Source organism: Leucobacter aridicollis (assembly GCF_024399335.1).
Lineage (GTDB): Bacteria > Actinomycetota > Actinomycetes > Actinomycetales > Microbacteriaceae > Leucobacter > Leucobacter aridicollis_A.
Genome location: NZ_CP075339.1, coordinates 519,045 through 575,825 on the forward strand (window position 1 = coordinate 519,045; position 56,781 = coordinate 575,825).

General features: G+C 65.5%; 55 protein-coding genes (2 of these 55 running past the window's edge). 41 read left to right on the top strand and 14 right to left on the bottom strand.

What is annotated here, in order from left to right; genetic code table 11:
• The 6 genes in view from hemE to hemL are tightly spaced (each overlapping or abutting the next) and all read left to right on the top strand, a layout consistent with a single transcriptional unit that may run on beyond the window.
• Positions 1–521, top strand: the end of a protein-coding gene (hemE, locus tag KI794_RS02240) for a uroporphyrinogen decarboxylase (RefSeq protein WP_255808978.1). 589 nt of this gene lie to the left of the window's left edge; only the last 521 of its 1,110 coding nucleotides appear in the window; its start codon lies off the left edge, out of view; the stop codon is at positions 519–521.
• Positions 511–1,953 carry a protoporphyrinogen oxidase gene (gene hemG / locus KI794_RS02245; RefSeq protein ID WP_255808979.1) on the top strand — a complete coding sequence of 481 codons (1,443 nt, stop codon included), beginning with the start codon at positions 511–513 and terminating at the stop codon, positions 1,951–1,953. The genes hemE and hemG overlap by 11 nt, the downstream gene beginning before the upstream one ends.
• Positions 1,950–3,002 (top strand): hydroxymethylbilane synthase, encoded by a 1,053-nt coding sequence (gene hemC, locus KI794_RS02250; RefSeq protein ID WP_255808980.1) that lies wholly within the window; start codon positions 1,950–1,952, stop codon positions 3,000–3,002. Before hemG ends, hemC begins: the two co-directional genes overlap by 4 nt.
• Positions 2,999–3,856, top strand: coding sequence for a uroporphyrinogen-III synthase (locus KI794_RS02255; RefSeq protein ID WP_255808981.1), 858 nt, complete (start codon positions 2,999–3,001; stop codon positions 3,854–3,856). The genes hemC and KI794_RS02255 overlap by 4 nt, the downstream gene beginning before the upstream one ends.
• Positions 3,853–4,827: a porphobilinogen synthase gene (hemB, locus tag KI794_RS02260; protein WP_255808982.1), complete on the top strand. Its 975-nt coding sequence runs from the start codon at positions 3,853–3,855 to the stop codon at positions 4,825–4,827. The genes KI794_RS02255 and hemB overlap by 4 nt, the downstream gene beginning before the upstream one ends.
• Positions 4,824–6,143, top strand: a complete 1,320-nt coding sequence (gene hemL, locus KI794_RS02265) for a glutamate-1-semialdehyde 2,1-aminomutase (protein WP_255808983.1) — start codon at positions 4,824–4,826, stop codon at positions 6,141–6,143. Before hemB ends, hemL begins: the two co-directional genes overlap by 4 nt.
• A 552-nt stretch (positions 6,144–6,695) precedes the next feature.
• Here the strand turns inward: hemL and purL are convergent.
• Positions 6,696–9,023 (bottom strand): phosphoribosylformylglycinamidine synthase subunit PurL, encoded by a 2,328-nt coding sequence (gene purL / locus KI794_RS02270; RefSeq protein WP_255808984.1) that lies wholly within the window; start codon positions 9,021–9,023, stop codon positions 6,696–6,698.
• Between the two features lie 138 nt (positions 9,024–9,161).
• On the opposite strand from purL, the gene KI794_RS02275 reads away from it, so the two are divergent.
• The 6 genes from KI794_RS02275 (at position 9,162) to KI794_RS02300 (ending at position 15,387) form a co-directional block, all read left to right on the top strand.
• Positions 9,162–10,157: a hypothetical protein gene (locus tag KI794_RS02275; protein ID WP_162920974.1), complete on the top strand. Its 996-nt coding sequence runs from the start codon at positions 9,162–9,164 to the stop codon at positions 10,155–10,157.
• A gap of 96 nt (positions 10,158–10,253) precedes the next feature.
• The gene (locus KI794_RS02280) at positions 10,254–11,282 is read left to right on the top strand and encodes a GNAT family N-acetyltransferase (RefSeq protein ID WP_119281344.1); all 1,029 of its coding nucleotides are present in this window, start codon (positions 10,254–10,256) and stop codon (positions 11,280–11,282) included.
• A gap of 224 nt (positions 11,283–11,506) precedes the next feature.
• Entirely contained in the window at positions 11,507–12,517 is a 1,011-nt protein-coding gene (locus KI794_RS02285; protein WP_255808985.1) for a siderophore ABC transporter substrate-binding protein, read from the top strand.
• Positions 12,514–13,605: an ABC transporter permease gene (locus tag KI794_RS02290; RefSeq protein ID WP_370647842.1), complete on the top strand. Its 1,092-nt coding sequence runs from the start codon at positions 12,514–12,516 to the stop codon at positions 13,603–13,605. Before KI794_RS02285 ends, KI794_RS02290 begins: the two co-directional genes overlap by 4 nt.
• Positions 13,598–14,626: an iron chelate uptake ABC transporter family permease subunit gene (locus tag KI794_RS02295; protein ID WP_119281341.1), complete on the top strand. Its 1,029-nt coding sequence runs from the start codon at positions 13,598–13,600 to the stop codon at positions 14,624–14,626. Before KI794_RS02290 ends, KI794_RS02295 begins: the two co-directional genes overlap by 8 nt.
• A complete protein-coding gene (locus KI794_RS02300; protein ID WP_119281340.1) occupies positions 14,623–15,387 on the top strand; it encodes an iron ABC transporter ATP-binding protein in 765 nt (254 codons plus the stop codon). The genes KI794_RS02295 and KI794_RS02300 overlap by 4 nt, the downstream gene beginning before the upstream one ends.
• A 339-nt stretch (positions 15,388–15,726) precedes the next feature.
• Here the strand turns inward: KI794_RS02300 and purQ are convergent, their stop codons facing one another.
• From purQ to KI794_RS02320, 4 genes are all read right to left on the bottom strand, one after another.
• Positions 15,727–16,431: a phosphoribosylformylglycinamidine synthase subunit PurQ gene (gene purQ, locus KI794_RS02305; protein ID WP_255808986.1), complete on the bottom strand. Its 705-nt coding sequence runs from the start codon at positions 16,429–16,431 to the stop codon at positions 15,727–15,729.
• A complete protein-coding gene (gene purS, locus KI794_RS02310; protein ID WP_255808987.1) occupies positions 16,431–16,697 on the bottom strand; it encodes a phosphoribosylformylglycinamidine synthase subunit PurS in 267 nt (88 codons plus the stop codon). Before purS ends, purQ begins: the two co-directional genes overlap by 1 nt.
• Before the next feature lie 135 nt (positions 16,698–16,832).
• Positions 16,833–17,756, bottom strand: coding sequence for a carbon-nitrogen hydrolase family protein (locus tag KI794_RS02315; protein WP_255808988.1), 924 nt, complete (start codon positions 17,754–17,756; stop codon positions 16,833–16,835).
• Between the two features lie 24 nt (positions 17,757–17,780).
• The gene (locus KI794_RS02320; protein WP_255808989.1) at positions 17,781–19,106 is read right to left on the bottom strand and encodes an MFS transporter; all 1,326 of its coding nucleotides are present in this window, start codon (positions 19,104–19,106) and stop codon (positions 17,781–17,783) included.
• A 92-nt stretch (positions 19,107–19,198) separates the two neighbouring features.
• Between KI794_RS02320 and KI794_RS02325 the strand changes: the two genes are divergently transcribed.
• The 7 genes from KI794_RS02325 to KI794_RS02355 all read left to right on the top strand — a co-directional run bounded on the left by KI794_RS02325 (position 19,199) and on the right by KI794_RS02355 (position 25,387).
• Positions 19,199–20,113 carry a LysR family transcriptional regulator gene (locus KI794_RS02325; RefSeq protein WP_255808990.1) on the top strand — a complete coding sequence of 305 codons (915 nt, stop codon included), beginning with the start codon at positions 19,199–19,201 and terminating at the stop codon, positions 20,111–20,113.
• Between the two features lie 73 nt (positions 20,114–20,186).
• Entirely contained in the window at positions 20,187–20,846 is a 660-nt protein-coding gene (locus KI794_RS02330) for a GntR family transcriptional regulator (RefSeq protein ID WP_119281335.1), read from the top strand.
• Positions 20,847–21,737 carry an NAD(P)-dependent oxidoreductase gene (locus KI794_RS02335; protein ID WP_119281334.1) on the top strand — a complete coding sequence of 297 codons (891 nt, stop codon included), beginning with the start codon at positions 20,847–20,849 and terminating at the stop codon, positions 21,735–21,737. It abuts the gene before it with no gap.
• Entirely contained in the window at positions 21,734–22,156 is a 423-nt protein-coding gene (locus KI794_RS02340; protein ID WP_255808991.1) for a carboxymuconolactone decarboxylase family protein, read from the top strand. Before KI794_RS02335 ends, KI794_RS02340 begins: the two co-directional genes overlap by 4 nt.
• A gap of 23 nt (positions 22,157–22,179) precedes the next feature.
• A complete protein-coding gene (locus tag KI794_RS02345) occupies positions 22,180–22,986 on the top strand; it encodes an N-acyl homoserine lactonase family protein (RefSeq protein ID WP_255808992.1) in 807 nt (268 codons plus the stop codon).
• Entirely contained in the window at positions 22,979–24,181 is a 1,203-nt protein-coding gene (locus tag KI794_RS02350; RefSeq protein ID WP_119281333.1) for an alpha/beta fold hydrolase, read from the top strand. Before KI794_RS02345 ends, KI794_RS02350 begins: the two co-directional genes overlap by 8 nt.
• Before the next feature lie 171 nt (positions 24,182–24,352).
• Entirely contained in the window at positions 24,353–25,387 is a 1,035-nt protein-coding gene (locus KI794_RS02355) for an NAD(P)H-dependent flavin oxidoreductase (protein WP_119281332.1), read from the top strand.
• A gap of 92 nt (positions 25,388–25,479) precedes the next feature.
• Here KI794_RS02355 and KI794_RS02360 read toward each other — a convergent pair whose 3' ends face one another.
• The gene (locus KI794_RS02360; RefSeq protein WP_370647844.1) at positions 25,480–26,403 is read right to left on the bottom strand and encodes a phosphoribosylaminoimidazolesuccinocarboxamide synthase; all 924 of its coding nucleotides are present in this window, start codon (positions 26,401–26,403) and stop codon (positions 25,480–25,482) included.
• A 92-nt stretch (positions 26,404–26,495) separates the two neighbouring features.
• Here KI794_RS02360 and KI794_RS02365 point away from each other — a divergent pair, with 92 nt between their 5' ends.
• On the top strand, positions 26,496–27,551 hold the full coding sequence (locus KI794_RS02365; RefSeq protein ID WP_255808994.1) for an SRPBCC domain-containing protein: 1,056 nt from the start codon (positions 26,496–26,498) through the stop codon (positions 27,549–27,551).
• Positions 27,552–27,893: 342 nt separating this feature from the next.
• Here the strand turns inward: KI794_RS02365 and purD are convergent, their stop codons facing one another.
• Positions 27,894–29,156 (bottom strand): phosphoribosylamine--glycine ligase, encoded by a 1,263-nt coding sequence (gene purD, locus KI794_RS02370; protein WP_255808995.1) that lies wholly within the window; start codon positions 29,154–29,156, stop codon positions 27,894–27,896.
• Positions 29,157–29,178: 22 nt separating this feature from the next.
• Here purD and KI794_RS02375 point away from each other — a divergent pair, with 22 nt between their 5' ends.
• The 4 genes from KI794_RS02375 (at position 29,179) to tatA (KI794_RS02390) (ending at position 30,644) form a co-directional block, all read left to right on the top strand.
• Positions 29,179–29,544 (top strand): sterol carrier family protein, encoded by a 366-nt coding sequence (locus KI794_RS02375; protein WP_255808996.1) that lies wholly within the window; start codon positions 29,179–29,181, stop codon positions 29,542–29,544.
• 78 nt (positions 29,545–29,622) lie between these two features.
• Positions 29,623–30,039, top strand: a complete 417-nt coding sequence (locus KI794_RS02380; protein ID WP_255808997.1) for a hypothetical protein — start codon at positions 29,623–29,625, stop codon at positions 30,037–30,039.
• 52 nt (positions 30,040–30,091) lie between these two features.
• Positions 30,092–30,301: a twin-arginine translocase TatA/TatE family subunit gene (gene tatA, locus KI794_RS16250; protein ID WP_370647845.1), complete on the top strand. Its 210-nt coding sequence runs from the start codon at positions 30,092–30,094 to the stop codon at positions 30,299–30,301.
• A 130-nt stretch (positions 30,302–30,431) separates the two neighbouring features.
• The gene (gene tatA, locus KI794_RS02390) at positions 30,432–30,644 is read left to right on the top strand and encodes a twin-arginine translocase TatA/TatE family subunit (RefSeq protein WP_119281325.1); all 213 of its coding nucleotides are present in this window, start codon (positions 30,432–30,434) and stop codon (positions 30,642–30,644) included.
• A 64-nt stretch (positions 30,645–30,708) separates the two neighbouring features.
• On the opposite strand, the gene KI794_RS02395 is transcribed toward tatA (KI794_RS02390), so the two are convergent.
• Positions 30,709–31,851: a PucR family transcriptional regulator gene (locus KI794_RS02395; protein ID WP_255808998.1), complete on the bottom strand. Its 1,143-nt coding sequence runs from the start codon at positions 31,849–31,851 to the stop codon at positions 30,709–30,711.
• A 169-nt stretch (positions 31,852–32,020) separates the two neighbouring features.
• Between KI794_RS02395 and KI794_RS02400 the strand changes: the two genes are divergently transcribed.
• Genes KI794_RS02400 through KI794_RS02415 form a run of 4 tightly spaced genes read left to right on the top strand, consistent with a single transcriptional unit; the run spans position 32,021 to position 37,011 of the window.
• Entirely contained in the window at positions 32,021–33,364 is a 1,344-nt protein-coding gene (locus tag KI794_RS02400; RefSeq protein ID WP_255808999.1) for an MFS transporter, read from the top strand.
• Entirely contained in the window at positions 33,364–34,590 is a 1,227-nt protein-coding gene (locus KI794_RS02405; protein ID WP_119281323.1) for a thiolase family protein, read from the top strand. Before KI794_RS02400 ends, KI794_RS02405 begins: the two co-directional genes overlap by 1 nt.
• 2 nt (positions 34,591–34,592) lie before the next feature.
• Positions 34,593–36,221: a class I adenylate-forming enzyme family protein gene (locus KI794_RS02410; RefSeq protein WP_255809000.1), complete on the top strand. Its 1,629-nt coding sequence runs from the start codon at positions 34,593–34,595 to the stop codon at positions 36,219–36,221.
• On the top strand, positions 36,208–37,011 hold the full coding sequence (locus KI794_RS02415) for an SDR family NAD(P)-dependent oxidoreductase (RefSeq protein WP_255809001.1): 804 nt from the start codon (positions 36,208–36,210) through the stop codon (positions 37,009–37,011). The genes KI794_RS02410 and KI794_RS02415 overlap by 14 nt, the downstream gene beginning before the upstream one ends.
• A 69-nt stretch (positions 37,012–37,080) precedes the next feature.
• On the opposite strand, the gene purF is transcribed toward KI794_RS02415, so the two are convergent.
• Positions 37,081–38,541 (bottom strand): amidophosphoribosyltransferase, encoded by a 1,461-nt coding sequence (gene purF / locus KI794_RS02420; RefSeq protein ID WP_119281320.1) that lies wholly within the window; start codon positions 38,539–38,541, stop codon positions 37,081–37,083.
• A 150-nt stretch (positions 38,542–38,691) separates the two neighbouring features.
• On the opposite strand from purF, the gene purM reads away from it, so the two are divergent.
• Entirely contained in the window at positions 38,692–39,804 is a 1,113-nt protein-coding gene (gene purM, locus KI794_RS02425) for a phosphoribosylformylglycinamidine cyclo-ligase (protein ID WP_255809002.1), read from the top strand.
• Between the two features lie 77 nt (positions 39,805–39,881).
• Here the strand turns inward: purM and ispF are convergent, their stop codons facing one another.
• Entirely contained in the window at positions 39,882–40,367 is a 486-nt protein-coding gene (ispF, locus tag KI794_RS02430) for a 2-C-methyl-D-erythritol 2,4-cyclodiphosphate synthase (protein ID WP_119281318.1), read from the bottom strand.
• Positions 40,364–41,140 (bottom strand): 2-C-methyl-D-erythritol 4-phosphate cytidylyltransferase, encoded by a 777-nt coding sequence (gene ispD, locus KI794_RS02435; RefSeq protein WP_255809003.1) that lies wholly within the window; start codon positions 41,138–41,140, stop codon positions 40,364–40,366. Before ispD ends, ispF begins: the two co-directional genes overlap by 4 nt.
• Before the next feature lie 113 nt (positions 41,141–41,253).
• On the opposite strand from ispD, the gene nusA reads away from it, so the two are divergent.
• The 5 genes from nusA to rbfA all read left to right on the top strand — a co-directional run bounded on the left by nusA (position 41,254) and on the right by rbfA (position 46,577).
• The gene (nusA, locus tag KI794_RS02440) at positions 41,254–42,249 is read left to right on the top strand and encodes a transcription termination factor NusA (protein ID WP_119281316.1); all 996 of its coding nucleotides are present in this window, start codon (positions 41,254–41,256) and stop codon (positions 42,247–42,249) included.
• Between the two features lie 88 nt (positions 42,250–42,337).
• The gene (locus tag KI794_RS02445; RefSeq protein WP_119281315.1) at positions 42,338–42,595 is read left to right on the top strand and encodes a YlxR family protein; all 258 of its coding nucleotides are present in this window, start codon (positions 42,338–42,340) and stop codon (positions 42,593–42,595) included.
• A gap of 74 nt (positions 42,596–42,669) precedes the next feature.
• A complete protein-coding gene (gene infB, locus KI794_RS02450) occupies positions 42,670–45,435 on the top strand; it encodes a translation initiation factor IF-2 (protein ID WP_255809004.1) in 2,766 nt (921 codons plus the stop codon).
• 90 nt (positions 45,436–45,525) lie between these two features.
• Positions 45,526–45,981 carry a nuclear transport factor 2 family protein gene (locus tag KI794_RS02455; RefSeq protein ID WP_119281313.1) on the top strand — a complete coding sequence of 152 codons (456 nt, stop codon included), beginning with the start codon at positions 45,526–45,528 and terminating at the stop codon, positions 45,979–45,981.
• 50 nt (positions 45,982–46,031) lie between these two features.
• Positions 46,032–46,577 (top strand): 30S ribosome-binding factor RbfA, encoded by a 546-nt coding sequence (gene rbfA, locus KI794_RS02460; RefSeq protein ID WP_255809005.1) that lies wholly within the window; start codon positions 46,032–46,034, stop codon positions 46,575–46,577.
• Positions 46,578–46,649: 72 nt separating this feature from the next.
• Here rbfA and KI794_RS02465 read toward each other — a convergent pair whose 3' ends face one another.
• Complete coding sequence (locus KI794_RS02465) at positions 46,650–47,213, bottom strand: Lrp/AsnC family transcriptional regulator (protein WP_119281311.1); 564 nt, start codon at positions 47,211–47,213, stop codon at positions 46,650–46,652.
• Positions 47,214–47,385: 172 nt separating this feature from the next.
• On the opposite strand from KI794_RS02465, the gene KI794_RS02470 reads away from it, so the two are divergent.
• From KI794_RS02470 to KI794_RS02490, 5 genes are all read left to right on the top strand, one after another.
• Positions 47,386–48,966 carry an ABC transporter substrate-binding protein gene (locus KI794_RS02470; RefSeq protein ID WP_255809007.1) on the top strand — a complete coding sequence of 527 codons (1,581 nt, stop codon included), beginning with the start codon at positions 47,386–47,388 and terminating at the stop codon, positions 48,964–48,966.
• Between the two features lie 70 nt (positions 48,967–49,036).
• A complete protein-coding gene (locus KI794_RS02475; RefSeq protein ID WP_255809720.1) occupies positions 49,037–50,038 on the top strand; it encodes an ABC transporter permease in 1,002 nt (333 codons plus the stop codon).
• Positions 50,035–50,919: an ABC transporter permease gene (locus KI794_RS02480; protein ID WP_255809009.1), complete on the top strand. Its 885-nt coding sequence runs from the start codon at positions 50,035–50,037 to the stop codon at positions 50,917–50,919. The genes KI794_RS02475 and KI794_RS02480 overlap by 4 nt, the downstream gene beginning before the upstream one ends.
• The gene (locus tag KI794_RS02485) at positions 50,916–51,800 is read left to right on the top strand and encodes an ABC transporter ATP-binding protein (protein ID WP_255809011.1); all 885 of its coding nucleotides are present in this window, start codon (positions 50,916–50,918) and stop codon (positions 51,798–51,800) included. The genes KI794_RS02480 and KI794_RS02485 overlap by 4 nt, the downstream gene beginning before the upstream one ends.
• Positions 51,793–52,614: an ABC transporter ATP-binding protein gene (locus tag KI794_RS02490; protein ID WP_255809012.1), complete on the top strand. Its 822-nt coding sequence runs from the start codon at positions 51,793–51,795 to the stop codon at positions 52,612–52,614. Before KI794_RS02485 ends, KI794_RS02490 begins: the two co-directional genes overlap by 8 nt.
• Before the next feature lie 120 nt (positions 52,615–52,734).
• Here KI794_RS02490 and KI794_RS02495 read toward each other — a convergent pair whose 3' ends face one another.
• Positions 52,735–53,397 carry a DUF805 domain-containing protein gene (locus tag KI794_RS02495; RefSeq protein ID WP_255809014.1) on the bottom strand — a complete coding sequence of 221 codons (663 nt, stop codon included), beginning with the start codon at positions 53,395–53,397 and terminating at the stop codon, positions 52,735–52,737.
• Between the two features lie 137 nt (positions 53,398–53,534).
• Positions 53,535–54,662 (bottom strand): alcohol dehydrogenase catalytic domain-containing protein, encoded by a 1,128-nt coding sequence (locus KI794_RS02500; RefSeq protein WP_255809015.1) that lies wholly within the window; start codon positions 54,660–54,662, stop codon positions 53,535–53,537.
• A gap of 311 nt (positions 54,663–54,973) precedes the next feature.
• On the opposite strand from KI794_RS02500, the gene KI794_RS02505 reads away from it, so the two are divergent.
• Together KI794_RS02505 and KI794_RS02510 are read left to right on the top strand one after the other, a co-directional pair.
• On the top strand, positions 54,974–56,395 hold the full coding sequence (locus KI794_RS02505; RefSeq protein ID WP_255809016.1) for an MFS transporter: 1,422 nt from the start codon (positions 54,974–54,976) through the stop codon (positions 56,393–56,395).
• Positions 56,396–56,419: 24 nt separating this feature from the next.
• Positions 56,420–56,781 carry the beginning of an FGGY family carbohydrate kinase gene (locus KI794_RS02510; protein ID WP_255809018.1) on the top strand. 1,165 nt of this gene lie beyond the right edge of the window, so the window shows 362 of its 1,527 coding nt (coding positions 1–362); its start codon is at positions 56,420–56,422; its stop codon lies beyond the right edge, outside the window.

Here is a 56,781-nt window from a genome sequence, read left to right on the forward strand (position 1 = left end):
GGACTGCTGAGCTCAGCGCCGTGTTTCTCGAAGCGCAGATCGAGGCCGGGGCAAGCGCCGTGCAGCTCTTCGACTCGTGGGCCGGTTCCCTGAGCGCCGCCGCGTACAGGGATCACGTCGCACCCGCGTCGAGGCAGGCGCTTCGGCTCGCGCGAGAGCTCGCATACCCGCATCCGTGGGAAGCCGGGGCGCAGGCGCGTGTCCCTGTCATCCACTTCGCTGTCGGCTCCGGGCACCTGCTCGAGGAACTCACGGCGCTGGATCCAGATGCCGTCGGCGTCGACTGGCGCACGCCGCTGGACGAGGCGAGCGCGCGCCTCGGCGGCAGGATGCCGCTGCAGGGCAACATCGATCCAGCTTTCCTCGGAGCTCCCGCTGCCGCGCTCGAGGCCCATGTGGCAGACGTCTTGGAGCGCGGGGAGCACGCCCCAGCCCACATCCTGAATCTCGGGCACGGGGTGCCGCCCGAGACCGACCCCGATGTGCTCACCCGCATCGTGCAGCTCGCGCATGCACGGTAGCACCCTTCGCGAGCCGCGGGTTGCCGTCGTCGGCGGAGGGGTCTCGGGGCTCGTCGCCGCACGCGAGCTCGCGCGCGCGGGAGCGGCCGTCACGGTCATCGAGCGCGACGAGCACCTCGGGGGGAGGGTGCGCGGCGCGGCGCTCTGCGGCGCGCCGTTCGACGTCGGCGCCGAGGCATTCGCAACCCGTGCGGGAGCCGTCGAGGAGCTCGTCTCCGACCTCGGGCTCACCACGCACATCGTGCATCCGGCCCGGCTCGGCTCGTGGGTGGTGACCGCCGAGGGTGCTCGACCGCTTCCTCCGGGCGGCGCAGTCGGGATCCCCGTGCGGCCCCTCGCCGCGGAGGCCCGCGCCCACCTCGGGCTTCGCGGGGCCGTTCGCGCCGCGGTGGAGCCGCTGTTGCGCCGTGACCGCGCGGGTTCCGCGGCGTCTGACGCGCCCGAGACGCTCGGCGCGCTCGTCAGGCGCCGCCTCGGGGAACGCGTGCTCGACAGTCTCGTGCGCCCAATCGCCCTCGGCGTCTATTCGACGGATCCAGATCGGCTCGAGCTGTCGGCAGTGCCAGGGCTCGCCGCCGCCTACGCCCGCACGGGCTCGCTCGTGCGCGCGGCCCGCCAGCTGCGCGACGCAAGCGCTCACGCGGGGGGAGCGGTTGCCGCGCTCGCCGGTGGGATGACGGCGCTCACTGGCGCGCTCGTTGCAGACGTTAGAGACCGCGGTGTCGAGATCCGCACGGGCACTCGAGTTGTCGAGCTCACGCGCGGTGTCTCGGAGCATCCCGCTGCACCGGGTCGGCGCTCGGAGCCGCAGTGGATGCTGCGCGACAGTGTAGGCAAAACGATCCTCCGCTGCGACGCTGTGCTCCTCGCGGTCCCCGAGTCTGTCGCCGCGACACTGCTCGCCGAGCGCACGCCGCCCCCACGCGAGCACGATATCGAGGTCGTCGCGCTCGCGGTCGCAGACACACGACTTGATGCCGCCCCGCGAGGTACCGGCGCGCTCGTCGCCGACGGCGCCGGCATCGCGGCGAAAGCGCTCACTCACGTGACCGCGAAGTGGCCGGATCGGGCTGCGACAGTACCGGCTGGAACCCACGTGCTCAGGCTCTCCTACGGTCGCGCTGGCGTGGCCCCTGAGACGGCTGGTCTCTCCGATACAGAGACGCTTGGACTCGCGTGCCGCGACGCCTCGCTGATCCTCGGCGTGCCGATTGACAGCGCCGCTGTGCGCGACTGGGTGCGCCAGCCGTGGATCGTCGGCGCACCGCCCGGGCCGACCCCGCGGCTCCTCCCGCCCCCTGGTGTCGACGTTGCCGGCGATTGGGTCAGCGGTACGGGGCTCGCCTCCGTGGTTCCCGGCGCCCGCGCAGCCGCCGCCCGACTCCTCACACACCTCTCACCCATGAACGAAAGCTCGGTATCGTCAGCATGACCGTCACTTCTCTCACCACACCGCCAACGGCAGCGGGCGGCGAGGCCCCCAGCGTCGTGGAGCCTGGAGCCGTCAGCCGCGCCGACGGCGCAGTCGCAGCGTCGTCTGGGCTCCTGCGCATCGGCACCCGAGGGAGTGCGCTCGCAGTGTCGCAGACAACGACCGTTGCCGAGGCGATCGCGCGGGCGACTGGGGTCGATGTGGTGCTCGTCATCATCACGACCCACGGCGACGTGTCGCGGGCCCCGCTCGCTCAGCTCGGTGGCACCGGCGTCTTCGTGAGCGCGCTGCGCGAGGCGCTCGTCGCTGGTGAGTGCGACCTCGCGGTGCACTCATTGAAGGATCTGCCCACCGGCCCGTGCGACGGGATCGCGCTCGGGGCGGTCCCGGCTCGCGCAGATCCCAGGGACGCGCTCTGCGCGCGCGCTGGCATGACGCTCGAGACGCTGCCTGTCGGAGCGAGGGTCGGCACAGGATCCCCGAGGCGCGCCGCGCAGCTCCTCGCACGACGGCCAGACCTTCAGGTCTCGGACATCCGCGGCAATGTCGACACCCGGCTCGCCAGGATCTCAGATGACCTCGATGCAGTCGTGCTCGCCGCGGCGGGACTCGACAGGATCGGCCGAAGCGACGCCATCTCTGAGCGGTTCTCACTTGAAACAGCGCCGCCAGCACCGGGCCAGGGCGCTCTCGCGATAGAAGTGCGCGACGGCGACACCGATCTTCCAGTGATGCGCCGGGCGCTCGCCGCGTTGAACGACCCGCGCGCACGCGCAGAAGCGATTGCGGAGCGTGCGCTGCTCGGCACCCTCGAGGCGGGCTGCGCCGCCCCGATCGGGGCGACTGCGGCGATCACCGACGACACGCTGACGCTCTCGGCAACTGTCTACAGGCTCGACGGCAGCGAGCAGCTCACCGCGACTGCAAGTGCCCCGTGGGAGCCGGGAATGCGGGATGACGAAGCCCCAACCGAAGTCGGTCGACGTGTGGCAAGGGAGCTCCTCGACCGAGGGGCCGAGCGGCTTGCGCCGCTGGGCGGCACAAGATGACAGTCGAACACCAGGAGGATGCGGCGCTGCCCTCGCTCGGCGGGCGGATTGTGCTCGTTCCGCGCGGCGGCGAACGGGGCGAACAGATCGCATCGGTTGTGCGCGCCCTCGGCGGCGAGGCAGCTCTTGTCCCGCTCATCGAACAGCTGCCGCCGCTTGACCGCGCACCACTGAGAGCGGCGATCGCGCGACTGAACGCCGGATGGTTCGGCTGGGTCGCCGTCACCAGTGTGCACGGCGCAGCCGCGCTGGTAGCTGGCGGGGCCGACCGCGGGAAGGCGCGTGTCGCAGCGGTCGGCCCGGCGACGGCGGCGCGGCTCGAGGCCGCAGGGTTTGCCGTCGACCTCATCCCTGCCGAGTACACGGGCGAGCGGCTCGCGGAGCGGCTTGGCTCCACGCACGAGTGGCAGAGTGGTGGCGCTGCTGGCGATCCAGACTCTGTCGCGCGCGTGCTCCTGCCGCTTTCCGACCTCGCCGACGAGACAGTCGAGAGCGGGCTGCGCGAGGCCGGCTTCGAGCCCGAACGTGTGACCGCCTACCGCACGGTTCAAGTGGCGGCGGGACGCGCCGACGCCGAGCTGAGGGCACGACTTGGTGCCGTGCTCGTCTTCAGCTCGTCCGGGGCGCGGGCGCTCGCAGACCGCTTCGCCCCACTGCCGCCCGGAGCGCTCGTCGCCGCGATCGGCGAACCGACAGCCCGCGAACTCGCCAGGCTCGGAATTCCGGCGGCTGTGATCGCTGCCGAACACACCGCAGCGGGCACAGTGCACGCGCTCGCGGCGCACTGCGCGCGACTCGCAGGCGGGCCCCAGACTTTCACCGAAACCCTCAACCGAGAAGGAACCGAAGCATGACCCCCACCGTTCGCCCCAGGCGGCTCCGCGCGACGCCAGCGATGCGCGGCCTCACCACCGAGACTCGCGTGCACCCGCGCGACCTCATCCTCCCGATGTTCGTGCGCGAGGGGCTCGATGCGCCGCAACCGATCGGATCGATGCCAGGCGTCAAGCAACACACCCTCGATTCTCTTCGCGGCGCGGTCGCGGAGGCCGCCGCTGCAGGCATCGGCGGCGTGATGCTGTTCGGGATCCCTGCAGTGCGTGATGCGCAGGGCAGCGCGGCGGACGACCCCGCAGGCATCCTCAACGTTGCGACCGCGGCCGTGCGCGCCGAGGCAGGCGACGCGCTCGTCGTGCAGACCGACCTGTGCCTCGACGAGTTCACCAACCACGGGCACTGCGGCGTGCTCACGGCAGACGGCGCCGCAGTCGATAACGACGCGACCCTCGACCGCTACCGCGCGATGGCAGTCGCGCAGGCCGAGGCAGGGTCAGCCCTTCTGGGACTCTCGGGAATGATGGACGGCCAAGTCGCGGCGGTGCGCGAGGCGCTCGATGAGGCAGGCCACCCCGACACCGCGCTGCTCGCATACTCGGCAAAGTACGCGTCGGCGTTCTACGGGCCGTTCAGGGAGGCGGTGGACTCGCAGCTCACCGGTGACCGCAAGGGCTACCAGATGGACCCAGCGAACCGCCGTGAGGGGCTGCGCGAGGCCGAGCTCGACGTGCTCGAAGGTGCAGACGTTGTCATGGTGAAGCCGGCGATGAGCTATCTCGATGTGCTCGCCGACGTCGCAGCAGTGAGCCCGGTTCCCGTGTGGGCGTACCAGGTGTCAGGCGAGGCGGCCATGATCGAGGCGGCGGCCCAGAACGGCTGGATCGACAGGCGGCGCGCCATCGAGGAGTCCGTGCTCGGGATCAAGCGGGCTGGGGCCGACGCGATCCTCAGCTACTTCGCGACCGAGCTCGCGGGGTGGCTGCGATGAACGCCATGGCAGGTACCAATGCCGGGCTCGCTGAGCGTGCGGCACGCGTGATCCCTGGCGGAGTGAACTCGCCCGTGCGCGCGTTCGGCTCGGTAGGGGGCACGCCCCGATTCTTTGTCAGCGGAAACGGCGCGACGGTCACCGACGCTGACGATGTCGAGTACGTCGACCTCGTCGGAGCATGGGGCCCCGCTCTGCTCGGCCACGCCCACCCTGCCGTGGTCGATGCCGTGCAGCAGGCGGCCGCGCGAGGCCTCGGGTTTGGCGCGTCAGTTCCCGGCGAGTACGAGCTCGCGCAGGAAATCATCGAACGCATGCCCGAGGTCGAACTCGTGCGCCTCGTATCGACGGGCACGGAGGCGACGATGACAGCGATTCGTGTCGCCCGTGGCACGACAGGGCGGCCGCTCATCATCAAGTTTGCAGGACACTACCACGGCCACTCCGACGGGCTGCTCGCGGCCGCGGGCTCCGGGCTCGCGACATTCGGGCTTCCGGGCTCGGCGGGTGTCACTGCCGAAACCGCTGCGCAGACTCTCGTGCTTCCCTACAACAACCTCGCCGCGCTCGAACATGCCTTCGCCGCGCACCCCGGGGAAATCGCCGCCGTGATCACCGAGTCTGCGGCTGCAAACATGGGGATCCTGCCGCCCGACCCGGGCTTTACGGAGGGGCTCATTCGCCTCGCCCGCGCGAATGGCGCGCTCGTGATCACCGACGAAGTGCTCACTGGATTCAGGGCGAGTTCGTCGGGGTACTGGGGCATCGAGCGTGAGACCATGCCCGACGGCCTGCGGCCCGACCTGTTCACGTTTGGCAAGGTGGTTGGCGGGGGCCTGCCGCTTGCGGCGCTCGGTGGGCGGCGGGACCTCATGGAGCAGCTCGCGCCACTCGGGCCGGTGTATCAGGGAGGAACCCTCTCGGGGAACCCGCTCGCAGTTGCGGCGGGGCTCGCGACACTACGCCACGCAGACGGCTCGGTGTACGAGCGACTCGCAGCCGCGGCTGACGCGCTCGCGGTTGAGCTCGACGACGCGCTGACCGCCGCCGGGGTCGCCCACAGAGTACAGCGAGCTGGGACCCTACTCAGCGTGCTCTTCGGGGACTACCCTGTGGCCCCAGCAACCTACGACGACGTCCTCGGGCAAGACACGAGTAAGCACCGGGCGTTCTTCCACTCGATGCTTGACTCTGGTGTGAACCTGCCGCCGAGCGCCTTCGAGGCCTGGTTTGTGAGTGCAGCTCACGACGACAGGGTGATCGGCAGGATCGCCGAGGCGCTGCCGGCTGCAGCACGCGCCGCGGCTGCGGCCTAGGGGCTGGGGAGGGCTGGGGTTGGGGTGGGGTCGCCCCGTAGCCATGTGATCGGCGTTAGAACTGTCAGGAATTGCAGTGTTAGGCATTGAGAGCGCGGAAAGCATGTGCAGCGCAGGCCAGGCCAGGCCAAGCCAAGCCGAGCCCAGTCCAGTCCAGTCCAAGCCGAGCCAAGCCGAGCCAAGCCGAGCCCAGTCCAGTCCAGTCCAGTCCAGTCCAGTCCAGTCCAGTCCAGTCCAGTCCAGTCCAGTCCAGTCCAGTCCAGTCCAGTCCAGTCCAGTCCAGTCCTAGGCACCCCCAAGCTGACCCAGCCCGACCCGTAGCCATGTGAGCGGCAATAGAACTGTCAGGAATTGCAGTGTTGGGCATTGAGAGCGCAGAAAGCATTCGCAACGCAAGCCAGCCCTGACCGACGCAGTCCCCAGCCCAGCCCAACTCCGGGCGAGGACGGCATAGCCCCGATAGCGAAGCGGTGAACACGCGGGGAGGGCGCCACCGCATGGTGACGCCCTCCCCGTGTGTGAGCCCTTAGGGCTCGAACCTGGTGCTGAGCCTTACTCCGAGATGACCGGGCCGAAGGCCGCGGGCAGCGTAGCCTCGACCGATGCGCGAAGCTCGGCGAGGGGGAGCGTGAAGCGATCCTGAACCTCGATGGCCGCGTCAGCGCCCGCAAGATCGGTGACGCCGACCTTGAGCACCGGATAGTTGCGACCTTCGCAGAGGCCGCGGAACTTCACGTCCTCCTCGTGAGGAACAGCGACGAGCACGCGGCCCTGAGTCTCCGAGAAGAGTGCGGCAACAGCGTCGACGCCGTCGCGCTCCATGATCTCGGAGATCCACACGCGAGCGCCGATACCGAAGCGGAGCGCACCGTCGACGACTGCCTGCGCGAAGCCACCCTCAGACAGGTCGATTGCCGCCGAGAGCAGGCCGCCCTGGCTTGCAGCGTGGAGCAGCTCGGCGAGCGTGCGCTCAGCATCGAGATCCGCCTTCGGGGGGAGCCCGCCGAGGTGCGAGTGCACTGCTTCTGCCCACGCCGAACCGTCGAGCTCGTCGCGGGTCACGCCGAGCAGGTAGAGGTTCTCGCCCTGATCCTGCCAGCCCGAGGGGATGCGCCGCGCGACGTCGTCGATGATGCCGAGCACGCCAACGACAGGGGTCGGGTGGATCGGAGTATCGCCGGTCTGGTTGTAGAACGACACGTTGCCGCCGGTGACGGGAACCTCAAGCGCGAGGCAGGCGTCTGACAGGCCCTCGACAGCCTGCGAGAACTGCCACATTACCTCGGGGTTCTCGGGGCTGCCGAAGTTCAGGCAGTCGGTGACGGCCGTCGGCACGGCGCCCGAGGTGGCGACGTTGCGGTACGCCTCGCCGAGTGCGAGCTGCGCGCCAGCGTACGGGTCGAGCTGGCAGTAGCGGCCGTTCGCGTCTGTCGAGATTGCGACACCAAGGCCCGTCTCCTCGTTCACGCGGATCATGCCAGCTCCGTCGGGGAACGACAGGGCGGTGTTGCCACCAACGTAGTAGTCGTACTGGTTCGTCACCCACGACACGTCAGCCTGGTTCGGCGACGACGAGACCGCGAGTAGCTGCGCGCGGAGTGCCTCGCCGTCCTCGTCGCGTGCGAGGCCAGCGGCGTTGACCGAGTCGGCCTGGAGTGCGTCGATCCATGATGGGTATGCGACGGGGCGCTCGTAGACGGGGCCGTCGACCGCGACAGTCGAGGGGTCAACGTTCACGATCTCCTCGCCGCGCCAGTTGATGACGAGGCGGTTCGTGTCGGTGACCTCACCAAGCACGCTCGTCTCGACGTCCCACTTCGCGGTCACCGCGAGGAACTCGTCGAGCTTCTCGGGGGCGACGATCGCCATCATGCGCTCCTGGCTCTCCGACATGAGGATCTCCTCAGCGGTGAGCGACGGATCGCGCAGGAGCACGCTGTCGAGCTCGATGAACATGCCGCCGTCGCCGTTCGCAGCGAGCTCGCTTGTCGCGCACGAGATGCCTGCAGCACCGAGATCCTGGATGCCCTCGACGAGCTCGCCCTGGAACAGCTCGAGGCAGCACTCGATGAGCACCTTCTCTGCGAAGGGGTCGCCGACCTGCACCGCGGGGCGCTTCGTGGGGCCGCCCTCATCGAACGAGTCGGAGGCGAGGATCGACGCACCGCCGATACCGTCGCCACCGGTGCGGGCGCCGAAGAGCACGACCTTGTTGCCGAGGCCGGAGGCGTTCGCGGTGTGCAGATCTTCGTGGCGGAGGACGCCGACGCCGAGCGCGTTCACGAGCGGGTTCTGCTGGTAGACGCCGTCGAACACTGTCTCGCCGCCGAGGTTCGGGAGGCCGAGGCAGTTCGCGTACGACGAAATGCCGGAGACGACGCCGTGGACAACGCGGGCGGTGTCGGGATCGTCGATTGCGCCAAACCGCAGCTGGTCCATGACCGCCACGGGGCGTGCGCCCATCGAGATGATGTCGCGGATGATGCCGCCGACGCCGGTCGCGGCGCCCTGGAACGGCTCAATGTATGAGGGGTGGTTGTGGCTCTCCACCTTGAACGTGACTGCGAGTCCCTCGCCGACGTCGATGACGCCCGCGTTTTCGCCCATGCCGACGAGCAGGCGCTCGCGCATCTTGTCATTGACCTTCTTGCCGAACTGGCGCAGGTAGATCTTCGAGGACTTGTACGAGCAGTGCTCGGACCACATCACCGAGTACATCGCCAGCTCGCCCGAGGTTGGGCGGCGGCCGAGGATCTCGCGGATCTTGTCGTACTCGTCTGGCTTAAGCCCGAGGGCCGCGTACGGCTGTTCTTTCTCGGGGGTGGCAGCCGCATCGGCGACCGTATCGGGGCGAATGGGAGAGGCAGCGAAGTCAGTCACCCCCTCAGTCTACGCGGCTTTCGGGCCCAGGAATTCCGCCGTCGTCCCCAGCGCTTTGGCCCCCGCATAAAACAGTGAAATGGCGGCCGAATGAGGCTTTTCTGGCCCTTCCCGGGTGACAGGTGTCACACTAGGGGTATGAGCGAACAGCATGCGCCACAGCCGGCCCCACAGGGTGTAGACCTCAACGCCGCCCAGGCGTTGGCGGGTGCCGAGCCCGGTAAGAAGAAGCTTTCGATGTTTCTGCGGGTCAGCATCATCCTGCTGATCGGCCTCACTCTTGCCTCGATTTCGCTGCTGTTTATTGGCGACTTTGAGGGGCGCTTTGAACGCATCTTCTCGACGTTCGCGCTTTTCGCGGTCTTTGTCGTGCTGACCGCGATTGACACGAGTCGTGATCGAGCGAACGAGTGGTATGCCCCCGTCGCCCTGATTGCGAACACGTACATCCTCGGGCTGTTGCTCGTCGTGATTTGGATGACGCCGTACGATTCGTTCTCGCTCATGTTCCAGATCTTCTGGAAGTCATTCCTGGTAATCCTCGTCACACGTCTCGTCATTCTCTGCTGCGAGCTGCTCCTTCGCAGCGGCAAAGACGACGACGAGGCTGGCAACCGGTTTGCGTTCATCACGAGCGTGCTTGCAGTTCTCTCGGGCATCTTGTTCACAGCCCCCGTCGGAATTGAGGCCTTCAGCCTCCACGTCCCCGACATGTACTGGAAGATCGCGACTGCGGTGCTGATCCTCACGGCGCTCGGACTCTCCGTTACGCTGCTGTTGCGGTGGGCGAACAACTCGGAGGAGCGCTCCGCGAGGCGCGAGGCAGACAAGGCCGCGCAGCGAGCTGCGGCAATTGCAGCGCCGGCGAGCGTCGCGGGCGGCGCCGAAGCAACGATCGCAGCGCAGACTGCTCCGACAGCAGAGTCCTCGCAGGTTGCACCGCCTCTTCCGCAGGCCGCAAACGAGCCGCAGGCAGTCGCACCTCAGTCGCCTCCTGCGCCGCACTCCGGGCAGGCGCCGACCGAGGTGCTGCTCCCGTGGCCGACGTTTGCAGACGGCAGGCCGATCCCTGCGCGGCCCGATGGCCAGCCTGACTTCTCGGTGCCCGGGGCGCCGCTTCCGCCCACGTTCTAGCTGAGAAGGTGCGCGGCTCGCGCTGTGGCGCGGGCGGCAGGCAGCCGAGCCTGGCGCACGGCGGGCCGGGAGTGCGAGCGGCCCTAGACTAACTGGGTGAATGCTGCAGTAACCCCACTCGTACGCCCTATTCGGACAGCTGAATACCCCGCCGAAGTGGCACTCCTCGACGCCGCATATGGGGCAGGCCCCTACGCGGCGGAGCTTGCCGGCGACCCTGAATGGGAGCGCTCGGTGAGCGACGTCGCAGGGCGCGATGCCGACGGCCAGGTCATCGTTGTCGAAGAAGCTGGCAGGCTGCTCGGCGCGGCCTCCGTGCTTCGGCCAGAAAGCTCGCACGCGAAACTAGCGTCTAAAGGGGAAGCCGAGCTTCGCCTCGTCGCAGTAGATCCGAACGCGCAGGGGCGCGGCATCGGGGAGGCGCTCGTGCGCGCTGGCCTTGAGGTTGCGCTCGGCTGGGGGCGGTCGTCCCTACGTCTGGACACGGGTGTGCGCAACCCCGCTCAGCGGCTCTATGCCCGCCTTGGGTTTGAGCACACGGTTGAACTCGATGCGGAGCGCACGAGCTCGGGCTACGGCGAGTCGTTGACGTACCGCTACGCGCTGCAAGACAGGGAAGACGTGCGGGTGCGGCTGATTCGCGACGAGGAGATCTCGGAGGTGAGCGAGCTTGTACTCGCTGCATACCGCGACGACTACCCCCACCTAGCCGCCGACTACCTTGCAGATATCGCCGACGTCGCGGCGCGCGCCGCAACGCACTTCGTGTGGGTCGCGGAGGACGTTGCCACTGGCGATCTGCTGGGGACGGTCACCAGCCCGAGGCATCGCGAGCAGCTCACCTCCGCCTCCGAGCCAGGGGAGATGGATATTCGGTTGCTCGGGGTCTCGCAGGCCGCCCGTGGGCGAGGGATCGGCGCCCTCCTCATGCGGAGTAGTGTGCGCCTCGCAAAGATCCGGGGTGCGAGTCGTCTCGTGCTCGAGACGAGCCCGATGATGGAGTCGGCGTGGCGACTGTACGAGCGCCTGGAGTTTTCAAGGCTCAGTGACCGAGATCGCTCAATCACCCTCGCCAGCGGCGATGAGTTGCGGCTGTTGACCTACGGATTCGAGCTCATGGCCTAGTTCGAGGCGCGTGGGCGCCCGGGGTGGTAGGGGAAATGCCCAGATCAACGTGACAATTTCAGCAATCACTTGAACATCAGATGAATTGGAGGTTAGGGTTACCTAAGTGGGTTCCAGTGTTGGGCGCATCCCGGGCCACGGGATCCAGCACGGAACCCTTTTTCGCTTCCACCCGGAAGCCGGCGCGCCAGAACCCGAACCCCCGTCCAAAGGAATTCATTACCGTGACTCTCCGTACCTCTCGTAAGCCGCGCCTGCTTGGCCTCGCGGCAATTGCCGCAAGTGCCGCCCTCGTGCTGTCGGCCTGCAGCTCCTCGCCGTCTGAAGAGACCGATGCGAAGCCCGAAGCCGGCGCAACTGTGTCGATTACCGACAACTTCGGCACCGTCGACGTACCCGTGAACCCTGAGACCGTTGTCGCGCTCGACAACCACGTTTTCGAGACGCTCACCGAGTGGGACATCGACCTCGCGGCAGCGCCGAAGGGCATCATGGGGTCTGTCTGGCCTGGCTACACCGACAACGACGATGTCGTAGACATCGGGTCGCACCGCGAGCCGAACCTCGAGGCGATCGTTGCAGCGCAGCCCGACCTCATCATCGCCGGTTACCGTTTCGGTGACTCGTACGACGACATCAAGAAGCAGAACCCCGACGCCGTGGTCATCGACATCGCTCCCCGCGAGGGTGAGGATCTCATGAGCGAGCTGAAGCGTGGCAACACGATCCTCGGCCAGATCTTCGACCACGAAGAAGAAGCCGAGGCGACAAACGCTGGGCTCGACGAAGCAATTGCCGGCGCCAAGGAGGCCTACAACGGCAGCGACACCGTCATGGCAGTGAACACCTCAGGCGGCAAGATCGGCTACCTCGCTCCCGGCGTCGGCCGTTCGGTCGGCCCCGTGTTCGGTGCCCTCGGCCTGGTTCCCGCGCTCGAGGTTGAGGGCGCGTCAAGCGACCACCAGGGCGACGACATCTCGGTCGAGGCGATTGCCGCCTCGAACCCAGAGTGGATCATCGCGCTCGACCGTGACGCATCGTTCGCTCCCGAGGAGCGCGAAGAGGGCTCGGCCCCGGCCGCCGAGCTCATCGCCGGCTCAGAGGCGCTGAAGAACGTGCCCGCCGTCACCAAGGGCAACATCATCTACCTTGACGCGAACTTCTACCTCACTGAGGACATCCACGCGTACACCGAGCTGTTTGAGCAGATCCAGGCGGCATTCGCAGCAGCATGAACGTGAACCGCACGTCTGCCGGCAACGGCGATGGAGGAACGCCCGCTCGAGAGAGCGGGCGTTCCCGCGTTCGTCAGGTGGCGCCGCGATCAAGCATCGCGACTGCGCTTCCTGACGCCGCCGGCGAGATCGCCCCCGAAAAGCGGGCGCGAGTGTGGCCGCTCGCGGTAGCCACCCTCGTCGTCGCAGCTCTCCTCGCACTTTCGCTGTTCGTCGGCGTCTACGACATCACAGACGGCGAGCTCGGAGCCGAAATGATGTGGATCACGCGAGTCCCGCGGACAGTTGCGCTCATGCTGGCGGGTGCCGCCATGGCCGCGAGCGGGCTCGTCATGCAGATGCTCACGCAGAACCGTTTCGTTGATGCGACGACTTCCGGCACGACCGAGTGGGCGTCACTCGGGCTCCTCCTCACCGCGATCGTCGCGCCGAGCGTCGGCCTCGTCGGACGCATGGTCGTTTCGAGCCTGTTTGCCTTCATCGGGGCGATGGCCTTCATGCTGATCCTGCGCCGGATCGTGATCCGGTCGACACTCGTCGTTCCGCTCATCGGGATCATGCTCGGTGCTGTGATCAGCGCACTCACAACGTTCCTGGCGGTGCAGTTCAACCTGCTGCAGATGGTTGGCACCTGGTTCATGGGGAGTTTCACGAGCGTCGTCCGCGGACGCTACGAGGTGCTCTGGATCGTCGCGATCGTCACGCTGCTCGTCTTCCTGCTCGCCGACCGCATCACCGTTGCTGGCCTCGGCCGCGAGGTAGCGACGAGCGTCGGCATGCGCTACGAGACGATACTCATCGCGGGAACCGCCCTCGTCGCGGTTGCCGCCGGAGTGACAACCGTGGTCGTCGGCTTTCTGCCGTTCCTCGGCCTCGTTGTACCGAACGTCGTCGCGACGCTGCGCGGCGACAACGTCCGCAGCAACCTCCCGTGGGAGTGCCTGGGCGGTATCGCCCTCGTCACGGTGTGCGACATCCTCGGGCGCGTCGTCCGAATGCCGTTCGAGGTACCCGTGTCAATGGTGCTCGGAATGGTCGGCGCTGTTGTCTTCATCACGATCCTGATGCGGGGGCGGTCGCGTGCGTGAACCCATCCAGCTCAGCCCAGCTGGCGAGCTTCCGATCCCGCCCGAGCCGGCGCTGCCGCGCTGGCGTCAGCTCCTCCCGATCGCGATCGTCTTCGTGGTCGCGATCCTCCTCGCGGTGGCCATTCTCACGTACGCGAACCCGGCGCAGCCTGGCAGTTCCGGATTCTGGGTGATCGTCCGCTCCCGCGCAGCCTCGCTCGGCACGATCGCGCTTGTCGCGGTCTGTCAGGCAGTCGCGACAGTGCTCTTTCACACGGCGACGTCGAACAGGATCCTGACCCCGTCGATCCTCGGCTTCGACGCCCTCTACGTGCTCACCCAGACCGCGCTCGTGTATGTCTTCGGTACCGCAGCGTCTGGCCTCGAGGGAATCCCGAAGATCCTCGCGCAGAGCGGGCTCATGGTGATCTTCGCGACCGCCCTCTACGGGTGGCTGTTCTCGGGCAAGCGCGCGAACCTGCACCTGCTGCTGCTCGTTGGTGTTGTGCTCGGCATCGGGTTCGGGTCAATCTCGACGTTCATGCAGCGAATGCTCACGCCGAGCGAGTTCGACGTGCTCAGCGCGCGACTCTTCGGCAGCATAGGCAACGGCAACATCGAATACCTGCCGTTCGCGGCGACGATTGCGCTCGGGATCCTCGTGTTCGTGTGGCGCCGCCGCAAGGTCTACGACGTCGTCGCGCTCGGGCGCGACGCCGCGGTCAGCCTCGGCGTGAACTACAGGCGAGAAGTCGTCACGATTCTTGTGCTCGTCGCCGTGCTCATCTCAGTGTCGGTGACGATGGTGGGGCCGATGACGTTCTACGGCTTCCTCGTCGCGACGCTCGCCTACCAGTTCGCCCGCAATGACTCGCACGCTGAGATTATCCCGCTCGCGATCGGCATCGGCCTCGTCACCCTCCTGGGCGCGACCTTCGTGCTGAAGCACATCTTCTCGGCCGGCGGCCTCGTCACCGTGATCATCGAGTTCGCTGGCGGCCTGCTCTTCCTCATCGTCCTGCTCAGAAAGGGGCTGCGTTGATCCAGCTCACCTCCGTCGGCAAAGACTACGCCGGCAAGCGCGTGCTCGGCCCGATCGACCTCACCATCGAGCCCGGCGGCATCACCGCGCTCATCGGCCCAAACGGCGCCGGCAAGTCGACGATGCTCACAATCATCGGCAGGCTGCTCGGGGCCGACGCCGGCACCGTGACCGTCGGCGGGCTCGACGTGACGAAGGCAAAGCCGAAAGAGCTCGCGAAGGTCGTGTCAATCCTGCGCCAAGAGAATCACTTCATGGCGCGTCTGACCGTGCGCCAGCTCGTGACGTTCGGCAGGTTCCCGCACTCAGCCGGGCGCACAACCGAGGCTGACAGGCGTGCGATTCACGCCGCGATCGCGTTCCTCGACCTCGCGGGCATGGAGGACCGGTTCATCGACGAGCTCTCGGGCGGTCAACGCCAGCGCGCGTTCGTCGCGATGGTGCTCGCGCAAGACACCGACTACGTGCTGCTCGACGAGCCGCTCACCGGTCTCGACATGCGGCACGCCGCCGGCATGATGCGGCAGTTGCGTGCTGCCGCAGATGCGCTCGGCAAGACGGTTGTGCTCGTCGTGCACGACGTGAACTTCGCGTCCGCGTACGCCGACAGGATCATCGCGCTCGCCGACGGTGAGCTCGTGGCGTCGGGTACTCCCGATGAGATCATGACGCCCGAGGTGCTCGAGCGCGTCTTCGGCACCGAGGTCGAGGTCATCGAGCACGCGGGGAACAAGGTCGCGATCTACTACAGGGTGGAGTGACCCGCGAGGCGCAGGCGAGGCGCCTGGCCCGTGCCTGGCCCGGGCCTGGCCTGCGCCTGGCCCGTGCCTGGCCCGCGGCTGGCCCGTTCCTGGCCTGCGCCTGGCCTGGCCCGCGCCTGGCCCGTTCCGTGCCTGGCCCAGCCCGCAAAACAGGCCCATTTCTGCAAGACAACCTGTTCCCGACGGTAGGGAAGGGGTGATCCTGCGACGAACGACCTCTGTGGCGGACTCGCCGGTCGGAACGGCGCTGGAGTGCGCGAAAGGCCGGGGGAGCGTGGTGCTCCGCCCGGCCTTTCGAATCGGTGGGCGCCGCGTCGGCGGTGCCCGTGTCGGGCCGCGTTAGACGCGCGCCGCGATCGCGTTCAGGGCGCTCTCAAAGAATGCGAGGCCGTCAACGCCCGAGCGCATCGCTGCCGAGGTGTCGGGCCCGAAGCCCTCCTCGATTGCGTGCTCAGGGTGGGGCATGAGGCCGACAACGTTGCCGCGCTCGTTCGTGAGCCCGGCGATGTCGTTGAGTGAACCGTTCGGGTTGACGCCTGCATAGCGGAACGCGACGAGGCCGTCGCCCTCAAGCTGCTTCAGTGTCTCGTCGCTCGCGATGTAGCCGCCGTCACCGTTCTTCAACGGGATGACGATCTCCTGGCCCTGCGTGAACGAGCTCGTCCAAGCGGTCGACGCGTTCTCGACGACGAGGCGCTGATCGCGGCGGATGAACTGCTGGTGCGCGTTCCGGATCAGGCCGCCGGGAAGCAGGTGCGCCTCGACGAGCATCTGGAAGCCGTTGCAGATGCCGAGCACCGGCATGCCCTTGCCTGCCGCATCGATAACCTCGGTCATGATCGGGGCGAGGGCAGCGATCGCGCCCGGGCGCAGGTAGTCGCCGTAGCTGAAGCCGCCGGGGAGAATAATCGCGTCAACATTCTGCAGGTCGTGGTCAGCGTGCCAGAGCGCGACGGGCTCGGCGCCGACGAGGCGAACAGCGCGCTGCGCGTCGCGGTCGTCGAGCGAGCCGGGGAAGGTGACTACACCAATGCGCGTCGCCATTAGCGTGCCTCGACAGCGACGCCGTCGACCGAGATCGCTACGACGTCCTCGATGACCGAGTTCGAGAGGATCTCGTCTGCCATCTGGCGAACCTCTGCGAGCACCTCTTCAGTAACCTCGCCCTGCACGGTGAGCTCGAAGCGCTTACCGATGCGCACGTTCTCAAACTTGCCGTGACCGAGGCGCTCAAGCGCTCCCGTCGTCGCCTTACCCTGGGGGTCGAGGAGTTCGGCCTTGGGCATGACATCAACAACAATCGTGGGCAAGGAGTGCCTCCAGGTTCGCGAAATAAACGGGATGCGTACCGGATAAGTCTACCCGCAGCGGCGGTCTCGTGCTGGGCCCGGCGGCAATAGGCGAGGCCTGACCGCGGAAACGCAGTCAGGCCTCGACGCGCTTGGTCAAGCGTTGAAGCTGACCGGCTCAGAGGCGCGCGTATTCACGTCGAGCGAGAATACATCTGGGCGCGCGTAGTGGCCCACCGGATCGAAATCGAGGTGCGAGCGCCGCTTGACGTCGAGATCAATGTCGGCGTACAGCACCGCTTCCTTGCCGAACACCGGCCCAGCGAGGATCTGGCCAGCGGGGTCGATGATCACGCTGCCGCCGCGCATGAAGACGTCACCGCCCGTTGGCTCGATGTCGACTGAGTGCTCTGGCGGGAACTCGTCGCGCGTGATGTATTGACACGCTGAGAGTACGAACACGCGCCCTTCGAGTGCCACGTGCGTCATTGTCGCCTGCCAGGTGTCACGATCGTCAGCTGTCGGAGCGCAGTAGATCTGGGTTCCCTTGGCGTACATTGCCTGACGCATGAGCGGCATGTAGTTCTCCCAGCAGATCACCGAGCCGACCCTGCCTGCGGGGATATCCATAGTGTCGAGAGTTGACCCGTCGCCGAAGCCCCACACGAGGCGTTCGGTTCCCGTCGGCATGAGCTTGCGGTGGTTGCCGACCAGCCCGTCCTCGGGGTGGATGAGGAGGGCGGTGCAGTAGAGGGTGTTGCCGAGGCGCTCGATCACGCCGATCACAACCGCGACCCCGTGTTCCGCCGCCGCCTCGGTGAGTCGGCGTACCTCGGGGCCATCGAGGGTCACAGCCCCCGCGGCGTAGCGGGCGTACTCCTCGCGCCCTCCCTCCGTGCGGATCCCGATCGCAGCACCGTAACTGGTGCCCTTCGGGTAGCCGCCGATGAACGCCTCAGGGAAGACGACGAGTTCTGCCCCGCTCGCCGCGACCTCGGCGATGTATCGCACCGCCTTGTCAGTTGACGCCTCCGAGTCGAACACCACAGAGGATGCCTGCACTACAGCTACTTTGCTCATAATCTGCCTCCTTGAAGCCTCACCCTAGCCGTGGGTGATATCGACGTGCCTGGTTTCCTTGAGCATCGGCAGCAAAACCGCCAGCGCAACCGCGGCGACAGCCATCACGTAGAACGCCGGTGAGACGAGCGAGCCCGTGTTCGCGACGAGGGCTGCTGCGATGAGGGGGCCGGGACCCGCGAGTGCCGCGTAGGCGACGTTGTAGCCGATGGCAGACCCAGTCGAGCGCACCGAGGCCGGGAACACCTCGACGAGCAGCACATTGTTCATCACCGCGCAGCACGCTACGAAGAACGAGAAGACGACGAGGCCGAGGAAGGCGAGGACGGGTTTCCCGGTGTTCATAAGCATGAACGCGGGGAGCGCCCAGACAAGGAGGCCGACGATGCCCGTGATGAGTACGGGCTTGCGTCCAATCCGGTCGGAGATGATGCCGACGAGTGGGTTAAACCCGACGTAGATCACGATTGCTGCGCCCGTTGCGAGCAGCGACTGCATGCGATCCATGCCGACGGCGCCTGTGAGATGGTTGTTCGCGTAGGTCACAAAGTAGTAGAGACTCACGCCGAAGATGCCGGAGAACGCGAGTGTCATGATGAACGCGCGTGCCTTCAGGCCGAAGCTCGTCGGTTCAACCGTGTTGTTCGCGCGCTTGCGCTCGAGTTCCTCGTAGACCGGAGTGTCGTCGAGCTTACGGCGAATGTAGACGGCGACGCCCGCCATGACGATTGAGAGGATGAACGGCACGCGCCAGCCCCAGCTCGCCAGCGACTCTTCGGGCATGACTGCCTGCAGTAGCGCGGCGGTCAGCGTTCCGACGAGGAATGCGAGACCGGCCGTCGCAGTCACGATGCTCGCGAAGAGACCGCGCTTTGCCTTGGGCGCGCTCTCGCCGATGTATGCGGCGGCGCTCGTCCATTCACCGCCAACCATCGCGCCCTGCAGCAGTCGGAGAATCACGACGATGATCGGTGCCGCGACGCCGATGGTCTCGTAAGAGGGTGTGAGTCCGATGAGCGCGGTGATGATGCCCATGCCGAGGACCGTGATGATGAGCACGGTGCGGCGGCCGAACTTGTCGCCGATCGGTCCGAGGAAGAGTGCGCCGACCGGGCGCGAGATGAACCCGACAGCGAATACCGCGAGCGAGGACAGCATCTCGGCTGTTGGGTCGCCAGACGGGAAGAACTGTGCGCCGATGATTGCGGCGAAGTAGCCGTAGATGGCGAAGTCGAACCATTCCATGAAATTGCCAATGCCGACGGCGGCGAGTCGCTTCTGTCGGTCGGCGCGTGGAAGGTCGAGAAGTTCGGTGTCACTGCGCGACACGGTCGCGGATTGCTCCTGCATGTGAGAGCTCCTTTGTTCTCTGCGTGGATAGCTACCAAGCAACTTTGCAGCGCACAGAGGACGCAGTCAAATTAATGATTAGTATGTGCAGTATGAATTCAATTGATCTTAGGCGCGTTGACCTCAATCTGCTCGTCGTGTTTCACGCACTCATGCACGAGGGGAGCGTGACGCGCGCGGCGGTGAAGCTGAGCCTGACCCAGAGTGCGGTGAGCGCGGCGCTCGCGCGGCTGCGAACGTTGTTCGAGGATCCGCTGTTCGAGCGCTCACGCACTGGGATGCTGCCGACTTGGCGCGCTCTCGAGATCTCGGGCCGCTTGGGCCCCGCGCTCTCGTCGATTGCCGACGTGATCTTCGACGAGCCCGAGTTTGAACCGACCGCAAGCACCAGGGTGATACACCTTGCAATGTCGGACGACCTCGAGATTGTGCTCGCACCGTGGCTCGCGCTGAAGAAGATTGAGCTTGGGTGGACGGTCGAGTTCGCCATCCACCAGACCAACAGCACGCTCTGGCGAGAGAGCGTCGAGAGCGCTCGCACCGACATTGCGCTCACCATGTCCCCAGGCCAGCTGTCAGCTGATCTGCGGGCCGAGCCGCTGTTCTCCGGCGGCTATCTCTGCCTTTACAACCCTGAGCTGCTCGAGTTCTCCGAGCCGATCACCTATGACGAGTACATCGCAGCAGATCACGTGCGTGTCTCGTACGACGTGCAGCGTGGCTGGGTCGACGATCTGCTCGCCGCGCGCGGGCACAAGCGGAAAACGGTGTGCGCAATCAGCCACTTCTCCGGGCTCGGGACGCTCCTGACGCGCGTGCCTGCAATCGCTACCTTTCCGGAGCACGCAGCGCGCGGAATTGCGAGCTCAACCGGCCTCAAAGTGTGCCCGACTCCGCTGCAGGCGCCACGATTTACGATCTCCGCGATCTGGAATACGCGGGTCGATGGCTCACCCGAAAACGCCTGGCTGCGGAGGCTGCTCGGGGAGTTCGCCCAGACCGTGTAGCTGGGGGAGTCCGCGCGAGCGGGCTTGAGTTTTTTCAAATCTTCGTAATATCGTAATACCGGATGAAGGGACCATGGCAATGCTGAAACAGGCCGCACCGCTGCGAGAGCAGGCGGTTACGATCTTGCGTGAGCGCATCGTGAGGGGCGAGCTGCAAGCTGGCCAGCGGCTCATCGAGCGAGTGCTGGTCGAGGAGCTCGACGTGAGCAGGACCGTCGTACGCGAGGCTCTGCGACAACTCGAATCCGAGCGCCTCATCCGCATTGAGCCGCATGTTGGTCCGCTTGTCGAGGAACTTACCGCTGAGGAGGCCAGGCAGCTCTACGAGGTGCGCGCAGCGCTCGAGGGCGCCGCGGCGCGCCTCGCCGCCGAACACCGAACCGACGCGGAGCTGCGCGAGCTCCACGAGGCGCTCCTGCACATCGACGAGCACTTCGAACCATTTGACGAGCTGCTCGCGGCGAAGGAGAGGTTCTACGCCGCACTCATCGCCGCGAGCCACAACCAGATCATCGGCGAACAGCTCGCTGGCGTGCAGGCGCGTATCAGTCAGCTGCGTCGGGTGACACTGCAGCAGCCGAGCCGGGGGCGCCAGATGGTTGGCGAGCTCCAGCGCGTTGTCAACGCCGTCGCCGCGCGCGACCGAGATGCCGCGTTCGCGGCGAGTATCGAGCACGTTTCCGCAGCGGCACAGATCGCCGCGGCGCACTTTCAGGAACAACCGGAGGAATAGATGCCAACAACCCTGTTCATCGGACTCGGGCGGATGGGCCGACCAATGGTCGCGCACATCGCGCCGCTGTTTGCGACCGCTGTGTACGACATCGTCAGCGAGACAGTTGTGGCAGTTGCGGCCGAAGTCGGGGCAGAACCACGCCACGATCTTGCCGATCTCGCTGACGTTGAGACGGTGATCCTCATGGCTCCGACGAGCGCGCACGTCGAATCGGTGCTGCTTGAATCAGGGGTGCTTGACCGGCTGGCCGCTGGCGCGCTGATCATCGATATGGGATCGAGCGTGCCAGCGAGCACGCGGCGACTCTCCGAGCTTGCGGCGGCCCGCGGCATTGACTACGTTGATGCGCCGGTTTCAGGCGGGATCGCAAAGGCAGAGACCGGCGAACTCGCGATGCTCGTTGGCGGCACCCCGTCCGCGATTGAGCGCGCCAGGCCTTACCTTGAAGCTGTCGGGGCCGACATTGTTGTCGTGGGCGACAGCGGTGCGGGCCACGCGGCGAAGTCGATTAACAACCTCGTGAGCGCGGCGAACCAGGCAATCGTGAACGAGGCGCTGATCCGCGCAGGTGTCGCCGGCATCGCGCCCGAGCGCATGGTCGCTGTGCTCAACTCATCGACCGGCATGAGCCAGGCAAGCTCAGTGAAGTTCCCGAGGCACGTGCTCACCGGCGCGTACGACTCGCGGTTCGCATTCGACCTCATGCTCAAAGACATCGGAATCGCCATGGGCATCGAAGCCCCCGCGACCTCAACGCCGCTGTCCAGCGCGGTCTATGAACTACTCACCGCCGGGCGGCAGCTGCTCGGTGAGAACCCAGACCACACAGAAATCACCAGGGTGTACGAGCGCACGTTCAACACCCCTATCATCGAGGAGCAGCAGTGACCGACACGACCACCAATCCGCAAGACTACATCGACGACATGGCGCGCAAGCGCGGCTATGTGCTCGACTACCACAAGGTTATGGCCAAGCACGATTTCGAGGTGCTGCAGGCAGCAAACGGGCTCGTCTCAGCCGCGTACCTTGACCAGCGCAGCCTTGACCGGAAGACCAAGGAGCTCATCTTTATCGTCTCGCTCACGGTGATGCGCGCGGCGAAGGGACACATCCAGTCGCACATTCGGGTGGCGCTCGACCTCGGCGTGACGCCGCAGGAGATCCTTGAAGCGATTGAGATCTCACTGCCCGAGGCGGGAATCGTTGCGTTCCAGGCCGGGTTCGATGCGTGGCGAGAGGTCGTCGGCGCCGATGGGATCGAACCTACGGTCGCGGTGCACGAGGGCGGATCGGGCGCGCAGTAGCGCACTGAGGGCACGATAGCGGGATGGCGATGATGGCACCCACCGAGTGGGAAATCTTTGTGGTGAAGCACGGCACACGTGCAACGGCGCGCAGTGAGGTGTTCCTAAACTACGGCTTCTATGGCGAGCCCGACGGTGAGTACACCGTCGACTACTACTTCTGGGTTCTCCGCAGCGGCGACAGCGTGATCCACATCGATACCGGGTACTCGGCGGCGGGTGCCAAGAAACGCGGCCGCGAGGTGCTCATAGACCCGCTACAGGCGCTCGCTCAGCTCGGGATGCCGGCTGATGCTGGCCACCCGGTCGTCGTGACACACGCGCACTATGACCACATCGGAAACCTCGCGGCGTTCACACGCTCGCCAATCCACATCGCGCGCGCAGAGCTCGAGTTTTGGCGCAGTGACATCGGTTCACGGCCGCTGTTTTCGCACTACGGCGACAGTGAGGAGATCGCGCACCTGAGCGAGGCGGAGGCGCAAGGCCGACTGAAAGTGGTCGACGGCCACGCCGAAATTGCGCCTGGCGTCGAACTCATCGAGCTTGGCGGGCACACTCCGGGGCAGCTCGTGGTGCGTGTGGTGACGAGTATCGGAACGGTCATTCTCGCCGCTGACGCCGCGCACTTCCAGGAGGAGCTTGAACGGGACATGCTGTTTCAATCGATGGCCGACCTGCCGGGCTCATACCGCGCGCTCGATTGGCTCAGGGCGCAGGAGGGTGCGGTGATCGTGACTGGCCACGACGCCTCGGAACTCGGCAGATTCTCACCCCTCGCAGGCCCGCTTGCTGGGCTGGTCGCCACTATCGGGTCCCCCGATGCGTGAGCGCCTGATCGCGGCGGCTGCCGCCTCGGAGCCAACCGCGCTTGCCGCAGGATCCAGTTGCATCTTTGCGCTCGCGGGCGACGACTGGCGTGCAGTGTTTCTCGTGGAACATGCCCGGATCACCGCTGCCGCGGGCGAGCCCGAGTTCGAGCTGCGTGCGAGCAACGCGGACTGGGTCGAACTCGCGGCCGATGCACCAGCCGCCGGGGCCCATAATCTGCTGCACCTGCTGCGCACGGGCAGGATCTCCCTCTCCGGGGACCAACTCTCGTATGAGCGTCATGCCCATCTCGTGCGTGCGCTTGTCGACGCTGCCCGCGCGACGACCGTTCACGCCCAGGTGGGCCGCCCGCTCATGGCGCGAGGCGAATACCACCGCATCACCACGAGCCTCGGCACGAGCGATGTGTACGTCGAGCGCTGCGGCGAGGGGCCGCCGCTGCTCGCCTTCGCGACGGCTGGGAGTGATACCGGGCAGTGGCACGGCCTGCTGACGCACACGGACCTCACCGCGCGCTACGAGCTCATCACTGTGGATCTCCCGTGGCACGGCCGCAGCGCGCCGGCCTGGGGTGAGCCGGTCGGCAGCTACGAACTCACCCCTGAGTGCTACACCGAGTTCATCGTCGCTGCGGCTGACGCGCTCGGCCTCACGCGCCCAACACTGCTCGGGGTGTCAATGGGCGGGGCCGCCGTGGTTCACGCTGTCGCGACGCACCCGCTTCGCTTCGCCGGCGCGGTCGCCTGCCAGGCCGGTCCGTCCGTGGTCGCACGCGCGAACCCGCACCTCCGCGGCACCCAGCTAAACCCGGCATTGTTTGTGCCCGAGTGGACCTACGGCCTCATGAACCCGGCCTCGCCGTTCGAATTTAAGCAGCGCGTCTGGTGGGGCTACTCCTCCGGCGGCTTCGGCCTGTACGCGGCAGACATTGACTCCTACCTCAGCTGGGACCTCCAGGCGGTCGAAAACCTCCTCACAGCAGACTCTCCGCACATCGCGGTGCTTTCTGGTGCGTTCGACACCAGCGTGCCCTCGGCTCGATCTCGTGAGCTCGCTTCGCGAATTCCCAACTCGTCGTTCAGGGAGATGCCTGAACTCGGGCACTTCCCGCATGCGGAGAATCCGCCAGCGTTCGTCGCGCACCTCGAAGAGGCGCTAGCTCGCGTGCGTGTTGGACAGGCAGAGCCTGCCTAGTGAACTTGTGTCTGCCAGGGCCGTGAGCCAATGAATTCGCGGAGCAGTGCCCTGCACACTCGACAGCGGTGCCCGGGTCTGGGAGGCTCGGGTGTGAGCCTGCGATCACCGATCCGCATGCGCTCGGCTGCCGCAATTTGATACGAACCGACTACCGACCGATGGAGAATCATGAGCACCGGATTTCTGACGCAAGCTCTTCCCCTCATCGCAGCACCAATGGCGGGCGGCGCGACAACAGTTGAGCTCGTGCGGGCGGCGAGCGGGGTCGGGGCTTTTGCGTTCCTCGCTGCGGGCTACAAGACGCCCGAGGTGCTTGCCGCAGAGATCGCCGCGGCGCGCGAGCTCAGTGAGACGGCGCCCGCAGGTTTCGGCGTCAACTTGTTTGTGCCGAGCGCCGATAAGGTCGACGGCGCAGCGTTTGCGGCCTACGCGCGCGAGCTCGCCGGCGAGGCTGCGTTGTACGACACCGAGCTCTCAGACGTGCCTCGCGACGACACCGATTTCTGGGACGAGAAGGTCTCGCTGCTGTGCGCTGATCCCGTGCCCGTAGTGTCGCTCACGTTTGGGCTCCCGGCGCCATCAGATATCGTAAGGATCCAGCGGGCGGGTTCAGCGGTGCTGGCGACGGTCACTTCGGCCGATGAAGCACGGGCCGCCGCAGAGCATGGCGTTGACGGACTAATCGTGCAGGGTCCGGGTGCCGGCGGGCATTCGGCGGTGTGGGATGCGACCCAAACCGTGGCCGACGCGCCGACACTTGAGGTGCTTCGCGCGGTGCGCGCGATCACAGATCTGCCGCTCGTCGCAGCGGGCGGGGTTGACGGGCCCGAGTCCGTGCGTGAGTTCATACACGGAGGCGCCCAGTCGGTGGCTGTTGGAACGCTGCTGCTGCTCACTGAAGAGGCGGGCACCTCCTCAACGCACCGTGGTGCACTTTCCTCGGGCGCGTTTACGGAGACGGTGCTCACCCGGGTGTTCACGGGCCGACCCGCGCGTGGCCTCCGCAACGGATTTGTGGAGCGCCACGCGGCACACGAAATCACTGCGTATCCCGCGGTGCACCACCTCACCAGAGAACTGCGAGGCAAGGCGCTCGCCGCGGGCGACACTGACCGCGCCCATCTCTGGGCTGGCACGGGATTCAGAAGGGCCCGTGCCGAACCCGCCGCAACGACTATTGAGCGGCTCACCCGAAAGCTCTAGTTGTTTGCGTGCGGGATGGAGAGCTGCGTGCGTGCGTACCTGGAGGCTGTGCGGTCGTGAAACTGAACGCCGCGAGGTTGGGAGGTGCGCGTCTAGGCCTGCTTGGTGAGCAGGTCGTAGAGCTCCCGGTAGCGGGCGTACGTCTGCTCAACGATCTCGGCGGGCAGAACGGGCGGCACGCCTTGCTTGTCCCAGTTCGAGGCCAGCCAGTTGCGCACGATCTGCTTGTCGAACGACGCGAGGCGCTCAGCGCCCGAGAGGCTTTCATCGAAGTAGGTTGACGCATCCCAGTAGCGCGAGGAGTCGCTCGTGAGCACCTCGTCGGCGAGTACGAGCTCGCCTGTCACGGGATCCTTGCCGAACTCGAACTTCGTGTCAGCGAGCACCACGCCGCGCTCGGCGGCGAGTTCGCGAGCCTCGGTGAAAATCTTGAGCGAGGCGTCACGGAGCGCCTCCGCGACCTCCTTGCCAACGAGCTCAACCGACCGTTCGAACGTGATGTTCTCGTCGTGCTCGCCAAACGGTGCCTTGTATGCGGGAGTGTAGATGGGCTCGTCGAGCTGATCGCCGTCTGAGATTCCCGCGGGCAGCTCGATCCCGCATACTGCACCGGTCTGCTTGTATTCGGCGAAGCCCGACCCGGTGAGGGCGCCGCGCACGACGCACTCGACTGGGTACATCTCGAGACGGCGCGACACGACCGCCCTGTCGGCGACTGCGTCGGGAACAGCGGGGGCATCACCCTCGATCGCGAGGTGGTTCGCGAGGGGGATGCGTGAGAACCACCAGTTCGACAGCGCAGTGAGGAGCGCCCCCTTCCCAGGGATTGGCGGTTCGAGTACGAAGTCGAACGCGCTCACCCGATTGCTCGCGACGACGAGCAGGTACGGGGAGGTCGCAGCGTCGGTACCCTCCGGTACGTACAGGTCGCGCACCTTCCCAGAGTAGGTGTGTGACCAGCCGGGCAGCGCAAGGGGAGTGGGAAGTGCGTTCACGCCCCCATTCTCCCACCTCATCTCGCCTCACCGCGTCACAGTGTTGCTTCCTTCGAGGTGCGCCGTCGCGAGCGCGAATAAGATGAGTGCAACAGATCTGGAGGGTGAGTGCCATGGCGGTTGTCGGACCGGTGATTGCGCGGATGCGGGCAAAGGCGTCGCGGGAGACCGCGTGGCAGTACATCGCTGACCCCGAGCTCCGCGCTGAGTGGTGGCCGGACGTCGAGCTCGACGTTGTCTTTGGCGGCGCTGTCGCCGAGCGTTGGAGCGCTGAAACTGCGGAAGCCGCGAGCCGCAACGCTGTCGGCACCGTGGACGTGCTTATCGAGGGCCACGCGCTCGGCTTCCGGTGGCGCGACGGCGATGACCCGCACGAGACTGCTGTGCTCATTACGTTCCGCTCGCAGGGCGACGAGACGGACATCATGGTGACTGAGACAGGCTTCGGCGTCTTCCCCGATGCCTTCGAGCGCACCGCCGACGCTCAGCAGAGCTGGATCGATCTGCTCACCGACTATGTCGCGGTTGCCCGTGAGGCCTCAACCGAAGCCGTAGGTGCGGGGGACGAGGTTGCGGCAGGGACGGTCGAAGCGGCTGACGGTGCCGACATCGATCAGGATCAGCTCGCGGAGCGCAACGAACCCGCAGCGCCTGCGGGCGTAACTGAGGGCGGCGAAGCCGCTAAGGCGGAGGTGGTTGATTCGGCTGGTTCGGATGAGACGGCTGATTCGGCTGAGATGGCTGACGCGGATGATGTGCTCGGCTTGGCTGAACTCGGTGACGGTGCTGAACTCGGTGACGGGGCCGAACTCAGTGGCGAGGGCGCGGAGGCCGAGGTCGCTGAAGCTACGGAGACTGCCGAACTCGGTGAGGAGGATGCGGAGGCTCAGGTTGCTGACGCGGTTGGACCCTCCGGAGAGGGCGGAGACGGTGCTGACGACGCTGAGGACACTGACGACATAGGCGGCCCCGACGAAGCCGACGACACCGACGCTCTGTCTGAGATCGAATCGCTGTTCGACGCCGACGAAGACCAGGGCGCCGAGTCTGAGATTGACGACTCCGAGGGCGCCGAAGTCGGCGGTGAAGAAGAAGACGAAGGCGACGAGGAAGACAAAGCCCTCGATTTTGACAGCCTCATCCGCGGGGACCTCGGGGACAAAGCGTAGCTACTTCCTAGGCGCCCCCCGCTGACGGGGGTTGAGGCAGGCCTGTCCGGGTCCCGCGCAAATCTGACGGCGCCAACCTGACCGCGACGACCTGACCGCGCCAACCTGACCGCGCCAACCTGACCGCGCCAACCCCACCGTATGCAAAAGCCCGTTCGTATGCCCAGATCGAGTGATTCGGGCATACGAACGGCCTTTCGCATGCGTACTGCGAGTGCCGGCCAATGTGTACTGCAAGTGCCGGCCAATGTGTACAGCGACTGCCGGCCGCTGTGCACTGCGAGCGCCGGCCGCTGTGTACTGCGCGTGCCTGGCGCCGGCAAGGCGTCGGATCCAGGGAAGCTACGCCACGCGCTCCGCGATGTCGGTGCGGAACTGGCCACCCTCAAGATCGATTTCGTTCATGGCGGAGTAGGCCCGTGCCCGAGCTTCCGCGAAGTTCTGGCCGCGTGAGACGATGCCGAGCACGCGCCCGCCGGTTGCGGTCCAACCACCGGCTGGGGTCCGCGCGGTGGCGGCATGTACGAGGTGCACGCCGGTGACTGCCTCGGCTGCCTCAAGCCCGGTGATCTCCCGACCTGTCGCGACGTCACCCGGGTAGCCTTCGCTCGCGAGCACGACGATCATCGCGGGCTCCTCTGAGAACTCGGGGGCGGGCAGCGACGCAAGGTCGCCCTGTGCTGCAGCGAGCAGGTACGCACTCAGCGGCGACTCGAGGCGGGCGAGTACGACCTGCGTCTCGGGGTCGCCGAAGCGAGCGTTGAACTCGATGACCTTCACGCCCTTTGGGGTAACGATGAGGCCGCAGTACAGGAGCCCAATGAACGGGGTGCCCTCAGACTCGAGCTGCCGCACGGTTGGGATAGCAACGTCTCGCTTGATCTCCTCAACGAACGCCTCGGTGCCACCAGGCAACCATGGCAGCGGCGAGTACGCGCCCATGCCGCCGGTGTTGGGGCCCTGGTCGCCGTCGAAGATGCGCTTGTAGTCCTGCGCGGGGGTGAGTGCGACAACGTCGTGACCGTCTGCGAAGAAGAACAGCGAGACCTCCTGGCCGTCGAGGAATTCCTCGACGAGTACCTCGCCGTGCGGCGCCCAGGTAGCGACGTGGTCGATCGCTGCGTCGCGATCTTCAGTCACAAGCACGCCCTTGCCAGCGGCGAGCCCGTCGGCCTTCACGACGTACGGAGCACCGAACTCGTCGAGCACCGAGCCGGCTTCGGCAGCGCTCGCGACCTTCGCCGCGCGACCGGTAGGCACGCCTGCCTCGTCCATGATGCGCTTCGCGAACGCCTTGGACCCTTCGAGCTGGGCTGCGTCGGCGTTCGGCCCGAATACTGGAACTCCGCCTGCGCGCAGCGGGTCAGCCACGCCTGCGACGAGCGGTGCTTCGGGGCCGACGATGACGAGGTCGAAGCCGCGATCCGAGACAAACTTTGTGACGGCGTCGGGATCGGTGAAAGCGAGGTCGACGGTCTCGACGCCGCTCGCGGCGATGCCGGCGTTGCCTGGGGCGCAGACGATGCTGTGCTCAGCGTCTTCTGAGAGCAGGGACAGGACGATGGCGTGTTCGCGGGCACCCGGCCCCAGGACGAGAATCTTCACCCTTCAAGGATAGTCTGAGCAGATGGCCAGACGTAGGATTCAAGCGGCAGACGGGCTCGCCGCGCTCGCCGCAGTTGAAGCGGGAAGCACCGACCGCACTGACGTCGCGACGTCGGTGCGATTCCTCCTTGAAGAGCTCGCTGAACTCGCACCGGGGAAGTCTGTCGAGGTGCGTGTGCCGCCGTATGGCGCGGTGCAGTGCGTGGGCGGGCTCACGCACACGCGTGGCACGCCGCCGAACGTCATCGAGACTGACGCAGAGACCTGGATCGGGATCGCGACTGGCACGCTCGACTGGGACGAGGCGATCGCCTCTGCGCGCGTGCTCGCGTCGGGTTCGCGAGCGAACCTCGAGGGGCTTATCCCAGTCATCAGCCGCCGCAGCTGAGTATCGCGCTCGGGGCCCGAGGCGGCGCCGACCGTCGCTTCGATGAAACCCACACGTGAAACCTGAGAGAATAGCCCCATGTCAAGCGAAACTCAGCAGTCTGTCGAACTCCAGCGATCGGTGCGCATTGGCCGGCTGTTGATCGTCGGTGCAATCGCTGGTGCGGTCGTGGGCGCGCTCGTCACGACGCTCTACAAGGTGCCAGAGGGTGCCCTGTACTCGATCGGTCAGATCGCCGGGTTCATGCTCATCATTGGCGGCGCTGTTGGGCTCACGCTTGGTGGACTGCTCGCCCTGATCCTGACCGCCGCCGCGAAGCGAAAGCGTGGAACTGCAGTTCTCGAGCACACTGTTGTTGTTGACGAGGGGCTCGAGCCCGCGGCCGACGAGGCAGCATCGACTGACGAAGCGGCCGCCGGTACCGTTACCGATGTCCCCGCCGAGCAGCCGAGCGATTCCGGGAGCGCTGAAAAAACTGAGGAAGAACGCGGCTGACGCGCAGCACTCTGTGCAATAATCAGCCAGTTCGTATTGAAAGGGGCTCGTCATGATTCAGGGACTGAGCGGACCGCACCTCATTGTTATCGTCTTCATCATCGTGCTGCTGTTCGGCGCACCGAAGCTGCCTGCGCTCGCGAAGAGCCTCGGTCAGTCGGCGAGGATCCTGAAGCGCGAGGTCTCGAGTGACGACCCTGTTGACGGTGAGGGTCAGACCTCCGAGCCCACGAAGCCGAGCGGTACCACCGGAGCAAACTAGCGCTGGAGCCGGGTGCGCCTCGGCCAAGCTCAATCCCGGACCGGTACGTTCTCTCAGGGTTGTCCGCGCGCCAAACTCCGATCTGCGGTAGTTTTGTCGGAAGCGTTGAACAGCGAGGAGTGCGTTAATCATGATCGGCAACATGGGTGGTCCCACCCTCATCGTCATTGTTTTCATTGTGCTGCTGTTGTTCGGTGCGCCGAAGCTGCCGGCGCTCGCGAAGAGCCTCGGCCAGTCAATGAAGATCCTGAAGAAGGAAGTTCGCTCGGACGACGATTCGACGACGAAGACTGACGACGCCCCCAAGGGTGATGACAGCGACGCCCCGAAGAAGAGCGAGTAGCGCACAACCCAGAGTTTTGAAGCCGCCGTGTTTGTTGCAAACGCGGCGGCTTCGCTGTTTCGCCTCAGTCCGCGTGCTGACCCTTCGATCCGCCAGCGACAGCCAAGGCCCATGCGACCTCGACGAGAGTGTCGAAGTCTCCGAGTGAGGACTCCGTCAGCTCCTCGAACTTTTGCATCCGATAGCGCAGCGTGTTGGGGTGTACAGGGAGACTCTTCGCGGCTGCATCGACGCGTAAGCCGTGCTCGATGAAAGCGCCAATTGAATCGAGGATCAGTGCCCCGAACTCACCTTCTGCAAGCACAGGATCGATGTAGCTGCGCCGCAAGAACTCGTTGAGGGCGGGCGACGCTGGCACGCCAATACGCCAACTCAAGTCGGCGAGAGTGCTCCGCCCCGACCGGCCCAAGAGCTCGGCCGTTGCCTGCAGCTGTTGGGCGAGCCTGTACGACTCGGGAAGCATCTGCCATTCGCCAGGTGAGCCTTCGGAGTAGCTGATTGTTGCGGGAAGAGTCTCCCCGACCGCGACGTAGCCGATGGCTCGGCCCTGGTCCAAGAGGAGTGTGTCAGGCAACGGTGCTGGCAGCGGCACGGGGAGCGGTGCCGTCACGATCGCGCGTACGGGTCCGGACCCCGCGAAACGGGAGCCCGCGGCCCGGTGCTCGGCGTCGGTGAGGTCTCCAGTGAGCAGACGCCGAACGAACTGCTCGAGCTCCTGCTTTCGCGCGACTTCGTCGGCGATCTGGATTTCTCGGTACGCGAGCGAGATTCGCGCCGAGAAGGTGTCGCCAAGATCCCACAGGAGTGTCGACGCGCGCAGCGCGACCCGGGGGTCGAGCCCTCGCTCCCCGGTCAGCTCAATGACGCGGTTCTGGATCACCCGCAGCGACTCGCGGAACCCGCCCATGATGTCGGTGATCGACAGCCCCTGGGCCAGCCGTTCGCTTGTTGAGAGTGCAGCTTCCCAGATTTGCTCGGGCGGCGGGCTGACGCCTGATCGGAGCGTCTGGATTGCGAGCGCCCGGTTTCGGTGAACGGCCTCGATGAGGTCTGCTATTGGCACGCTGGCATACGCGGGAAACTGAGACCTGCCTCGTTGGATCACGGTCTCCGCGATTGAGTCGTCTCGTGAGAGCTCCTCGAGGATCTCGTCGAGTCGCTCAGCGGCGGTGGCCGCTGTGGGCTCGCGGTGGTCTGGCCTTGGCATCGGCACCCCGATCGTCGTTGGAGAAAAGCATGGCTGGGCTGCAAAACTCTTGGAATTCTAGCTATTGCTTGGATGTTTCGACAACGCCAGACTCATTCCTGAGTGAAACGCATAGCCAGGAGAGCCCCGAACAGGCAGCCGCTCTTGGAATTCAACAAGGAGGTTGGCGTTGGCCGCACACACAGACTCATTGGTGCCTAGCGAGGGCAAATACACCGATCCGCTTCCGCAGCCCAGGCCGCTCAACGGCCCGAAACAACTCCTCGCTGCGTCCGTTGGGAACGCCGTAGAGTGGTTTGACTGGTACATCTACTCGATTTTGGCGATCTACTTCTCGACACAGTTCTTCCCCGCCGAAGCCGAGAGCAGTTTGGTGCCGCTCCTCGGAACGATGGCAGTTTTCGCAGTCGGCTTCTTCGCCAGGCCACTTGGCGGGTTGCTCATTGGCTACCTCGCTGACAGGTTCGGACGCAAACGGATTCTTGTGCTCACTGTGCTCGGCATGGGTATCGGCTCGCTCATGATCGCGTTCGCCCCGACCTACGCCCAAATCGGCGTGTTTGCGCCCATCATTCTTGTGGTGGCTCGCCTTGTGCAAGGGCTTTCAGCAGGCGGCGAGTACGCCGCAAGCTCGGCGTTCCTTGTCGAATCCGCGCCGGCAGGGAGGCGCGGGTTCTACTCGAGCTTCTTCTACATCAGTGCGACGGCTGCGAACCTGCTCGCGATCGGTATCGCCGCGCTCCTCACCAATCTGCTGACCGCTGAAGACATGGTGTCCTGGGGCTGGCGCGTGCCATTTATCATCGGCGCAGTCGCGGCATTGATCGCACTGTGGGTGAGGTCGCATGCGGAAGAGACGCTCCGCGAGGATCAGGTCGCCGCGTCGGCTCACACGTGTGGCAATACTGAGCGGGTGAGGGTGTTCTCGTTCTTGAAGCACCACCCAAAGAGCGTGTTCTTTGTGTTCGGAATGACGGCATCGTCGGCGATCGTCTTCTACATTTGGACGGGCTTTCTCCCGACCTACGCGAATATCGCGGTTGGCTTCGACGTGAAGCAGGGCCTGACCGCGAGCCTCATCTCGCTCACCTGGTTCCTGCTGTTGCAGCCTGTCATGGGCGCACTGTCTGACCGCTTTGGTCGTAAACCTCTCCTTATCGCGTTTGGTGTGTTCTTCACCGTTGCTACGGTGCCGTTGCTCGGCGCACTTGACGATTCCTTCGCAAGCTTCCTGGCTGTGCAGCTTCTTGGCGTGACATTCATCGCTGCCGCAACCTCGATCGTTCAAGCGGTCTTCAGCGAGCTCTTCCCGCGCAAACTGCGCTCTGCCGGAATCGGATTCCCATACGCGGTCTCAGTCGCGCTCTTCGGAGGCACCGCGCCGTACGTGGCGACATGGATGGCATCGCAGGGGAACATCAGCGGCTTCGCCTGGTACATCTCCGGCATCAGTCTGGTCTCGCTCATCATCATGTGCTTCGTCCCCGAAACCTTCAAGAAGGAGCTCAACTAATGAAGCTTGCCCCGGTGTGGATCGCTGGCGCGGGGATGACCCCGTTCGGAATCCACCGCGATCTGACAGTCAAGAACCTCACGGCGATGGCGGTGCGCGAGGCGCTCGCCGATGCATCGGCGACGACGGCGGACGTCGAGGCTGTGTTCTTCGCGAACACGACGCAGTCGCCGCTGGAGGGGCAGCACATGGTACCGGGGCAGATCGCCTTGCGAGAGCTTGGAATTCAGGGTGTGCCCGTCGTGAACGTCGAGAACGCGTGCGCAAGCGGAGCCTCGGCATTCCATCTTGCGGTGGCGTATGTGCGCTCGGGGGCCGCCGACATCGCCCTCGCCGTCGGAGCTGAAAAGATGAATGTTGAGGATCGGGCGCTCGCGATGTCGGTGTTCGACGGTGCATACGATGTGAGCGCACCGGATGAGCTCGCGCGCGTGCTCCGAGAGCTTGGCGGAGTGGCGGACCCGGCATCCGGCCCGAGCTCGAGCTTTATGGACATCTACGCGGCGATGGCGCGAAACCACATGGACACGTTCGGCACCACGCAGCGGCAGCTCGCGGTGATTGCTGAAAAGAACCACCGCCACTCGGTAGAGAACCACCGGGCGCACTACCGCAAGCCTATGAACGCCGACGAGGTACTAGCGGCACGGGCACTCGCATTCCCGCTGACGGTGCCGATGTGCGCACCAATTACCGACGGCGCCGCCGCCGTGCTCGTCTGCTCGGAGCGCGGCATGGCTCGCCTCCGGAGCACCGCCGGGGTGCGCGTGCTTGCATCGGCGCTCGCGACCGGCAGCGACCGCGACTTCACGACGTTCGAGGGTCACGTGAGCGGAGCGGCAGCCCGCCGCGCATACGAGCAAGCCGGGCTCGGCCCCGACGATGTTGACGTCGCAGAGGTGCACGACGCGACGGCGTTTGGGGAGCTCCTGCAGCTCGAAGTACTTGGATTCTTCCCGCCGGGGGAGGCGGCTGCTGCCGGTGAGCGCGGCGCGACGAGTATCGGCGGCGCGCTTCCCGTGAACCCTTCGGGCGGTCTCGTCTCGAAGGGCCATCCGCTCGCCGCGACCGGTCTCGGGCAAATCTTCGAACTCGCGGAGCAGCTCAGGGGTCGCGCGGGATCGCGTCAGGTGTCGGGCGCACGCATCGCGCTCGCCGAGAACGGCGGCGGGTTCCACCGCGGCGAAGAAGCAGTGGCCTCTGTCATCATGTTGGGAGCACAGTAACGATGGTCACCGCAGTTTCGTTCTTTGACCGCGGCTGGCGGATCAACCCAGACAAGCCTGCCTACGTCTCCGCAGATGAGTCGTGGACGTTTGACGAGGCGCGGCGCATGTCGAATCAGATCGCCCGCAGTCTCGCCGAGCTCGGCATTGCGCAGGGCGGCAAGGTCGGGGTGCTTTCCCCGAACGCGCCCCTAGCCTGGCTCTGCGTGCTCGCCGCTTGGCGCATCGGCGCCGTGTGGGTACCGCTGAACCCCGATCACCCAACTGACGAGACCGCGCAGCTGCTGACGCGTTTCGGGGTCGACGTGCTCGTCTACCACCCAGAGCTCGACGAGCACGTGGCGCAGATTCGCGGGGAGGCGCCTGGCGTCAAGCATCTGGTGTCGCTCGGGCCAGCCGGCGGCGACCCCGGCGACGTCGACCTCACTGCCTGGGCGAGGAGTTTCCCGGACACCGCGCCCGCCTTCGACGTCAGCGCCGACGACGTCGCGGTCATCGCACCGACTGGCGGCACGACGGGCCTGCCGAAGGGCGTCATGAACACGCACCGCAACGTGTCCGTGATGGTCGCGCATCAGATGCTCGCGATGCAGTACGGGCAGCACGACGCCCAGGTGAACCTCGCCGCGGCGCCGATGACGCACTCCGCAGGCTTCTCATCGCTGCAGGCATCGGCGCGCGGCGGGACGACCGTCATTATCCCGCGAGCGTCGACCGATGCCGTGCTCGACGCGATCGAGACGTACGGCGTCACCGAGCTCTTCCTGCCGCCGACGGTCATCTACCGGGTGCTCGACCGCCTCGAAGACGAGCAACGAGACCTCTCATCCCTCCGCTACCTGCTCTACGGCGCTGCTCCGATGTCGACGGAGAAACTGCGGCGTGGACTCGAACTGCTTGGACCCGTGTTCCTCGAGGTCTACGGGCAGATGGAGGCAGTCGCCGCGATCAGCTTCAAGCTCCCGCAGGATCACCTCACGGAGACAGGAGAGATCGCAAACGCCGAGCGCCTCGCGTCGTGCGGCCGCCCTGGCCCGCTGATCGAGGTCACCGTCCGAGACCCGCTCACGTTCGTGGAACTGCCCGCGGGAGCGACGGGCGAGATTTGCGTGCGCGGTGATCTCGTCATGAAGGGCTACTACGAGGACCCGGAGAAAACCGCCGAGACGATCGTCGACGGTTGGCTTCGCACTGGCGACCTGGGACATCTCGATGCCGAGGGCTACCTGTTCATCACCGACAGGTCGAAAGACCTCATTATCTCTGGCGGCTTCAATGTGTACCCGAGCGAGGTCGAACAGGTGCTGTGGGGCCACCCGGCTGTGCTCGATTGCGCAGTGATCGGGGTGCCGCACCCCGACTGGGGCGAGCAGGTCACTGCCGTCGTCGAGCTGCAGCCGGGAGGGGGCGCGTCTGAGGCCGAGCTTCGCGCCCACTGCCGAGAGCTGCTCGGCGGGGTGCGCACTCCGAAGCGGGTGTACTTCACTGAGCTGCCGCGGAGCACGAACGGCAAAGTGCTGAAGAAGGAACTACGCGGCGGGGGCGAATGGATCGCGGATGCCCTGCTGGGGTCCTCGAACGCCGAGAGCCGCAGCACGCGGCAGAACGGAGACGCACATGCGAGACCTTGACGGAAAGATCGCGCTCATCATCGGCGCCGGAACGGTCGGCGACGAGATCGGCAACGGCCGCGCGACCGCGCTCCTGATGGCGAGGCATGGCGCGCATGTTGTGTGTGTCGACCGCGACGAAAGCCTAGCGCGTCGCACCGCCGAGATGATCGTCGACGCGGGCGGTGCCGCGGAGAGCTTCGGAGTCGACGCGACCGACGAGGCTGCTGTCGCGGGCCTCGTCGGTTCGGTGATTCGCGCACACGGGCGAATCGATGTGCTCGATAACAACGTTGGGATCAGTCTCCTCGGCGGGGTCACCGAGGCGTCAGCCGACGACTGGGATCGCGTGCTTGCCGTGAACCTCAAGACCGCAGTGAACGCGATGAAGTACGTCATCCCGCACATGGTTGGCCAGGGGTCGGGGGCTGTCGTGAATATTTCCTCGATCGCCGCGCTTCGGTGGGGCGGGACTGCGTACGCGACCTACTACACGTCGAAGGCCGCGCTCACCCATTTGAGCCGGACGACGGCCCTTGAGTTCGCCGCAGCGGGCGTTCGCGTGAACACTGTCTCCCCGGGGCTCATCAAGACGCCGATGGTCGCGAACACCGCTGGCCTCGCGAGCGCCTACGGCGCCGAGAGCGTCGAGAAGATGTGGGCCGAGCGCGACAAACAGGTTCCCCTCGGCCACATGGGAGATCCGTGGGACGTCGCGGAGGCTGCGCTCTTCCTCGCGAGTCCGCGAGCGAAGTTCATTACCGGGGCCGACCTGGTTGTCGATGGCGGAATGACAGTGCGCGCGGCCTAGTCCCCTGAACGGGAGCGGGGTGTCGGGCATACGCCCGGACACCCCGCTCGCGCTATGTCAGCACCCCGGCTAGCTCGTCTGCGTTGCCTCTACCCAGGCGAGGTATTCCTCGTCGATGTTCCCCGCGATGTATTCGCCGGTGAAGCAGCTCTCCTCGAGCTTGGTGACAGTGTCCTGGCCCGCGAGAATCGCGCGGTTCATGCCTTCGACAGTCTGGTAGATGAGGTGATCGGCACCGAGCTCGGCTGCGATCTCGGCTGGCGTCCGGCCGTGCGCGATGAGCTCGTCGCGCGATGGCATGTTGATGCCGTACACGTGCGGGAAGAGCACAGGGGGCGCTGCCGACGCGAAGATCACGGAGCGGGCACCGGCTGCGCGAGCCATCTCGACGATCTCACGCGACGTCGTGCCGCGTACGATCGAGTCGTCAACGAGCAGCACGTCTTTACCCTTGAACTCGATGTGCATCGCGTTCAGCTTCTGGCGCACGCTGCGCTTGCGCACCGCCTGGCCGGGCATGATGAAGGTGCGGCCAACGTAGCGGTTCTTGAAGAACCCCTCGCGGTATTCGATTCCGAGGTTGCGGGCGAGCTGCATCGCAGCAGGGCGGCCTGAATCAGGGATCGGCATGACGACGTCGATGTTGACGCCAGGCAGCTCCTCGCGGATCCGCTCGGCGAGCACGTCGCCCATGCGCAGTCGCGCGTCGTACACCGAGATGCCGCTGAGCACCGAGTCGGGGCGCGCGAGGTAGATGTACTCGAACGCGCACGGCACGAGGCTTGTGTTTGGGGCACACTGCTGCGACATCATGGTGCCGTCGCCGCGGATCAGGATCGCTTCGCCAGGCTCGACGTCTCGTACGATCTCGTAGCCGCCGGACTCAAGCACGAGCGACTCTGACGCGACGACCCACTCGTCGGTGCCGCTTTCAGAAGTGCGGTGCCCGAGGACGAGGGGGCGGATCCCCTTCGGGTCGCGGAAGGCGACGAGGCCGTAGCCCGCGACGAGCGCGATCGCTGCGTAGGAGCCCTCGACGCGTTCGTGGAGCCGCGTCACGGCCTGGAAGACCTGTTCGGCGTCGAGCGAGAGCCCCTTGATGCTCGACTGGAGCTCGTTCGCGAGCACGTTGAGCAGGAGTTCGGTATCAGAGTGGGTGTTCAGATGGCGACGATCCACGTTGTAGAGCTCAGCGGTGAGCTCACGGGTGTTCGTGAGGTTGCCGTTGTGGACGAGGATGATGCCGTAGGGCGCCCCGACGTAGAACGGCTGCGCTTCTTCTTCGCGGGCGGCGTCGCCCTTCGTTGCGTAGCGCACGTGCCCGAGGCCCACGTTGCCCATGAGCTGGCGCATGTCGCGGGTGCGGTACGCCTCGCGAACCTGGCCCTTCATCTTCGACATGTGGAAGAAGTCACCCTCGAGGGTGGCGATGCCTGTCGAGTCTTGGCCGCGGTGCTGCAGAAGCAACAGGCTGTCATAGATTTGCTGGTTGACGGGTTCGGACGAGACGATACCGACGATGCCGCACATGTTGCGAGTTCGCTCCACTTGGGTAGATGTTGGCGCCAGACGACGCAGCTAATAGTTTCCCACAACTTCCGCCATGTAAATGATGGGTGAACGCAGTCTGCGCGAAAGGCGTGCCGATTCTCATGCCCACGGCAGGGTACCCTTATTACCGTGAGCGAAAACTCGTCGATCTATGCCCAGTCCGGTGTTGACACTGCCGCCGGAGACCTCGCTGTCGAACTCATGAAGTCGGCGGTTCAGCGCACCCACGGTCCGGAGGTGCTTGGAGGGGTTGGCGGCTTCGCCGGCATGTTCGACGCCTCGGCCCTGACCGGCTACAAGCGCCCGCTGCTTGCGTCGTCGACGGACGGCGTTGGAACGAAGGTCGCGATCGCTCAGGCGATCGACAAGCACGACACCATCGGTCAGGATCTTGTCGCGATGGTCGTCGACGACATCGTCGTTGTCGGCGCGAAGCCGCTCTTCATGACCGACTACATCGCCTGCGGCAAGGTCGTCCCCGAGCGGATTGCCGACATCGTTCGCGGCATCGCCGAGGCGTGCGAGGCGACTGGCACCGCCCTCGTCGGCGGCGAAACTGCTGAGCACCCGGGCCTGCTTGGCCCCGACGACTATGACGTTGCGGGCGCCGCGACGGGCGTTGTCGAGGCTGACCGCATGCTGCACCCCGGTCTCGTGCAGGACGGTGACGTCGTCATTGCGATGGCCGCGTCGGGGCTGCACTCGAACGGCTTCTCGCTCGTGCGCCACATTCTTACTGACAAAGGGATCGGGTACGAGCAGCACTCGGCCGAGCTAGGCGCGAGCTACGGCGAGGCGCTCCTGACTCCGACGGCGCTCTACACCGCGCCGCTGCTTCGCGTACTCGAGGATCCGTCGACGCAGGGCGCGGTTCACTCGCTTAGCCACGTGACAGGCGGCGGTATCGCTGCAAACCTCGCACGCGTGTTGCCTGTTGGTTCGTGGGTTGAGGTCGACCGCTCGAGCTGGTCGCCCCTGCCCGTCTTTAGGCACCTCGCTGACCTCGGCGGTCACACGCTCGAATCGCTTGAGGGGGCATGGAACCTCGGCGTTGGCATGTTCGCAGTCGTCGCCGCGGACAAGGCGCCGCACGTCGCAACAGCCCTCACCGCTGAGGGGCTCGATCCCTGGATTGTTGGCACGGTCTCGACTGCTGCTCGCGATTTCACTGGTTTTGAGCAGGGCGCCAAGGGCGTCGACGGTGGCGCCGTTCGTCTCGTCGGCTCATACAGGGCTGCGTAGGCGAATCAGGGGGCGTGGAACCGTCGCGTATTCACGCGAAGGTTCGACGCTCCGCCGCCGAGCGGGTGAGACGCTCGTCAGACCGCCCGCGCGATGAGCGCGGTGGCGATCGCGGCGAGGCCCTCGCCACGGCCAGTGAAGCCGAGCTTGTCAGTAGTCGTGGCGCTGAGCGATACCGGAGCGCCAACAAGCTCTGACATGACGCGCTGGGCCTCGTCCCTGCGAGGCGAGAACTTTGGCCGGTTGCCAACCACCTGCACCGTGACGTTCACCGGCCGAAAGCCGTCGGCCGCGAGCTTCGCCAGCGCGAGCCTCACAAACCCGGTGCTCGCAGCTCCCTCGGTCGCGGGCTCGTCAACTCCGACGAGGCCGCCGATGTCTCCGAGCCCAGCCGCGCTGAGCAGTGCGTCGACTATCGCGTGGCAGACTGCGTCGCCATCGCTGTGACCCGAGAGGCCTGGCTCGCCGGGCCACAGGAGGCCGGCGAGGTGAAGTGGGGCCGACTCGTCGTAGGCGTGGACGTCGAAGCCCGATCCCACGCGAATGTCTGGAAGTGCCGTCATCGTGCGTCCCTATTCGTGGCAGCGAGCAGCGCCTCAAGCAGGGTGAGGTCGCCAGGTGAAGTGAGTTTGTGTGCGAGGGCTTCGCCAGGCACCGTGCGGACAGTTCCGCCTGCGCGCTGCACGACCTCGGCGTCGTCTGTCGGCTGGCTGGCTGCGCCTCCCAGGGAACCGGTGCCGAGCCTGTCGTGTGCGGCGGCGAGAAGCTCCCGCGGGAAACCCTGCGGCGTTTGCACCGCCACGAGCGGCGCCCTGTCAACTGTTTCATGGACGATCGAATCGTCCCCAACGCGTTTCAGGGTGTCGACGACGGGTAGCGCCGGGATCACGGCGTTACCGGTCCGCCTGACCTCCGCAGCCACTCGCTCGAAGAGCGTGGCAGGGGTGAGCGGCCGGGCTGCATCATGCACGAGCGCAACATCGACGTACTCGGGGAGTGCGTCGACGCCGAACTTCACTGACTCGTGTCGCTCGCGCCCACCGGGGGTGACCGAGATCTCCCAGTTTCCGCCAGGCGCGGTTGCCCCAGCGACTTCCCTGAGCGTCTCGTCAGCGAGCTGCTCGGGGACAACGATCACCAGGTGGCCGCCCGCGGGGAGCGAGGTCACCGTGCTGATGCAGTGCTCGACGAGGGTGCGACCCCCGAGCTCGACGAATGCCTTCGGCTTTCCGGCGCCGAGGCGCTCGCCGCGCCCGGCCGCGACGAGCACGACGCCGATCCGGGACACCTCGTGCGGATCGCGCGAATTCGTTTGATTGTCTCGGGCACCTGTCATGCTGCAAGCGTACCGGGAGGTGTTCCCGCGCCTCGTGAGCTATCCTTATTGACTACCCGAGCGGGAAACCGCCGGAACATCTGAATAGACATTTCAATATCCAGGAGGACACCGTGAAGATCGATCTTGCAATGCTGCGAGGGCTCGAACGCGAGAGGGAGATTCCTTTCGAGGAGCTCGCTGAGATTATTGAGCAGGCGATTCAGACTGCATACGTACGTCACGCAGAGAACCAGGCGCTCCCGGTACCCGCGACTGAAGACGTGCGCGTCTCGCTGGACCGCAAGAACGGTGAGATTTCTGTGCTCGTGCCCGAGCACGACGACGACGGCAATGTCATCGGCGAAGCCTACGTGACAACCGACGAGTTTGGCCGGGTCGCGTCGAGCGCGGCGAAGCAGGTCATCAACCAGCGCCTTCGCGATATCTCTGACGACGCTGTCCTTGGCCAGTTCAAGGACAAGGAAGGCCAGGTCGTCTCTGGCGTCATTCAACAGGGCCCGAACCCGCGTATGGTGCACGTCGACCTCGGCGAGGTCGAGGGAATCATTCCACCCGAGGAGCAGATCCCGGGGGAGGAGTACACGCACGGGGCTCGGATTCGCGTGTACGTGACGAGCGTGTCGAAGGGGCTCAAGGGGCCGCAGGTTGTTCTCTCGCGCACCCACCCGGGCCTCGTGCGCAGGCTGTTTGAGCGGGAGGTGCCGGAGCTCGGTGAAGGCCTCGTGGAGATCGTGTCGCTCGCTCGTGAGGCTGGCCACCGCAGTAAGGTCGCTGTCCGCGCAAAGCAGGCCGGCATCAACGCGAAGGGCACCTGCATTGGCGAGATGGGTAGCCGCGTCCGCGCGGTAATGAACGAACTCGGCGAAGAGAAGATCGACATTGTCGACTACTCGCCCGAGCTGCCGAAGTTTGTCGCAAACGCCCTCTCTCCGGCAAAGGTGACTGACGTGTTCATGATCAACGAATCGCTGAAGCAGGTTCGCGCGCTCGTGCCCGACTTCCAGCTGTCGCTGGCGATCGGCAAGGAAGGGCAAAACGCCCGCCTCGCCGCGAAGCTGACGGGCGCCAAGATTGATATTCAGCCCGACTCGATCATGAACGACTAGGCCCCGCGCCACGAAAACCTCGCGTGTCCCGGGCAGCGCGGCTGAAAAGCCGCCTGCCTGGGGATGCTCGCAGCGGGAAGCTGGTAAGATGGATCCGATTCGGACTTGCGTTGCCTGTAGAACACGGGCGGCGCGCGCGGAACTCCTTCGAGTGGTGGTGCGTGACGGTCATCTGATTATTGATGAACGTGCGGTGCTGCCAGGGCGAGGTGCCTGGGTGCACGAGACCGCAGAATGTATGAATCTTGCAGTGCAGCGTGGGACCTTCACGCGTGCACTTAGAGCGTCGGGGAAACTCGATGGTCAATCACTAGAGAACAGGCTGAAAACGCTGATGGACAAGTAATGAGCGGCTCACGATGAGACCCGTCCGTTAATTTTGGTTCTCGCCTGTCTGGCGTGAACCCAGACAGGAGAAAAGTGGCTAACCCACGCGTAAGCGAGATTGCCAAGAAGCTCGGTATCGAGAGCAAGAAGGCAGTCGAAATTCTGAACGATGAACTCAACGAGTTCGTCAAGACCCCGTCCTCGACGATCATGCCGCCTACAGTGCGCAAGCTCGAGGCGTTCGTCAAGGATCACCCCGAACTCGTAAAGAGCGACGAGGGTGCATCCGAGGCTGCCCCTGCAAAGGCCGCAGCCCCGAAGAAGCCAGGTGCGGCGCCGAAGCCCGGCCGTCCCGGCCCGAAGCCCGGCGCACCTGCCCCGGCAGCTCCGGTTGCTGAGACCCCCGCGGCTCCTGCAGCACCCGCTGCTCCCAAGGCGACCCCCGCTCCGGCAGCCCCGGCAGCGCCCGCTGAGGCCCCGAAGGGAGAAGCTAGCGCGAAGCCAGGTGCTCCCAAGCCCGGCGGCGCTGCGAAGCCAGGCGCTGCGAAGCCAGGCGCTGCGAAGCCAGGTGGCCCGCGCCCAGGCAACAACCCGTTCGCGTCAAGCCAGGGCATGGGTATCCCCCGCCCGCCGCGTCCAGGTAACAATCCGTTTGCGTCGAGCCAGGGCATGGGCGGCAATCGCCCCAACCCAGGCAATATCCCCCGTCCTTCCGCTCCGCGTCCAGGCGGGCAAGGTGGTCCCGGCGGTCGTCCAGGCGGCCCGCGTCCCGGTGGGGCTCCGCGTCCCGGTGGGGCTCCGCGCCCCGGTGGCGGTGGCGGCTTCAACCGTCCAGGTGGCGGCGCAGGTGGCCCCGGCGGCGGGTTCGGCGCTCCGCGCCCAGCAGGCGGGTTCGCAGGCCGTGGCCGTGGCGGTCGTGGCGCTGGCACCGCTGGTGCATTCGGCCGTGGCGGCTCCAAGAGCAAGGCACGCAAGTCGAAGCGGGCGAAGCGGGCAGAATTCGAGATGCGCGAGGCGCCGTCGCTTGGCGGTGTCAGCGTACCCCGCGGCAATGGCTCGACTCCGATCCGTCTGCGCCGCGGCGCATCGCTCTCAGACTTCGCGGACAAGATTGATACGAGTGCATCGAACCTCGTGACAGTGTTGTTCCACCTTGGAGAGATGGCAACTGCGACCGAGTCGCTCGACCAGGCGACCTTCGAGATTCTTGGCGAGGAGCTGGGCTACAAGATTCAGATCGTCTCGCCCGAGGACGAGGATCGCGAGCTCCTTGAAGCCTTCGACATCGACATCGAGGCTGAGCTTGAAGAAGAGGGCGACGACGTGCTCAAGCCGCGTCCGCCTGTCGTCACCGTTATGGGTCACGTCGACCACGGTAAGACCCGCCTGCTTGACGCGATCCGCAAGGAGAACGTCGGCGGTGGCGAGGCCGGCGGCATTACGCAGCACATCGGCGCCTACCAGGTGCACACCGAGCACGAAGGCGTTGAGCGCGCGCTGACGTTCATCGATACACCGGGTCACGAGGCGTTCACCGCCATGCGTGCACGTGGCGCCCAGGTCACCGATATCGCAATCCTCGTGGTTGCGGCTGACGACGGCATCATGCCCCAGACGATTGAGGCGCTGAACCACGCGCAGTCGGCGAACGTGCCGATCGTGGTTGCGGTCAACAAGATCGATAAGGAAGAGGCGAACCCAGACCGGGTGCGTCAGCAGCTCACCGAGTTTGGCCTCGTGTCGGAGGAGTGGGGCGGCGACGTGATGTTCGTCAACGTCTCGGCGAAGAACAACGTCGGTATCACTGAGCTACTCGAGGCAGTTCTGCTCACCGCTGACGCCGGTCTCGACCTGCGCGCAAACCCAGACAAGGAAGCTCGTGGCGTAGCGATCGAGGCGAAGCTCGACAAGGGCCGCGGCTCCGTCGCGACAGTGCTCATCCAGTCGGGTACGCTTCGGGTCGGCGATGCGATCGTTGCAGGCACTGCCTACGGCCGTGTCCGTGCGATGCACGACGAGAACGGGGATCCCGTGCTCGAGGCGCTCCCGTCGCGCCCGGTGTCGGTGCAGGGTCTCTCGTCAGTGCCCCGCGCAGGTGACAATTTCATCGTCACATCTGAAGACCGCACGGCCCGCCAGATCGCTGAGAAGCGTGAAGCAGCGGAGCGCAACGCGATGCTCGCGAAGGCTCGCAAGCGCATCAGCCTTGAAGAGTTCACGAAGGCGCTTGAGGACGGCAAGGTTGAGTCGCTCAACCTCATCATCAAGGGCGACGTGTCGGGTGCCGTTGAGGCGCTCGAGGAATCGCTCATGAAGATCGAGGTGGACGATTCGGTCCAGCTCCGCATCCTGCACCGCGGCGTCGGCGCGATTACCGAGTCGGACGTGGATCTTGCAACGATCGACAACGCGATCGTCATTGGCTTCAACGTGCGCCCCGACGTCAAGGCTCGCGAGCGTGCTGCGCGCGAGGGCATTGATATCCGGTTCTACAACGTCATCTACAACGCCCTTGATGACATTGAGGCATCGCTCACGGGCATGCTCAAGCCGGAATACGAAGAGGTCCAGTCGGGCGTTGCCGAGATTCGCGAGGTCTTCCGCTCCTCGAAGTTCGGCAACATCGCCGGTGTCATCGTGCGCTCGGGCACCATTACCCGAAACGCGAAGGCACGCGTCATCCGCGAGGGTGTCGTTATCGCCGATGGCCTCGCCATCGAGTCGCTGCGTCGTTTCAAGGACGACGTCACGGAGGTCAAGACTGACTTCGAAGCCGGTATCGGTCTTGGCAAGTTCAACGACATTCAGGTCGGCGACGAGATTGAGACCACTGAAATGGTCGAGAAACCGCGCGGCTAACACGTCGAGCTGAACGAGGGGCCGAGGAAGCGATAGCTTCCTCGGCCCCTCGCGTCTTTTCGGTGGCGTTTCGAGCCGTATGCTCGAAGCATGAACGATTCTGAACTTGTCACCCGTGTCCGTACCCTCGTCGAGACGATGTATGGCGGCTACATTGGCGGTGACCGCGGTGCGATCGACGCGCTCCTCGATCCTGATCTCACAATGTTTGACTCGGCGAGCCCTGCGCTCATCAGTGGTATGGACGAGCTGAACGCCGTGAGGGCGGCCCGTGGGACCGACAGTAACGACTCCCAGGAGGCGCGCACTGAGACCGCGCTGACAGCAGGGCGCTTCACCGCACGGCGCATCGGCGACGTGATCTCGGCGACCTGGTGGCTTCGCATCGACGCTGTCGACGCGAATGGCAAGCCGGTGATTCCCGAGGTCGTTCGAAACTCGGCTGTGCTTGTCGATACTGCCGGACCGCTCCGCATCGTGCAGCTGCACGAGGGAGTCGTGCAGCACTTCGGCGGGCCCGAGATCGCCGGCCTGCCGAACGTGTAACCGGTGAATGAGTGCAGTCGCAACGCCCCCGGCGCGGGTAGGCTTAGAACATGAGTAATCCACGTGCAGGGAAGGTTGCCGAGCGGATCCACCAGATCATCGCTCGCCGACTCGACAAAGGGCTCCGGGACCCGCGGCTCGGGTTCGTCACGATCACCGAGGTGCGGGTGACAGGCGACTTGCAGAGCGCGAGCGTGTTCTACACGGTCTACGGTGACGAGGCAACGCAGACCGACACCGCGGCCGCGCTGAAGGCAGCGACAGGCATGCTCCGCAGCGAGGTTGGCAAGCAGCTTGGCACCAGGCTCACGCCAACGCTCGAGTTCATCCACGACGAACTGCCGTCTTCCGCTGAGCACCTGAACGAGCTGCTCGCGGAAGCGAAGCGGCGCGACGATGCGGCTCGCGAGCTCGCCGTTGGCGCTACTTACGCTGGCGAAGCAGACCCGTATGAGAAGCCGCGCACTCTCGAAGACGCCGTGGAAGCCGACGATTTCGACGATGACGACGACAGCGAAATCGACGATGACTTCGACGAGGAGGACGAGGACGGCCTCGACGAAGAAGAGCTCGAAGACGACGAGGAACGCGACTAACGCTCCACAGCTCGTTCGGCCCCCTGGATGAGTTTCCAGGGGGCCGATTGCGTGTGGCGGCGCCGGGCTGACCTACGGGGCGATCTCGTTTTCCTCGCCCGGTTCGACGTAGCTCGCGATGCGCGAAACGCCAATGACGGTGTCATCTTGCAGCTCGAGTTTCGAGCGGAGCGCGCGCCCCGCGAAGCCTGCGCGAAGATTCACGCGGTCCCACTGCTCGTCCATGATGAAGACAGTCTCAGTTGACTTGATGCAGTCCCACTTCGCGAGATTTGTCGCGACGAGCTCGTGGATTGCAGCGACGTCAGCGGCGCGAACGAGCAGCATGCCGTCGTGGCTTCCAGCCGTCACTGCGAAGTACTCGAGTTCTTGGACAGTCGGGAGACGCTCGCGAAACTCTTGCCACCGCTGCTGTTCGAGCGATACGAACACGAGCGCCGCAACACCGAAGCCGGCTGCGCGGAAGTCGAGCGTTGCTGTGAAGCCGGTAATGACGCCGGCCTCGACGAGCGCGTCGTAGCGCTGGTACGCATTCGACCGGGAGACCCCGAGTTGCTCTGCCATCGCGGCAATTGACAGTCGTCCGTCGCGCCGCAGCAGATCGACCATTTGAATGTGGATGTCATCGAGTTGCATTCTGTACTTTCAGTGTCGTTCTGCGCCGTTGCTAGGTGGACCTTCTGCAAAATATACACGTATAGTGCGGACATATTTCGTTGTCTGGTTTCCAAGTTGACACAATAATCCCGTATCGCGTAATTTCTGTACAGAGTTATCCAAAGAGGGATAGCACGATGGAAGGCCACAAATGAAGCACTCGATGAAGCGCGTTTTCGCCGCGACCGGCCTGGTCGCCGCAGCTGCGCTTGTCCTCTCCGGCTGTGCCGGGGGCGCAAAACCCGACACCGGTGAAGCAGCAGGAGGCGGCAAGTCAATCGTCGTCGATGCTTCCTTTGACCTGAAGACCGCAGACCCGGGTCGCCAGTACGAGACGACGGGCTCGATCGTCGCGAAGGCGCTCTACGAGACACTCCTCACGTTCAACGGTGAAGACGTCACCGAGCCAGTCGACGGCCTCGCAAGCTACGAGATGAACGAGGACAACACAGTCCTGACGCTCACGATGAAGCCCGGCGCGAAGTTCTCTGACGGGTCTGACGTGACTGTCGACGACGCCGTGTTCTCGCTGACCCGTGTGCAGGGAATCCTCGGAAACCCGTCGTTCCTGCTCGAGGGCGTCAAGGTTGAAAAGACTGGCGACGACACACTGACACTGACCTCGGAGACTCCGAACCCCGCGCTTCCGTTCATTCTGCCGAACCCGGCGCTTTCGGTCGTCAACCAGGAGGTCGTCGAGGCGAACGGTGGCTCGGCAGACGAGTCTGACGACGCTGAGGCGTTCCTCAATGGCCAGTCGGCAGGCTCGGGCCCCTACATGCTCGAGTCATTCGACGCTGCGGCGCAGGTCGTCTTCAAGGCGAACCCCGAGTACACGGGCGACAAGCCTGCGTACGACCGTGTCGTGCTCCGCAACGTCGAGGGCCCCACGCAGAAGCTCAACGTCGAGAAGGGCGAGTCGCAGGTTGCGCTCGATCTGAACCCTGACCAGGTCGCTGAGCTCGCAAGCGCCGACGTGAAGGTTGTCTCGAACCCGTCGCGCTACATGATCTTCCTGCTGCTCAACCAGAACCCTGAGATCAGCGAGATCACAAGCAACCCCGACTTCCTGCAGGCAGTCAAGCTCGGGCTCGACTACGACAAGATCGTCAGCCTCGCGGGCGAGGGCTCGGTGCGACCGGGCGGACCGATCCCGTCGCTCTTTGTCGGTGCGATTGACGCGAAGCAGGGCAACCAGCGCGACGTCGACGCTGCGAAGGCTGCGCTGAAGAAGTCGGGCTACGCCGGCGAGAAGGTCACCCTGAACTTCCCGAACGACATCACCGTCCAGGGCCTGTCACTGCAGAACGTCGCCGAGGCCGTACAGGCACAGCTCAGCGAGGTCGGCATCGAGGTCGCTCTCGCTCCCGCTCCTGTCGCGACCGAGCTTGACGCGTACCGCAACGGCACCGAGACGATTGGTCTGTGGTACTGGGGCCCCGACTTCCCGGACGCTTCGAACTACACGGTGTTCTCGCCGGGTGAGCTCGTTGGGCTCCGCTCAGGCTGGGCTGCTGACGCAAACCCGAAGGTCACCGAGCTCTCGAACGCGGCAAAGGCTGCGACCGGTGAAGATCGCGCACCCGCCTACGAGGCATGGCAGGACGAGCTGAACGCGAGCGGCCCCTTCGTGCCGCTGCTGCAGCCCGCGCAGAACGTGGTCACGTCGCCGTCGATCGAGTCGATCACGACGAACCCCGTGTGGACAGTGGATCTTGCCCTCATCAAGTAACAACAGCACCGTCGCGATCCGGACGGCCGAACGTGCCACACGGCGGGGGATCCCCCCGTTCGTGCGGTACGTGGCCGTCCGGCTCGGCCTGACGGTCCTCCTCATGTTCGGGGTGACTATCGTCACCTTCGTGCTCACCAACCTTGTGCCTGCCGACCCCGTGCAGGCAGCGCTGGGCGAGCAGGCCGCCGCGAACCCTGAGATCGTCGCGAAGTTCCGCGCCGAGAACGGGCTCGACCAGCCACTCGTCGTGCAGTACTTCACGTACCTCGGCAACGTGCTTCAGGGGAACCTCGGCGTCTCAACGCAGACGCGTATGCCCGTCGCTGACGAGCTCGCGGCAGCTTTCCCTGCCACCATTGAGCTCGCGCTGTCTGCGATTGTGTTCTCAGCAATCATCGGCATCGGCCTTGGGCTGTGGGCAGCGCTCAAGCGCCGCACGTTCGTCGACCAGATCATTCGCGTCGTGAGCCTCATCGGGCTCAGCTGGCCGACCTTCTGGCTCGCGCTCGTTGTGTACTACGTCTTCTTCTTCGTGCTCGGAATCTTCCCCGGCTCAGGCAGGCTCGATCCGACGGCGATCGCCCCGCCTCACGTGACGGGGCTCTACACGATTGACTCAATCGTTGCGGGCCAGTGGGGTACGTTCTGGGACGCGCTTTACCACCTCGTGCTTCCGGCTTCCGTGCTTGCCCTCTACACGATCGGCCTGCTGACACGATTCGCTCGTTCGGCGGTGCTCGAGGTCCTCGACATGGACTACGTGAAGGCCGCAACCGCGAAGGGGCTGCCGCGGCGCACGGTCGTGTTCGGCTACGTCCTGCGCGGCGCGATGGTGCCGATCATCACGGTGCTCGGCCTCGCGTTCGGATCACTCCTGTCGGGCACAGTGCTCGTTGAGAAGGTGTATTCCTGGCACGGACTTGGCGAGTACTCGTTCTCTGCAGCTACAAAACTTGACCTGCCAGCAATCATGGGTGTTGGCCTCGTCGTCGGCATCGTCTACATCGGACTGAACTTCCTCGTCGATGTGCTGTACGGGGTCATCGACCCGAGAGTGAGGGTCTCATGAGCTCCGACATCTTGACCGAGCGCGCGAAAAAGCGCCGCTGGCTGAAGATTTCCCCGGCGTTTCGCACACCGCTCGCGCTCACTGGCGTTTCGATTGCGCTGATCTGGCTTGTCATCGCGATCTTCGCTCCGGCGATTGCTCCCTACGATCCGCTTGCGCAGGCGTTCGAACGCCTGCAGCCGCCGAGCGCTGCGCACCTGTTCGGTACCGACGCTGTCGGCCGCGACGTGCTCAGCCGAGTGATTAGCGGCGCGCGCATCTCGATGCCGCTCGCGCTTTCGCTCGTCGTCGCATCAATGATCGTTGGTGGCACGCTCGGCGCCATCGCCGGGTACTTCGGCAAAGCCGTCGACGAAGTGATTATGCGTATCGCTGACCTCGTGTTCGCGTTTCCAACGATCATCCTCGCGATGGTCATCACCGCGGCGCTTGGCCCGAGCCTCACGAACGCTGTCATCGCGATGCTCATCGTCTCGTGGCCCGCCTACGCTCGTGTGACAAGGTCGCTCGTGCTCTCCGCGCGCACTCAGGAGTACGTCATTGCCGGGCGCCTGCTTGGCAACGGCCCGTTCACGTCGCTTCGACGCGACATCCTCCCGAACGTGCTCTCGCCCGTGTTCGTGCTCGCGATGCTCGACGTGGGAACCGCGATCCTGCTGCTCGCTGGCCTGAGCTTCCTCGGGCTGGGCGCGACCCCGCCGACGCCCGACTGGGGCGCGATGGTCTCTGACGGTGTGCAGCAGTTCTCGTCGTGGTGGATCGCAGCCTTCCCCGGCCTCGCAATCTTCACGGTCGTCATGGCGTTTAACTTCATTGGGGATTCGCTGCGCGACTCCCTCGATCCGCGTGCACAGGACGCGGTGCAGGGGAGGGCAATGTGAGCCACTCAACAGTTACACACGACGGCGCACGCGAGGTGTCGGTCGACGAGGGGCTCGCGATCCGGGATCTCACCGTCGCGATTGGCGAACGCGAGATCCTGCACGGCATCAGCATCGACCTCATCCCGGGCCAGATCACCGGCCTCGCCGGCGAATCAGGATCGGGCAAGTCTCTCACCGGGCTTGCAATGCTTGGCCTGCTTCCCGCGAATGCGCGAACGGGCGGCGAGATCCGGTTCGGTGGGCGCAACGTGCTCACCCTTCCCGAGCGCGAACTCGGCAAGATCCGCGGCCAGGGTATCGGAATGGTGTTCCAGGATCCGACAGCGAGTCTGCACCCGATGCTCACCATTGAGCGGCAGCTGACCGATCACCTCCGCGCCCACACCGGGGTGTCGAAGGCCGAAGCTCGCGAGCGTGCGCTCGAGGCGCTCGGCAAGGTGAAGGTGCCGATGCCCGAGACGGCGCTGAAAAAGTACCCGCACCAGTTCTCTGGCGGGCAGTTGCAGCGCATTGCGATCGCTGTCGCGATTATTTGCGAGCCGAGCATCCTCATTGCAGACGAACCGACGACGGCGCTTGACGTCACCGTGCAGGCGGGCGTCTTGCGCCTGCTTCGCCAGCTCTGCGACGAGATGGGCCTCGCCGTGATGCTCATTACGCACGATCTCGGCGTCATGTCGAGCCTCGCCGACCGCATCTCGGTGCTGCGGCAGGGGGAGATTGTGGAGGAGGGGACGCGGTACGACGTGCTGCGAAACCCGCAGCACGAGTACACCCGTGCGCTCATCGACGCGCTCCCAAGCCACGAGGGAGCGGGAGCCGGCCCCGTCGACGCTGTCGATGCGGCGGGCAACGAACAGGAGGCGGATCATGCCTGAGCAGAACTCACAGTCAACGAACCCGGCCCTGCTCAGGATCGACTCGCTTTCGGTGCAGTACAAGCTCCCCGGCAGGGGCGTACTGACCGCGGTGAACGACGTGAGCTTCGAGCTGCCCTCCAAGCGCGTGCTTGGCCTCGTCGGGGAATCTGGCTGCGGCAAGTCGACGCTTGCCCGCGCGGTGTGCGGCCTCGAGCCGATTCACTCGGGCAGCATTCGCTTCAACGGTGAGCCCATTCGCACGCTCGGGATGCGCACGCGCCCGAAGGATCTGCTGCGCATTCAGATGGTGTTCCAGAACCCGTACGCTTCACTGAATCCGCGGCGCACGGTTGGCGCGCAGATCGCCGATGGGCTGCGTATCAACCCGCAGAAGGACTCCTGGTCTGTCGCTGGTCTCCTCGAAGAGGTTGAGCTGCCGAGCGATGTGCAGAGTCGGTTCCCGCACCAGTTCTCTGGCGGGCAGCGGCAGCGCATCGCTATCGCTCGCGCAATCGCGTCGGGGCCGCAGCTGCTCATCGGCGACGAGCCCATCGCATCGCTTGACGCGAGCCTCCAGGCGAAGGTTGCGAGCCTCATGCGGCGACTCGCTCTCGAGTCGGGAGCGTCGATGCTGTTCATCAGCCACGACCTCGCTGTCGTGCGCACAATCGCAGATGAAGTTGCGGTCATGAACAAGGGCGAGATTGTCGAGCACGGACCTGTGGAACAGGTGTGGCGTTCGCCGCGGGACCCGTATACGCAGCGCCTACTCGCGGCGATCCCGGCAGTCGACGGCCTTGGCACACTGCCGGGCCTGCCCGACGCCGCGTAGCGAAACGGGGCCCGGGCGCCACTGCGCCGCCGGTGGCCCTACAGCCACGACACTGCAGGCTTCCTGCCCTGGGGGACACCCCGGGCAGGAAGCCTGCAGTGTCGTTAAAACCGCCGTGCGCTAGAAAGCGCGGTAGAAGCGCCTGCCCTCGACTCTCGGCGGCAGCGCCAGCAGCACAATGTGGGCGATCCACCCGAATCCCGGAACCAATATCACGAAGAACAGGGGGCCTGGAAGGTTTGCGTCGTGCAACCGCCGCCAGGTCACCGCAAGCGTCGGCACAATGAGGCCGAGCCCCGCAACGGCAAGCACAAGCCCGAGCATTCCGTTCACGACGGCTGCAGCCTGGTACGAGGCTCCCGATATGGCGTATGAAGCGGTTTCGATAATGTTTGCGAGAGTGCCCGCGACGAACCACAGTCCGAAGCATGCGAGCATCACCCACCAGTACTCGCTGCGTGACGCTCGTCCCGAGAACGACGCGTAGTTCTTGAAAAAGCGAACGATTGCCTGCGCGAAGCTCGCGCCGTACAGCGGGCGCGCCAGATCGTCGGGCGAAGCGGCGCCGTCAAAGGGCTCCCCGGGGCCCGGGATCGCGAACCCTGGCGGCATCGCGGGCGGTGGGGCGTAGGGTGGCGCCTGCGGTGGCGCGTAGCTGAAGCGCTGCGTCGGCTGCTCCTGCGGCTGCACCGGCTGCACCGGCTGCACCGGCGACGCATAGCGCGGGCGAGTGGGCCCCACCTCGGACCCGTGATGTTCTGGTGTGCCCGGTGTCTCTGCCATCTGAAGCCTCTCTTCGGAGTGTCTCCCTAGATGCTACGGGGTACTCACCATGCGGGCGCAGCCAACAGCTCGGCGTGAGGGGCTGCGTGACGCCGCGTGGGGTCGGCGACGAAGCACGCCTCCAACCCCGCGAGCGTTCAGACTGACAGCGGATCCGCAGCGGGAAAGCGGATGATCTGGCGAAGCGCCTCACCGTCTGCGAGCGCGTCCATTGCCTCGTTGATGTCGTCGAGCTCGATTGTCGCCGAGATGAGCGCCTCAAGCCCGAGCTTGCCCTCTCGCCACAGCTGCGCATAGCGGGGGATATCGCGACTCGGGACGGCTGAACCGAGGTAGCTGCCAATCACTGTGCGGGCCTCGGCGGTGAGCGTCAGCGGTGAGATCTCGCTTCGCGCGTCAGGGGCAGGAAGCCCGACTGTGACAGTGCGCCCACCCGGGGCTGTGAGCTCGTACGCCGACTCAAACGCGCGCGGGTGACCCGCGCACTCGATGACGACCAGAAACCGGATTCCCCGCTCGAGCGCCTCCTGCGGCGTGAGGCACTCGACAGCGCCGGCTGCGGTTGCGCCGGGAAACTTGCCCGCGTTCGCGTCGATGCCGACGACGGGGTGCCCCTCTGCGACGGCGACGAGAAGCGCCGCCATGCCGACGCCTCCCAGCCCGACGACAGCTACTGTCTCGCCCGCAGCGGGCTTGCCAGCGTTGACGACCGCGCCGCCGCCAGTGAGCACAGCGCAGCCGAGCAGGGCGGCGATATCGGCAGGCACATCGTCATCGACTGCGACGACACTGCGCGCATCAACAACGGCGTGGGTCGCGAACCCTGAAACACCGAGGTGGTGGTTGACCGGGGCGCTGCCGTGGAACAGGCGCACGTCGCCGTTCATGAGCGTGCCCGCGGAGTTCGCGAGTGTGCCGGGTTCGCAGGGGAGCAGTCCGTCGGTCTTGCAGGCTTGGCAGGCGCCGCAGCGCGGCAGGAACGTCATCACGACCCTGCGCCCCACGAGGCCGTCGTCTGCCGCCGACCCGACTGCCTCTACTCGGCCGGCAGCCTCATGCCCGAGCAGCATTGGCAGCGGTCGCGGCCTGTTGCCGTCGACAACTGAAAGATCCGAGTGGCAGATGCTTGCGGCTTCGATGCGCACGAGAAGTTCGCCAGGGCCTGGCGCCTGCAGTTCGAGATCACGGATCTCGATGGGGCGGGAGGCGGCCCAGGGACGGGGGCTGCCTGAGGAAGTGAGGACTGCGCCACGAATATTCGTCATTGAGAATTCCTTCGGTTCGGAGACAGACGTACGTGACACTCGGGAGCCGAATAGTAGCGATTCCGCTCACAGTGCTCGCGCACGAAAGAATGAGACGCGTGATTCTGGAGGTCTAGAACGCTGAACCCATAGTACGAAACTTGCGGGTCGGAGAAAAGCCCTCGGAATCGTTTTCGGAATTGACGGCGGCGAGCGTTCGGTGCTAACTTCAGGGCAACAGGGCAAGAATCAAAGAATTCCTGGTATGGAGTCTTTGTCTTGCCCTCTTTCTGTTGTGACCCCTTGCCAGGTATGACAGAGAGGTCATTTTCATGGCAACACAGATACTTCGCGGGATCGGCGATGTCGTCTCGTACATCGACTCGCGTACGCAGATTCGCGGCCGTGCCGGCTGGATCTGGTGGCTCGCCCTCGGCGGGCTCTTCCTTGACGCTTTCTCGAACTCGGCGCTCTCTGCGGGCCTCGGCCCCATGACGAAGGACCTTGAGCTCAGCGCGGGCCAGATCGCACTGCTCACCTCGATGGCGTCCTGGGTCGCACTCGTGTTCAACCCGATCGGCGGCTGGCTCGCAGACCGCTTTGGCCGCGTCGGCCCGTTGCTCGTCGCGAAGGTACTCGCAATGGCGGGTGCGTTCATCGCTGCCTTCGCTCCGAGCTTCGAGTTGGTCGTGGCCGGTCGTTTCTTTGTCGGCGCCGCATACGGCATCGACTTCGCGATCGCTATGGCCCTCCTCGCGGAGTTCACCCCAGCTCGGTTCCGCGCGCGGATCAACACGTGGCAGGGCATCTGGTACACCGCAGTATCGTCGAACCTCATCCTCGCGATCGGCTTCCACAACATGAATGTTGGCGATTCGATTTGGCGCTATGCCGTCGGCACAGCCGGCATCGTCGCGCTGCTGCTCTTCATCGCCCAGGCGGTGAAGCTCGTCGAGAGCCCGAGCTGGTACGCGCGAAAGGGCAGGCTCGATGAGGCCGCGCGATCGATGACCAAGATCTACGGCGAAAAGTTCGAAGCGGCTCCCGAGGCCGAGCGCATCCCCATGGAAGGCGTTGCGACCAAGGGCATTGGCAACGTCGCGCTCATCTTCCGCGGCATCTACCTGCCGCGCACGATCCTCGCGTCGACGGTGCAGATGGGCCAGTCGCTGCAGTACTTCGCCGTCGGCTGGTACCTCCCGATCATCTCGATCGCAATCTTTGGCGAGGGCGACTTCGTGCTCGCCACGGTTGGCACGCTCGTCTTCAACGCGTTCGGCATCATCGGCGGCTTCACCTCGCCGCTCATCGCGAAGAAGCTCGGCCTTCGCCGCGCCTCGGCGATCGGCTTCTCGCTCGTGTTCGTGATGCTCGTCATTCTCGGCCTCGCATTCAACACGATGCCGCTGTGGCTCGCGTTCATCGTGCCGTCGCTGTTCATCCTGTTCCACTCGGGCGGGCCCGGCGCGAACGGTAAGAGCCTCTCGACACTGTCGTTCCGCAGTGAGCTGCGTGCGACAGCCAACGGCTTCATCGGCGCGATCGGCAGCCTCGGCGCGGCCCTCGGCCTCGTCGTGTTCCCGATCCTTAAGGAAGATCTCGGGCTCGGCCCGACGTTCCTCATCCTCTCGGCAGTGCCGTTCGTCGCGGCAGTTATCTGCTGGGTGATCAAGTGGGAGCCGAGCCGCGCTGACTTCAACCCGGACGAGGAGCCCGAGGCCCCGCAGTTCCGCGACGCAGTCACCACTCGCTAAGACAACGACGCAAAGGAGTACGCGGTGAAACAGGCAATACTCGCAATCGACGAGGGCACAACTGGCACCCGTGCCGCCTGGGTGACCGCCGACGGTGACGTGGGCGGACTCACCTACGAACGGTTGTCGGTGAGTTCCCCACGCCCCGGGGTCGTGGCACAGAGCGCTAGCGAGATCCTCGAGAAAACGATCCGTACGCTGCGCGCCGCATACGCTTCGGCGCAGGAGCACAGGCTGCATGTCACAGCAGTCGCCATCGCGACGCAGCGCGCAACCGCGACGCTGTGGGACACCGCGACGGGTGAGCCCGTCGCGCCATCGATGGTGTGGCAGGACACCCAGTACGCGGCGGATCTCGCAGCGCTCTCGGATGAGTGGGACGCTCG

Bases quoted from the DNA above. Each gene is read 5' to 3' on its own strand.
- KI794_RS02320 (WP_255808989.1), bottom strand. From the start codon at position 19,106: ATGCAGGAGCAATCCGCGACCGTGTCGCGCAGTGACACCGAACTTCTC.
- KI794_RS02405 (WP_119281323.1), top strand. From the start codon at position 33,364: ATGAAGCTTGCCCCGGTGTGGATCGCTGGCGCGGGGATGACCCCGTTC.
- KI794_RS02315 (WP_255808988.1), bottom strand. From the start codon at position 17,756: ATGAGCAAAGTAGCTGTAGTGCAGGCATCCTCTGTGGTGTTCGACTCG.
- KI794_RS02415 (WP_255809001.1), top strand. From the start codon at position 36,208: ATGCGAGACCTTGACGGAAAGATCGCGCTCATCATCGGCGCCGGAACG.
- KI794_RS02465 (WP_119281311.1), bottom strand. From the start codon at position 47,213: ATGCAACTCGATGACATCCACATTCAAATGGTCGATCTGCTGCGGCGC.
- hemL (WP_255808983.1), top strand. From the start codon at position 4,824: ATGAACGCCATGGCAGGTACCAATGCCGGGCTCGCTGAGCGTGCGGCA.
- KI794_RS02445 (WP_119281315.1), top strand. From the start codon at position 42,338: ATGGATCCGATTCGGACTTGCGTTGCCTGTAGAACACGGGCGGCGCGC.
- KI794_RS02255 (WP_255808981.1), top strand. From the start codon at position 2,999: ATGACAGTCGAACACCAGGAGGATGCGGCGCTGCCCTCGCTCGGCGGG.
- KI794_RS02380 (WP_255808997.1), top strand. From the start codon at position 29,623: ATGTCAAGCGAAACTCAGCAGTCTGTCGAACTCCAGCGATCGGTGCGC.
- KI794_RS02500 (WP_255809015.1), bottom strand. From the start codon at position 54,662: ATGACGAATATTCGTGGCGCAGTCCTCACTTCCTCAGGCAGCCCCCGT.
- purF (WP_119281320.1), bottom strand. From the start codon at position 38,541: ATGTGCGGCATCGTCGGTATCGTCTCGTCCGAACCCGTCAACCAGCAA.
- KI794_RS02375 (WP_255808996.1), top strand. From the start codon at position 29,179: ATGGCCAGACGTAGGATTCAAGCGGCAGACGGGCTCGCCGCGCTCGCC.
- KI794_RS02455 (WP_119281313.1), top strand. From the start codon at position 45,526: ATGAACGATTCTGAACTTGTCACCCGTGTCCGTACCCTCGTCGAGACG.
- ispF (WP_119281318.1), bottom strand. From the start codon at position 40,367: ATGACGGCACTTCCAGACATTCGCGTGGGATCGGGCTTCGACGTCCAC.
- KI794_RS02470 (WP_255809007.1), top strand. From the start codon at position 47,386: ATGAAGCACTCGATGAAGCGCGTTTTCGCCGCGACCGGCCTGGTCGCC.
- hemB (WP_255808982.1), top strand. From the start codon at position 3,853: ATGACCCCCACCGTTCGCCCCAGGCGGCTCCGCGCGACGCCAGCGATG.
- KI794_RS02350 (WP_119281333.1), top strand. From the start codon at position 22,979: ATGCGTGAGCGCCTGATCGCGGCGGCTGCCGCCTCGGAGCCAACCGCG.
- KI794_RS02495 (WP_255809014.1), bottom strand. From the start codon at position 53,397: ATGGCAGAGACACCGGGCACACCAGAACATCACGGGTCCGAGGTGGGG.
- KI794_RS02360 (WP_370647844.1), bottom strand. From the start codon at position 26,403: ATGAGGTGGGAGAATGGGGGCGTGAACGCACTTCCCACTCCCCTTGCG.
- ispD (WP_255809003.1), bottom strand. From the start codon at position 41,140: ATGACAGGTGCCCGAGACAATCAAACGAATTCGCGCGATCCGCACGAG.
- KI794_RS02490 (WP_255809012.1), top strand. From the start codon at position 51,793: ATGCCTGAGCAGAACTCACAGTCAACGAACCCGGCCCTGCTCAGGATC.
- KI794_RS02290 (WP_370647842.1), top strand. From the start codon at position 12,514: ATGAACGTGAACCGCACGTCTGCCGGCAACGGCGATGGAGGAACGCCC.
- purQ (WP_255808986.1), bottom strand. From the start codon at position 16,431: ATGGCGACGCGCATTGGTGTAGTCACCTTCCCCGGCTCGCTCGACGAC.
- KI794_RS02345 (WP_255808992.1), top strand. From the start codon at position 22,180: ATGGCGATGATGGCACCCACCGAGTGGGAAATCTTTGTGGTGAAGCAC.
- tatA (WP_370647845.1), top strand. From the start codon at position 30,092: ATGATTCAGGGACTGAGCGGACCGCACCTCATTGTTATCGTCTTCATC.
- KI794_RS02480 (WP_255809009.1), top strand. From the start codon at position 50,035: ATGAGCTCCGACATCTTGACCGAGCGCGCGAAAAAGCGCCGCTGGCTG.
- KI794_RS02410 (WP_255809000.1), top strand. From the start codon at position 34,593: ATGGTCACCGCAGTTTCGTTCTTTGACCGCGGCTGGCGGATCAACCCA.
- KI794_RS02275 (WP_162920974.1), top strand. From the start codon at position 9,162: ATGAGCGAACAGCATGCGCCACAGCCGGCCCCACAGGGTGTAGACCTC.
- KI794_RS02505 (WP_255809016.1), top strand. From the start codon at position 54,974: ATGGCAACACAGATACTTCGCGGGATCGGCGATGTCGTCTCGTACATC.
- tatA (WP_119281325.1), top strand. From the start codon at position 30,432: ATGATCGGCAACATGGGTGGTCCCACCCTCATCGTCATTGTTTTCATT.
- KI794_RS02395 (WP_255808998.1), bottom strand. From the start codon at position 31,851: ATGCCAAGGCCAGACCACCGCGAGCCCACAGCGGCCACCGCCGCTGAG.
- KI794_RS02365 (WP_255808994.1), top strand. From the start codon at position 26,496: ATGGCGGTTGTCGGACCGGTGATTGCGCGGATGCGGGCAAAGGCGTCG.
- hemG (WP_255808979.1), top strand. From the start codon at position 511: ATGCACGGTAGCACCCTTCGCGAGCCGCGGGTTGCCGTCGTCGGCGGA.
- rbfA (WP_255809005.1), top strand. From the start codon at position 46,032: ATGAGTAATCCACGTGCAGGGAAGGTTGCCGAGCGGATCCACCAGATC.
- KI794_RS02330 (WP_119281335.1), top strand. From the start codon at position 20,187: ATGGCAATGCTGAAACAGGCCGCACCGCTGCGAGAGCAGGCGGTTACG.
- KI794_RS02325 (WP_255808990.1), top strand. From the start codon at position 19,199: ATGAATTCAATTGATCTTAGGCGCGTTGACCTCAATCTGCTCGTCGTG.
- KI794_RS02335 (WP_119281334.1), top strand. From the start codon at position 20,847: ATGCCAACAACCCTGTTCATCGGACTCGGGCGGATGGGCCGACCAATG.
- KI794_RS02355 (WP_119281332.1), top strand. From the start codon at position 24,353: ATGAGCACCGGATTTCTGACGCAAGCTCTTCCCCTCATCGCAGCACCA.
- hemC (WP_255808980.1), top strand. From the start codon at position 1,950: ATGACCGTCACTTCTCTCACCACACCGCCAACGGCAGCGGGCGGCGAG.